At 38.3% G+C, this 57,671-nt stretch carries 64 protein-coding genes and 2 tRNA genes (1 of these 66 running past the window's edge); 10 read left to right on the plus strand and 56 right to left on the minus strand.

Annotation, left to right across the window (positions count from 1 at the left end; all coding sequences use genetic code 11):
• Positions 1–173: 173 nt before the first annotated feature.
• From SOLCA_RS03925 to SOLCA_RS03995, 15 genes are all read right to left on the minus strand, one after another.
• Complete coding sequence (locus SOLCA_RS03925) at positions 174–758, minus strand: DUF4468 domain-containing protein (protein ID WP_014679150.1); 585 nt, start codon at positions 756–758, stop codon at positions 174–176.
• 11 nt (positions 759–769) lie between these two features.
• Positions 770–1,177 (minus strand): hypothetical protein, encoded by a 408-nt coding sequence (locus SOLCA_RS03930; RefSeq protein WP_014679151.1) that lies wholly within the window; start codon positions 1,175–1,177, stop codon positions 770–772.
• Positions 1,178–1,257: 80 nt separating this feature from the next.
• On the minus strand, positions 1,258–1,554 hold the full coding sequence (locus SOLCA_RS03935) for a cupin domain-containing protein (RefSeq protein ID WP_014679152.1): 297 nt from the start codon (positions 1,552–1,554) through the stop codon (positions 1,258–1,260).
• Positions 1,555–1,694: 140 nt separating this feature from the next.
• The gene (locus tag SOLCA_RS03940) at positions 1,695–4,886 is read right to left on the minus strand and encodes an efflux RND transporter permease subunit (RefSeq protein WP_014679153.1); all 3,192 of its coding nucleotides are present in this window, start codon (positions 4,884–4,886) and stop codon (positions 1,695–1,697) included.
• 125 nt (positions 4,887–5,011) lie between these two features.
• Positions 5,012–6,073: an efflux RND transporter periplasmic adaptor subunit gene (locus SOLCA_RS03945; protein ID WP_014679154.1), complete on the minus strand. Its 1,062-nt coding sequence runs from the start codon at positions 6,071–6,073 to the stop codon at positions 5,012–5,014.
• Positions 6,074–6,080: 7 nt separating this feature from the next.
• Positions 6,081–7,436, minus strand: coding sequence for a TolC family protein (locus SOLCA_RS03950; RefSeq protein WP_014679155.1), 1,356 nt, complete (start codon positions 7,434–7,436; stop codon positions 6,081–6,083).
• Positions 7,437–7,444: 8 nt separating this feature from the next.
• Positions 7,445–8,047 carry a TetR/AcrR family transcriptional regulator gene (locus SOLCA_RS03955; RefSeq protein ID WP_014679156.1) on the minus strand — a complete coding sequence of 201 codons (603 nt, stop codon included), beginning with the start codon at positions 8,045–8,047 and terminating at the stop codon, positions 7,445–7,447.
• A 12-nt stretch (positions 8,048–8,059) separates the two neighbouring features.
• Positions 8,060–8,677, minus strand: a complete 618-nt coding sequence (locus tag SOLCA_RS03960) for a TetR/AcrR family transcriptional regulator (protein WP_014679157.1) — start codon at positions 8,675–8,677, stop codon at positions 8,060–8,062.
• 305 nt (positions 8,678–8,982) lie between these two features.
• Positions 8,983–9,414, minus strand: a complete 432-nt coding sequence (locus SOLCA_RS23410; protein WP_217166170.1) for a hypothetical protein — start codon at positions 9,412–9,414, stop codon at positions 8,983–8,985.
• 370 nt (positions 9,415–9,784) lie between these two features.
• Positions 9,785–10,390: a TetR/AcrR family transcriptional regulator gene (locus tag SOLCA_RS03970; RefSeq protein WP_014679158.1), complete on the minus strand. Its 606-nt coding sequence runs from the start codon at positions 10,388–10,390 to the stop codon at positions 9,785–9,787.
• A gap of 83 nt (positions 10,391–10,473) precedes the next feature.
• Positions 10,474–10,788, minus strand: coding sequence for a low molecular weight protein tyrosine phosphatase family protein (locus SOLCA_RS03975; protein WP_014679159.1), 315 nt, complete (start codon positions 10,786–10,788; stop codon positions 10,474–10,476).
• The gene (locus SOLCA_RS03980; protein WP_014679160.1) at positions 10,788–11,153 is read right to left on the minus strand and encodes a RidA family protein; all 366 of its coding nucleotides are present in this window, start codon (positions 11,151–11,153) and stop codon (positions 10,788–10,790) included. The genes SOLCA_RS03975 and SOLCA_RS03980 overlap by 1 nt, the downstream gene beginning before the upstream one ends.
• A 10-nt stretch (positions 11,154–11,163) precedes the next feature.
• On the minus strand, positions 11,164–11,628 hold the full coding sequence (coaD, locus tag SOLCA_RS03985; protein ID WP_014679161.1) for a pantetheine-phosphate adenylyltransferase: 465 nt from the start codon (positions 11,626–11,628) through the stop codon (positions 11,164–11,166).
• 121 nt (positions 11,629–11,749) lie between these two features.
• The gene (locus SOLCA_RS03990; RefSeq protein ID WP_014679162.1) at positions 11,750–12,286 is read right to left on the minus strand and encodes an RsmD family RNA methyltransferase; all 537 of its coding nucleotides are present in this window, start codon (positions 12,284–12,286) and stop codon (positions 11,750–11,752) included.
• Positions 12,277–13,116, minus strand: coding sequence for a DUF3822 family protein (locus SOLCA_RS03995; protein ID WP_014679163.1), 840 nt, complete (start codon positions 13,114–13,116; stop codon positions 12,277–12,279). Before SOLCA_RS03995 ends, SOLCA_RS03990 begins: the two co-directional genes overlap by 10 nt.
• Positions 13,117–13,294: 178 nt before the next feature.
• Between SOLCA_RS03995 and SOLCA_RS04000 the strand changes: the two genes are divergently transcribed.
• Together SOLCA_RS04000 and SOLCA_RS04005 are read left to right on the plus strand one after the other, a co-directional pair.
• Entirely contained in the window at positions 13,295–14,713 is a 1,419-nt protein-coding gene (locus SOLCA_RS04000) for an ATP-dependent DNA helicase (RefSeq protein ID WP_014679164.1), read from the plus strand.
• Between the two features lie 70 nt (positions 14,714–14,783).
• Positions 14,784–15,635, plus strand: coding sequence for a cyanophycinase (locus SOLCA_RS04005; RefSeq protein WP_014679165.1), 852 nt, complete (start codon positions 14,784–14,786; stop codon positions 15,633–15,635).
• A 441-nt stretch (positions 15,636–16,076) separates the two neighbouring features.
• On the opposite strand, the gene SOLCA_RS04010 is transcribed toward SOLCA_RS04005, so the two are convergent.
• Complete coding sequence (locus tag SOLCA_RS04010; protein WP_042479256.1) at positions 16,077–17,966, minus strand: beta-N-acetylhexosaminidase; 1,890 nt, start codon at positions 17,964–17,966, stop codon at positions 16,077–16,079.
• A gap of 175 nt (positions 17,967–18,141) precedes the next feature.
• Here SOLCA_RS04010 and SOLCA_RS04015 point away from each other — a divergent pair, with 175 nt between their 5' ends.
• The 3 genes from SOLCA_RS04015 to SOLCA_RS04025 all read left to right on the plus strand — a co-directional run bounded on the left by SOLCA_RS04015 (position 18,142) and on the right by SOLCA_RS04025 (position 20,598).
• A complete protein-coding gene (locus SOLCA_RS04015; protein ID WP_014679167.1) occupies positions 18,142–19,422 on the plus strand; it encodes a DNA polymerase Y family protein in 1,281 nt (426 codons plus the stop codon).
• Positions 19,423–19,516: 94 nt separating this feature from the next.
• A complete protein-coding gene (locus tag SOLCA_RS04020) occupies positions 19,517–19,945 on the plus strand; it encodes a hypothetical protein (RefSeq protein ID WP_014679168.1) in 429 nt (142 codons plus the stop codon).
• A 110-nt stretch (positions 19,946–20,055) separates the two neighbouring features.
• On the plus strand, positions 20,056–20,598 hold the full coding sequence (locus SOLCA_RS04025; protein ID WP_014679169.1) for a hypothetical protein: 543 nt from the start codon (positions 20,056–20,058) through the stop codon (positions 20,596–20,598).
• A gap of 36 nt (positions 20,599–20,634) precedes the next feature.
• Here SOLCA_RS04025 and SOLCA_RS04030 read toward each other — a convergent pair whose 3' ends face one another.
• Positions 20,635–21,222: a DUF4230 domain-containing protein gene (locus SOLCA_RS04030; protein WP_014679170.1), complete on the minus strand. Its 588-nt coding sequence runs from the start codon at positions 21,220–21,222 to the stop codon at positions 20,635–20,637.
• A 215-nt stretch (positions 21,223–21,437) separates the two neighbouring features.
• Between SOLCA_RS04030 and SOLCA_RS04035 the strand changes: the two genes are divergently transcribed.
• The 5 genes from SOLCA_RS04035 to SOLCA_RS04055 all read left to right on the plus strand — a co-directional run bounded on the left by SOLCA_RS04035 (position 21,438) and on the right by SOLCA_RS04055 (position 24,248).
• A tRNA-OTHER gene (locus SOLCA_RS04035) sits at positions 21,438–21,520 on the plus strand.
• 286 nt (positions 21,521–21,806) lie between these two features.
• A complete protein-coding gene (locus SOLCA_RS04040) occupies positions 21,807–22,010 on the plus strand; it encodes a hypothetical protein (RefSeq protein WP_014679171.1) in 204 nt (67 codons plus the stop codon).
• Between the two features lie 126 nt (positions 22,011–22,136).
• Positions 22,137–22,808: an outer membrane beta-barrel protein gene (locus tag SOLCA_RS04045; protein ID WP_014679172.1), complete on the plus strand. Its 672-nt coding sequence runs from the start codon at positions 22,137–22,139 to the stop codon at positions 22,806–22,808.
• A gap of 48 nt (positions 22,809–22,856) precedes the next feature.
• Positions 22,857–22,938 (plus strand) — tRNA-Leu (locus tag SOLCA_RS04050).
• A gap of 143 nt (positions 22,939–23,081) precedes the next feature.
• Positions 23,082–24,248, plus strand: coding sequence for a tyrosine-type recombinase/integrase (locus SOLCA_RS04055; RefSeq protein ID WP_014679173.1), 1,167 nt, complete (start codon positions 23,082–23,084; stop codon positions 24,246–24,248).
• 29 nt (positions 24,249–24,277) lie between these two features.
• Here the strand turns inward: SOLCA_RS04055 and SOLCA_RS04060 are convergent, their stop codons facing one another.
• The 39 genes from SOLCA_RS04060 to SOLCA_RS04250 all read right to left on the minus strand — a co-directional run.
• On the minus strand, positions 24,278–24,616 hold the full coding sequence (locus tag SOLCA_RS04060; RefSeq protein WP_014679174.1) for a hypothetical protein: 339 nt from the start codon (positions 24,614–24,616) through the stop codon (positions 24,278–24,280).
• Between the two features lie 275 nt (positions 24,617–24,891).
• Entirely contained in the window at positions 24,892–25,212 is a 321-nt protein-coding gene (locus tag SOLCA_RS04065) for a hypothetical protein (protein ID WP_042479259.1), read from the minus strand.
• Between the two features lie 232 nt (positions 25,213–25,444).
• Complete coding sequence (locus SOLCA_RS04070) at positions 25,445–26,092, minus strand: DUF4468 domain-containing protein (RefSeq protein ID WP_042479262.1); 648 nt, start codon at positions 26,090–26,092, stop codon at positions 25,445–25,447.
• Positions 26,093–26,154: 62 nt separating this feature from the next.
• Positions 26,155–29,118 (minus strand): hypothetical protein, encoded by a 2,964-nt coding sequence (locus SOLCA_RS04075; RefSeq protein WP_042479264.1) that lies wholly within the window; start codon positions 29,116–29,118, stop codon positions 26,155–26,157.
• Between the two features lie 31 nt (positions 29,119–29,149).
• Positions 29,150–29,596 carry a hypothetical protein gene (locus SOLCA_RS04080; protein ID WP_014679178.1) on the minus strand — a complete coding sequence of 149 codons (447 nt, stop codon included), beginning with the start codon at positions 29,594–29,596 and terminating at the stop codon, positions 29,150–29,152.
• Between the two features lie 10 nt (positions 29,597–29,606).
• Complete coding sequence (locus SOLCA_RS04085; RefSeq protein ID WP_014679179.1) at positions 29,607–31,718, minus strand: hypothetical protein; 2,112 nt, start codon at positions 31,716–31,718, stop codon at positions 29,607–29,609.
• 72 nt (positions 31,719–31,790) lie between these two features.
• Complete coding sequence (locus tag SOLCA_RS04090) at positions 31,791–32,249, minus strand: hypothetical protein (protein ID WP_014679180.1); 459 nt, start codon at positions 32,247–32,249, stop codon at positions 31,791–31,793.
• Between the two features lie 21 nt (positions 32,250–32,270).
• Positions 32,271–32,594: a hypothetical protein gene (locus tag SOLCA_RS04095; protein WP_014679181.1), complete on the minus strand. Its 324-nt coding sequence runs from the start codon at positions 32,592–32,594 to the stop codon at positions 32,271–32,273.
• A gap of 4 nt (positions 32,595–32,598) precedes the next feature.
• The gene (locus tag SOLCA_RS04100) at positions 32,599–33,234 is read right to left on the minus strand and encodes a hypothetical protein (protein WP_014679182.1); all 636 of its coding nucleotides are present in this window, start codon (positions 33,232–33,234) and stop codon (positions 32,599–32,601) included.
• 1 nt (position 33,235) lies between these two features.
• Entirely contained in the window at positions 33,236–37,387 is a 4,152-nt protein-coding gene (locus SOLCA_RS04105) for a pyocin knob domain-containing protein (protein WP_014679183.1), read from the minus strand.
• Between the two features lies 1 nt (position 37,388).
• The gene (locus SOLCA_RS04110; RefSeq protein WP_014679184.1) at positions 37,389–37,904 is read right to left on the minus strand and encodes a hypothetical protein; all 516 of its coding nucleotides are present in this window, start codon (positions 37,902–37,904) and stop codon (positions 37,389–37,391) included.
• Between the two features lie 4 nt (positions 37,905–37,908).
• The gene (locus tag SOLCA_RS04115; RefSeq protein WP_014679185.1) at positions 37,909–38,661 is read right to left on the minus strand and encodes a hypothetical protein; all 753 of its coding nucleotides are present in this window, start codon (positions 38,659–38,661) and stop codon (positions 37,909–37,911) included.
• A complete protein-coding gene (locus SOLCA_RS04120; RefSeq protein ID WP_014679186.1) occupies positions 38,654–39,202 on the minus strand; it encodes a hypothetical protein in 549 nt (182 codons plus the stop codon). Before SOLCA_RS04120 ends, SOLCA_RS04115 begins: the two co-directional genes overlap by 8 nt.
• A 9-nt stretch (positions 39,203–39,211) precedes the next feature.
• Positions 39,212–39,607, minus strand: a complete 396-nt coding sequence (locus tag SOLCA_RS04125; protein ID WP_014679187.1) for a M15 family metallopeptidase — start codon at positions 39,605–39,607, stop codon at positions 39,212–39,214.
• Positions 39,591–39,980 carry a hypothetical protein gene (locus tag SOLCA_RS04130; protein WP_014679188.1) on the minus strand — a complete coding sequence of 130 codons (390 nt, stop codon included), beginning with the start codon at positions 39,978–39,980 and terminating at the stop codon, positions 39,591–39,593. The genes SOLCA_RS04125 and SOLCA_RS04130 overlap by 17 nt, the downstream gene beginning before the upstream one ends.
• Before the next feature lie 3 nt (positions 39,981–39,983).
• A complete protein-coding gene (locus SOLCA_RS04135; RefSeq protein ID WP_014679189.1) occupies positions 39,984–40,925 on the minus strand; it encodes a DUF6712 family protein in 942 nt (313 codons plus the stop codon).
• Positions 40,926–40,931: 6 nt separating this feature from the next.
• A complete protein-coding gene (locus SOLCA_RS04140) occupies positions 40,932–42,287 on the minus strand; it encodes a hypothetical protein (protein ID WP_014679190.1) in 1,356 nt (451 codons plus the stop codon).
• Entirely contained in the window at positions 42,287–42,577 is a 291-nt protein-coding gene (locus tag SOLCA_RS04145; protein ID WP_014679191.1) for a hypothetical protein, read from the minus strand. Before SOLCA_RS04145 ends, SOLCA_RS04140 begins: the two co-directional genes overlap by 1 nt.
• Positions 42,578–42,853: 276 nt before the next feature.
• Complete coding sequence (locus SOLCA_RS04150; RefSeq protein ID WP_014679192.1) at positions 42,854–44,503, minus strand: hypothetical protein; 1,650 nt, start codon at positions 44,501–44,503, stop codon at positions 42,854–42,856.
• Positions 44,481–45,086 carry a hypothetical protein gene (locus tag SOLCA_RS04155; RefSeq protein ID WP_042479269.1) on the minus strand — a complete coding sequence of 202 codons (606 nt, stop codon included), beginning with the start codon at positions 45,084–45,086 and terminating at the stop codon, positions 44,481–44,483. Before SOLCA_RS04155 ends, SOLCA_RS04150 begins: the two co-directional genes overlap by 23 nt.
• Positions 45,073–45,753, minus strand: coding sequence for a hypothetical protein (locus tag SOLCA_RS04160; RefSeq protein WP_014679194.1), 681 nt, complete (start codon positions 45,751–45,753; stop codon positions 45,073–45,075). Before SOLCA_RS04160 ends, SOLCA_RS04155 begins: the two co-directional genes overlap by 14 nt.
• Before the next feature lie 72 nt (positions 45,754–45,825).
• Positions 45,826–46,029 (minus strand): hypothetical protein, encoded by a 204-nt coding sequence (locus SOLCA_RS04165; RefSeq protein WP_014679195.1) that lies wholly within the window; start codon positions 46,027–46,029, stop codon positions 45,826–45,828.
• A 12-nt stretch (positions 46,030–46,041) separates the two neighbouring features.
• Entirely contained in the window at positions 46,042–46,590 is a 549-nt protein-coding gene (locus SOLCA_RS04170) for a hypothetical protein (RefSeq protein ID WP_014679196.1), read from the minus strand.
• A 14-nt stretch (positions 46,591–46,604) separates the two neighbouring features.
• Positions 46,605–46,922 carry a hypothetical protein gene (locus SOLCA_RS04175; protein ID WP_014679197.1) on the minus strand — a complete coding sequence of 106 codons (318 nt, stop codon included), beginning with the start codon at positions 46,920–46,922 and terminating at the stop codon, positions 46,605–46,607.
• A 15-nt stretch (positions 46,923–46,937) separates the two neighbouring features.
• A complete protein-coding gene (locus SOLCA_RS04180; protein ID WP_014679198.1) occupies positions 46,938–47,858 on the minus strand; it encodes a hypothetical protein in 921 nt (306 codons plus the stop codon).
• A 33-nt stretch (positions 47,859–47,891) separates the two neighbouring features.
• Positions 47,892–49,157, minus strand: a complete 1,266-nt coding sequence (locus tag SOLCA_RS22120; RefSeq protein WP_014679199.1) for a S49 family peptidase — start codon at positions 49,155–49,157, stop codon at positions 47,892–47,894.
• 83 nt (positions 49,158–49,240) lie between these two features.
• On the minus strand, positions 49,241–49,714 hold the full coding sequence (locus SOLCA_RS04190) for a hypothetical protein (protein ID WP_014679200.1): 474 nt from the start codon (positions 49,712–49,714) through the stop codon (positions 49,241–49,243).
• Between the two features lie 102 nt (positions 49,715–49,816).
• The gene (locus tag SOLCA_RS04195; protein ID WP_014679201.1) at positions 49,817–50,272 is read right to left on the minus strand and encodes a hypothetical protein; all 456 of its coding nucleotides are present in this window, start codon (positions 50,270–50,272) and stop codon (positions 49,817–49,819) included.
• Between the two features lie 941 nt (positions 50,273–51,213).
• Complete coding sequence (locus SOLCA_RS04200; RefSeq protein ID WP_014679202.1) at positions 51,214–52,137, minus strand: DUF4238 domain-containing protein; 924 nt, start codon at positions 52,135–52,137, stop codon at positions 51,214–51,216.
• 96 nt (positions 52,138–52,233) lie between these two features.
• Complete coding sequence (locus SOLCA_RS04205; protein ID WP_014679203.1) at positions 52,234–52,635, minus strand: hypothetical protein; 402 nt, start codon at positions 52,633–52,635, stop codon at positions 52,234–52,236.
• 328 nt (positions 52,636–52,963) lie between these two features.
• Positions 52,964–53,215: a hypothetical protein gene (locus tag SOLCA_RS04210; protein WP_014679205.1), complete on the minus strand. Its 252-nt coding sequence runs from the start codon at positions 53,213–53,215 to the stop codon at positions 52,964–52,966.
• A gap of 108 nt (positions 53,216–53,323) precedes the next feature.
• Positions 53,324–53,644 carry a hypothetical protein gene (locus SOLCA_RS04215; protein WP_014679206.1) on the minus strand — a complete coding sequence of 107 codons (321 nt, stop codon included), beginning with the start codon at positions 53,642–53,644 and terminating at the stop codon, positions 53,324–53,326.
• The gene (locus SOLCA_RS04220; protein WP_014679207.1) at positions 53,619–54,281 is read right to left on the minus strand and encodes a hypothetical protein; all 663 of its coding nucleotides are present in this window, start codon (positions 54,279–54,281) and stop codon (positions 53,619–53,621) included. Before SOLCA_RS04220 ends, SOLCA_RS04215 begins: the two co-directional genes overlap by 26 nt.
• A 5-nt stretch (positions 54,282–54,286) precedes the next feature.
• Entirely contained in the window at positions 54,287–55,144 is an 858-nt protein-coding gene (locus SOLCA_RS04225; protein WP_014679208.1) for an HNH endonuclease, read from the minus strand.
• On the minus strand, positions 55,137–55,811 hold the full coding sequence (locus SOLCA_RS04230) for a hypothetical protein (protein ID WP_014679209.1): 675 nt from the start codon (positions 55,809–55,811) through the stop codon (positions 55,137–55,139). Before SOLCA_RS04230 ends, SOLCA_RS04225 begins: the two co-directional genes overlap by 8 nt.
• 58 nt (positions 55,812–55,869) lie before the next feature.
• Entirely contained in the window at positions 55,870–56,055 is a 186-nt protein-coding gene (locus SOLCA_RS04235; protein WP_014679210.1) for a hypothetical protein, read from the minus strand.
• Between the two features lie 40 nt (positions 56,056–56,095).
• A complete protein-coding gene (locus tag SOLCA_RS04240; protein ID WP_014679211.1) occupies positions 56,096–56,326 on the minus strand; it encodes a hypothetical protein in 231 nt (76 codons plus the stop codon).
• Entirely contained in the window at positions 56,327–56,521 is a 195-nt protein-coding gene (locus SOLCA_RS04245) for a hypothetical protein (protein WP_042479280.1), read from the minus strand.
• A 2-nt stretch (positions 56,522–56,523) separates the two neighbouring features.
• Positions 56,524–57,671: the final stretch of a hypothetical protein gene (locus SOLCA_RS04250; RefSeq protein WP_014679212.1), read on the minus strand. Its footprint extends 1,732 nt past the window's final position; only the last 1,148 of its 2,880 coding nucleotides appear in the window; the start codon falls outside the window, past its right edge; its stop codon occupies positions 56,524–56,526.

Genomic DNA, 57,671 nt, shown 5'->3' on the forward strand with positions numbered 1-57,671 from the left:
GAAATAATAAACCATGTAAGACATATAAGATCATTTAAGAAAGAAAACTTATATGTTCCTTATATGCCTTACATGGTTCAGAAATAATAACCATATAAGACATATAAGATCATTTAAGAAAAACTTATATGTTCCTTATATGCCTTATATGGTTCAGAAAATAACCGATAAGGTTATTCGAGGTGTGGCCCGCGTTCATACTCTATAGAAACAGGTTCCTTTGTTTCCATATCAGTATTAAAAGAAAGTAATTGTTGATTGATCAACTTATAGAATTGCTTTACACGGCGGGTATAATCATTCATTTTAGGTTTCTTTAAGTATTGAGCATAATCCTCTTCAATACTTATCTTCGAAGCCGCTACAGATGTATACTGAGACTTTTCATAAAGTCGTCCCTTAAAGTTGCAGAACTTATACACATAAGCATTATCATAAACTTCTATCTGGATTTTATAATCAATAACTACCTGATTAAGATTATGTAGGTCCATCTGACTAAATTCCATGGAGCCACAAGCTGTAATCAAACTATCATTTTTATTAACCTCATTAAAGTCCTTGTTTTGTATTGGGAAGTTTTTCAGTATCCAGTTTTTTGAACGCTCATATATTACAGATTTGGGAGTATTATTGATAAAAACAGTATCGGCATACATTACTTTACCATTTCTAAGAGGAATTTGAACATTCTTTTGAGCGTTTACAGAAAAATGACCGATAATTAAAATAACGGCAATAACGAAAGATGATTTCATATTCATATCAGTTACGGTCTTATTCTCTTAAATACCAATGGCCCAGTGTTGCCTTGCTCGTCTTTAAAAACACCTCTTAAAGTTGATCCGTCAGGAGAGAGTTCCAACAGATGTTCGCCTTTTAAAGCCCAACCTGGAATGGCTCTCGTCACTACTACTTTATAACTTACTTTATGGTTATTAATAATTCCTTCACCTTCTTCAACCATTGGAGCACCTTTAAACTCCAAATAATGAGCCACTTTTAGAGTATTGCCAGTTTGTGAGAAGATCACGTAACAATGCTGGAAATTAACAGAATTAGAGTCGGCCCATAGTCCGCTGATATTAGGTGTGTCTGATTGGCTGGTATTAAAGGATAATAAGGAAAATGAACAGCAAACAAACAGTAAAAGGACGAATAGTTTGATAGTTTTCATGCACTGGGTTATCCCTCTAAAATAGGAAAACTATCCAGAATTTATGGACAGTGTGAGGACAGAAACTTAGTGAATGTTATTCACCCTTGTGTTAAAAAACAAACAGAATCTTCCAGTGCTTCAACTGTATGTGGAATTCCCAGTGGAATATCTGTGTGCTCATAAACCGAGAGCGGTATTTTCTTTTCACCTTCTGTATAAACCACCCGACCGTTTACAACTGTGAGTTTGCCGGGAGTATGCGCTTTATGCTCTTTCAGAATCATTCCTTTTTTGAAGGCAAGAACTAATACCCTAAAATTTTCTCCTGCATGTAAGGCACCTGCAACAGGAATAGGGGAGGTTTCGAGCTTTTCAAGCAATTCTTTGATAACCATCTGAAAATAAGTTTAATAATAGAAAGATAGCCTTTTCGACCGATAATTAAAAAGAAAACAGCTATGACATAAAAAAGAGCCCCTCTCAATTCGGAGAGGAGCTCAACTAACCACTTAAAACTAAAGAAAACTTTAAATTTTTATATACTCATTAATTCATCTTCATGAGTATGTTTATGTTGGATAACTTTTTGATCATCATCCTTTTCATATAACTGTTCAATGATCTCTTTATTGCCTTTGTTCATACCAAATTTTGCTAAGAACATGTCAATAATTTTATAAACCACCGGTACAATGATCAGTGTTAAGAACATTGAGCTGATCAATCCACCAATAATTACCCATGCTAAACCATTTTTGATAGCTGCTGTACCACCAGTAGCCAACGCTAAAGGAAGCATACCGATAACCATCGCAATAGTAGTCATCAGGATTGGACGCAGACGGGCATTGTTGGCAGCAATAAGGGCCTCATCAGTGGTTTTACCTTCCTCTTTTGCCTGATTAGCAAAGTCGACGATTAGGATCGCATTTTTCGCTACCAGACCGATCAACATGATCATACCAAGGATTGAGAAAATGTTCAATGTATTATTGGTTAATGCAAGAGCCAATAATGCACCTATCATTGCCAATGGGATCGAGAACATAACTACAAACGGATACGCATAATTGTCATATAATGCTACCATGATCAGGTAAACTAATATAATCGAAATCAATAACGCAACCCCTAAAGTACTGAATGAATCACCTTGGTTTTCAGCGTCACCACCCATAACGAAGGTAACACCTGTAGGTTTTTTCATCCCATCGAGTTTGGTTTTTAATTGTTGGGAAACAGCACCTGAAGCAACACCCACAACCTGTCCTTGAACAGACACAGAAGTACTCTTATCACGACGCTCTAAACGGCTTGGTCCTGAGCTCTCGGTAACAGTAGCAAACTGCGATAGTTTAACAGGCTGTTGTTTGTTATTTATAAATGTAATATTTGATACATCCTCAATGCTTTTACGGTTATAGTCGTCAAAGCGGATGTTGATATCGTATTCGTATTCACCCTGGCTAAATTTAGCATCAGTGTTACCATTAAATGCCACCTGCATGGTACCACCTACAGCGTCCATTGATAAGCCTAAAGCAGCCATTTTATCACGGTCAACTTGTACGCTGATCTCAGGGTTACCCTCTTCTACTGAAAGTTTAACATCTTTAGACCCTTTGGTTGCTTTTAACTCAGCCAAAGCCACTTTTGCAAAAGCCATTACACTATCAAGGTCGGTACCCATAACAACTACCTCTACAGGAGCACGGTTAGCAGTACCCAATAAACCTACTGGTGTAGTTTTGATTTTTACACCCGGAAGTTTAGCCATCAGCTCATTTTTCAGCTTAGCAGCATAAATATCAGATGGATCTTTACGCAATTTTGCATCAACCAAGGTGACGGTGATTTCTGATTTATAAGCGGTTGCCTGTGTTACACCAAATCCGTCCTCACTACTCTGACCTACTGTGGTAATCATTGATTGCACCTCTTTTTTCGAAGCAAGCAATTGTTCGGTTAAGGTAGTTACTTTATTTGATTGTTCAACAGATGCATCTTTAGGTAATTCTAACTGAACAATAAACTGTCCGCGGTCACCTTGAGCAATAAATTCGCCACCGATATAGCCCTTACCAACCAGCATAAACGATGCGACTAATAAGGCTAATGCCAAACCAATTGTATAGCGTTTGTGATTTAAGGCCCATTTAAGGATACCTGTTACCCATTCGGTAAATTTGTAAAGCTTAGCTTCGAACCAAAGGATAAAACGACCGAAAAGGTTTTTATTGGTCAAGTGCTCCAACTTACCGAAACGTGAAGACAGTAACGGAATGATGGTGAACGAGGTAAACAAACTCAATAAGGTTGCAATCATTACCACCACACAGAACTCACGCAAGATTTTAGATACTAGCTCATTAGTTAATGAGATAGGTAAGAACACAACCACAATTACCAACGTGATGGAAATAACAGTAAACCCGATCTCTTTAGCACCATCGAATGCTGCTTTTACACGGTTTTTACCCATCTCCATATGACGGTAAATATTTTCCAATACTACAATCGCATCGTCGACAAGGATACCTACTACCAGCGAAAGACCCATTAGCGACATCAGATTCAGTGAAAAGTCCATGATCTTCATCCCGATAAATGTTGCAACTAACGAAGCAGGTATAGAAATCATTACGATCAAGGCATTACGCATACTATGCAGGAACAACAACATTACCGCAGCAACCAGGAAGATCGCCAGCATTAAGTCGTGTATTACTGAGTCAGCAGCTTCAAGGGTGAAGTCTGAAGTATCATTAGCTATTTTAACCTTAAGATTTTGCTTACCGTAATCTTTTTCAATTTGTGAAATCGCTTTCTTAACAGCCTTACTTACATTCACCGCATTTGCGTCAGATTGTTTCTGAATCTGAATGGCAATTGCTCCTTTACGATCAACACGAGCTAGTTTATCAGCATCTTTCTGAGCATCCTGAACGTCGGCAACATCTTTCAAACGAACCTGAGAACCATCCTGCGAATTGTAAATAACCATTTCACGCATTTGATCAACGGTTTTGAATTTACCTGCTAAACGGATCAATACCTGGTTATTAGTGTTTTTGATTTTGCCGGTAGGGAAGTCAAGGTTAGCACCTCTGATCGCTTGCATTACCTGCATGATTGAAAGGTTGTAAGCCTTTAAACGATCCGCATTAATGTTAACCTGAATCTCACGCTCTTGTCCACCAATAAGGTTTACTTGAGCGACACCCTGAATACGAGATAGGGCAGGCTGAATCCGTTTGTCAATCAAGTCATACAACTGTGCTCCATCCATACTTGCTGTAGCAGCCAACGTCATAATTGGTAGATCATCCAAAGAGAATTTGTTCAAACTTGGTGTTTTAACATCTTCAGGAAGATCCGACAAGATTGCGTTTACCTTGCGCTGAGCTTCCTGTAAACCTATGTCAGCATCAGCATTACTTGTTAATTCAACAGTTACAATGGATACACCTTCAACCGAACGAGCAGTGATCTTTTTAATGTTTTCCATGGATGCAACCGCATCTTCTATCTTCTTGGTAACGGTATTTTCAACCTCATTAGGAGATGCTCCCGGATAAATGGTTGAAATAGTTAGCATTGGCGATGAGAACTTAGGTAACAATTCGTAATTCAACGAAAAGTAACTTAACAGTCCCATCAGTGTAAGTACGGTAAAGATCACCACAACAATGGTGGGCCTTTTTATAGATACTTCTGTTAGTTTCATCTAAAAAATGAGATTTGAGACATGGGATATTGGATTTGAGAAACCTATATCCTCAATTGTTTTTATTAGCCTGTTATTTACAACAGTCAATTATATGCTTTGTGTCTTGGCGTCTTTGCGGTTAATTATTTCTGGATAGCTACCTTAGTGCCATTTGTAAGATTGATTTGACCGCTTGTGATTACAGTTTCACCTTCGTTCAAACCACTTTCGACAACTACTTTATCGCCTATAATTTGTCCTGCTACAACTTTATGAAGTTTAGCAACACCATTTTCCTCCACATAAATTTGGTTACTGTTAACACCACCAACAAAAGCACCACGAGAAATAAGGATACCTGGAGTAGCCTGTGGTAATGAGAAGTTTGCAGTACCGTACATACCTGCTTTTATTTGCTGGTCTTTAAGGTTAGTTACTTCAATTTCAACCGGATAGTTTAAGGTATTATCACCTTTAGCAGCTATGAAAGTAATTTTACCATTATAGTCAGCTCCGGCAAAAACTTTACAGTTTACATTAACCCTATCATTTAATTTAAGGTTGATAACTTGCGATTCAGGAACGGTAACGTTCAATTTCAAAGTAGATACATCAACAATATCGAATAATTTAGTACCAGGAGATAAATATGAACCTAACTCAACATATTTCTTATTGATAACACCCGAGATCGGGGCCTTAATTTGCGTATCTGTCAATTTTCTGCGTGCAGTAATCAAACGACTTTCTGCCTGGCGAATTTGGAAATTAACGTCATCTAATTGCTTTTGAGTGATACCACCGGTTTGTAAAGCGCTTTCAAAACGTTCACGATCTCTTTTCAATTGATCAAGGCTTGTTTGAGCTGCAGCAAGATCCGCGTTTAAGATCTCGCCATCTATACGTGCAATCACTTGTCCTTTGGTTACATAACTTCCTTCGTCAACTAATAATGAAGTTATGCGGCCAGAGTTTTCTGAAACAAAAGATAATTCGCGGACTGGAGCAAATGTTCCGTTCGCAATAAAATCTCTTGCAAAGGTTGTTTTAGTAACCTTTTCAGCCTGAACAGGAATTACAGCAGCTCCTTGTTGTACAAGTGCTGTTTTCTCATTGTTGGCTTCTTTATTTGAATTAAGCTTCCATCCGATTGCAGCAAATGATGCAATGATTACCGCTCCATAAATGAAAAATTTCTTGTTCATTGTATTCTTAGTTTAAAAGGGTTCTTAAGTTTCCGTTTGATTTAATTAATTCAATTTCTGCTACTTTATAGTTAAGCAGGGCTTGTGTATAGTTATTTTGAGCTTCAGTTAATGAAGTTTCAGCATTTAAAAGATCTGTTAAATCAGCCAAACCAAGGTTGTAGTTGTTTTGAGTTGATTTGTAAACTTCTTCAGCAAGCGATACGTTCTCTTTCTGCGTATTAATAGTGCTTAAGCTATTATTCAGCTGAATTTTTGCATTATCATAAGCAAGATTTAACGACAGCTTGGTTAACTCTTTGTTTTTTTCCAATTGTTTTAAGCTTACTTTGGTTTGATTAACCTTTGAGCGACGAGCAAAACCATCGAAAATTGGAATTTTTACTTTGATACCAATTGATGACATATCAAACCAGGTTGCAGTTCCTCCAGACTTGTGTAAGTCAAATTCATTACTTAAACCATTGTAAGAATAGTTGGCAAAAGCAGAAATAGTTGGATAGTACTCTGAAACATTGGCCTTCTTTTGTAACTCCAATAACTCTGATTGTTTGTTTAATAATTGAAATTCTGTGCGATTTTCAACATTGAACATATTGGCCTGTAAACCTAATCCGCTTTGATTTTCAATTGATTTTAAATCAAGCGCAGGGAAGGTAATCGGCGTATTCAATTGCATACCCATTGCATACTTCAGTTGGTTTTCCTGTTGAATAATGCCGTTTTTTAACTCATCACGCTGGGAATACAAATTGGTCAGGTTTACTTTTATACGATCTAAGTCAATTTTTTTAGCCAAACCGTTATTGTACTGTGATGTTGTAGTTTTTACTAATTGTTCAACGCGTTTGATATTAGCATCAACAACTGATGCTTTTTCTCTGGTAACTTGAGCGAGGTAATATAATTTTGAAACATTTTGAATTACCTCCTCCTCAGTCATTGAGGTATTAAGTTTATAATACTCTTCACTTTTCTTTGCTGCTCTTAAGCCGGTAAAAACCTGTTGATTAAATAATTGTTGATTTAATTCAACTCCGGCATTTGCACTGTAGGTAGTTCCTGCTTCAATCGCAGTTACAGTACCTGGTTTTCCTACTAATTCGCCAGGTAACACCATTTGTTGTTTAATTACATTGTCAGTTAGGCTTGCATTCGCATTGATCTGCGGCAATGCTAATGCACGAATTTCCTCCGTTTTGTAGCGGCCAGATTCTTCGTCCATACGAGTGGCTGCTAATTTCAGGTTGTTTTCTAGCGCGTATTTCAGACAATCCTTAAGGCTAAGTTCAGAGCTTTGCGCCTGTGCGATTGCGGCTGATAAGCCTAAGAAAAGCAAGGGTATACTAAGTAATCGTTTCATTCTAAAATTTATGCTTCGTGTGTATAGTGTTCAATTAATTCTACTCCTTCAATGGTAGCAAGTCCACGCATAAAATGTATAGTGTGAGCTAAGGCTACTTGCTGTAATTTTTTATGATGAAGAATATTAGCTGTGGCATTAAAGAGAGCATCAATTTCAAGAAGGCGAAGATCAGTCATAATATCAATATTGATATTTTCATTAAACCAACCTTCTTTTATACCGCGTTCGATATTGTCGCGGATCATATTTTTAAGGATGTAGCTTCTGAAGAACTCAGCTTCTTTCCAGATTTCAGAATGATATTTTTTTATATCATAAGTGAAACTTGGATTAATGGCCAATGCTAATTGTTCAATGTATTTTAAAGCAATGAAGTTTTCTTCAATGGCATCGTTAGCTTCGGTTTTGCATTTTTCCAGTGCCGACTGATAGCTCATTAAAATGTGATTCATTAACTGACTTACCAACGAAGACTTGTCTTTATATTGTTCGTAAATTGTACGTTTTGAAACTCCGGCTTTTACAGAGATATCATCCATGCTGACGCTCTTTACTCCAAATGTTGTAAAGAGTTTTTCTGCTGTTTCTATAATTCTTTCTTTAACCATGATATCTGTTTGTTAGTTAATGCTTCTATAGGCTCTGATGAAAAGTTCAGTTATTTGTTTTTGTTTCCTGTTGATCACTTTTGCAGTATCCTCGTCTAGTATAGCACTGCGAGTGTTAGGGGTTAATATGCTGAATCTCACTCCGGCCATTACATCCATATATAATTCTGCTGCTTCCAACGGATTTTCTATTTGCATTTCGCCCTTATCATTTGCCTTGGTAAGCAGTTTTTTCATGAAAATAGTCTCTCGTTTTATCGCGTTATAGATGATCTCATCTAAAGATCCCTCAGTGCAATCAATGATGTTTCTGTTAAGACCCATATTGTAGTATTTCATAAAGAAATCATGACGTACATCGATAAGGGTTAATAATGTTTTTTCTATTGACTTAGCATGATTTGCTTCGCACTCGATCTCTTCAAAGTAGTTGTTCAGAATTCTGTCAACTACAGCTTTAAATAAGCTCGCTTTATCTGGAAAGTAATAGTATAATAATGCCTTTGATAAATGCAGATCGTCGGCGATCTCATTCATCGTGGTTTTGGACGGACCATAATGAGCAAAACGTTTTAAAGCCGCTTCTACAATCAGCTCTTGTTTGTCATCTTGTATATCAACTTGACTCATTTACTTTTTGACTTTTTGTATTGAATGGTCAAATGTACAGTGCGAAAACTATATCTTCCAAAAAAGTTTCCTTTTGTAACAACGAATTTACTTATTGACTTTTTGGGTATGTAAGTCAAAAGGTAAAAATGAAGATTGTGGTTGATTTTGTTATAATCAGATATGAAATAGGTATTTATGGAAGAAGAAGATCTTAAGACAGAAAATTTATATTGAAGAACTTATGGGAGAGGAGCCTTTTAAATAGAATAAGAGTAAACTGATAATTGGCTGTGACCCGGTATAATAGATTGAGTAATATTTTATTAATTATATATATCAGGTCGCTCAGTTAGCAATCCGTATTTTAAATTAGGAAGCTTGATAAGTTCTGAGTATTTTTCTTTTACTTCTTTGCTGCCCAATAAAGTCAAATGTTCAAGGTTTTTAAGATTTAAAATAGGAGTATAATCTTTGTCATTAAGTCGGATTGTTAAAAGACGAAGAAATCTTAATAATGGTAGCTCATTTAAAAAAGATAATGAATCAATATGAATATATTTTGGACTAAATCCATCTCCTTCAATTGCTAAACTTTCCAGATTGCTTAGTGCGGTGAGACATGAATAATCATTAATTTTCTGAAAGTTTTCTATTGATAAAGCCGTTAAGTTTTTAAGCACTGTTATCGGCCCAATATCCTGAACACTGGCTCCTGATCCTAAATGGAGGTATCGGAGTTCTTTTAATTGAGTCAACTGCGAAATATCCGGATAAACACCCCATTTGATGTTTAATTTCTTTAATCTTCTTTGATTACAAATGGCATTAAATAGTTCTTGCGATACTCTTGTGTTAAAGCTCAGTTAAGTAAAGGTGTCAGGGTTATTCGTTAAAAAAGTACACCATTCTGCCAGAACTCTTTTCCTGTCTTTAGGTTTGTCATATTGAGGCAAACTAAGTTGGGTGCAATTAATCTCAAGGGATGTATCCTTACCATCATATTCTGATAACTCGATAACTCTTTTAGGTGCGGGTCATTGCAGTGATAATAAGTAAATCCAAATTTGATTTCTTTTTCAGACAAGATGGACATGGGTTTAATAGTTACGGTTAATTATTGGATAATTATCCTCTAAGCCCTTTGATGATAAGTTCAGTAAGCAATTGTTGTTTTTCTAATATCATATTAAACTGATTGTCATCTGGTTGAAGGGTGTTGCTGTAGTTTTCTAAAACAACAAGGCGAATGCCTATCAGCGCATCAAAAATAAGTTCTTCAATTTTTTTAGGGTCTTTGATCTTCAATTCACCTGAATTAGCACCTTCTGTAAGGATTCTCGTTAAAAAAGCTTGCTCCTTAACTCTAATTTCGCTGAAACGGCTTTTCATTTGTGCAAAATTTTCGCTGCTAAAGCTTTTATTGAACTCTAATAAAATGAAATATTTCTTGATGAAATCATGTCTTTTACGAAGGTAAATCGTGAGTGCTTCAGAACTTGAATCAGTTTTTTGTACTTCCTCCTGCATTTCATCAAAATGCTCGTTGAAAAGTTTAGCTAAAACTGCAAAATACAGACTGCTCTTATCTGGAAAATAATAGTAAAGCAAGGCTTTAGACATCGAAAGGTCGTCGGCGATTTCATTCATAGTGGTTTTTGTTAAACCATAATGAGCAAAGCGTTTTTGAGCAACTTCAATTATTCGATCTCTTTTCTTGTCTTGGTTTTCCATTAATATTTTGTGTCCGTTCTTTGTTAAGGTTCGAAGATAATAAAAACGGTTGTACGATAAAATGATGCTTTTGTTTTAAATTATTACAAAAAAGGCTCAACAGCTGTTTGTAATGTAAAGATGAGTTCTTTGTCCATGTATTGATAGTCATCCGGAATATCGAGGATAACCAGCTTTTTACTCGCTGCATTAGGAAACTTCTTGTTGATAATCTGTCGGTGTTTTATTTCCATCACGAAGATCAAATCGGCCCAATCTATATGTTTGGCTGTAAGTTTTATCCGTGCATCATCAGAGGTTCCTGCAGATTTAACAACATGATCAGGCAGTTGCTGAAAAATTGTTTCAGCCGTTCTGCTTCTCCATTTATTTTTACTGCAAACGAAGAGAATATTCATTAGATAGCTGCTATCGCCTCAATTTCTACTTTGTATCCATAGTGTAAACCAGGAACAGGCACTATACTTCTGGCTGGTTTGTTTTCCGGACCAAAAAAGGCGGCGTAGGCTGCATTTACAGCTGGCCAGTCATTAACATCTGCAATGTAAACCGTTGTTTTTACGATTTTCTCTTTTGAACTTCCTCCTGCTTCAGCAATAGCAAGAACTCTGGATAGAGCTATTTTTACTTGTTCCTCTAAAGGAGTTTCAACAGGTGCACCAGTAGGTAATTGTCCCGAAATGAAAACAAAGTGATGCGCTGCAACACCTTGATTGTAATGCCCTCCGGGGGTAGGTACGTCAGACGAGTAAATTGGAATCATAAGAGAAAGATTAATATAAATGAGATAAGGCTTCGGATGGTAAGAATTTGCTTACGTCTCCATTGTTTCTCAAAATGTCACGCACGATAGTGGAACTAATAGCCGAGAACTCAGGCTTGCTCAAAATGAAAATGGTTTCAATGTTAGGTTTCATAGCGGCATTGATCTGTGCGATAGCACGTTCATATTCAAAATCGGCAACAGAGCGTATCCCTCTGATCATATATTGCGCATTGATTTTTTCGCAGAAATCAACTGTTAAACCTTCATAGGTTTGAATTTCAATCTTAGGATTGTTTTCAAAAACAGCTCTTACTATTTCTTCACGTTTTTCAGGGGATAAGAAACTCGCTTTACTGCTATTTAGTCCGATGCCGATAACTACCTTGTCAAATAGCGGCATAGCGCGCTGAACAATATCAAGATGGGCAATGGTAATGGGATCAAACGATCCGGGAAACAAAGCTGTTTTCATGCTGGATTTTAAAGTTCATCAAATAATGCAGCACAAAAAAGGAGAAAATTATCCAAATAAAAAACTTCTGTAACTAAAAGGTTGAGATTTCCGGAATCGAAAATTCACCATAAGGATTCACTTACGCCTTCTCAAAAAAACTAAAAGTCGACTGACCATACTTTCTATTCGAAGAAAAATGAGGCTGGTTTTCCATTTGAATCATGGAGGCGTGTTCAATTACAAGCAGGCCATCTTCTTTAAGCAGGTTGCGTTCAAACACACTTTTAGCAATTAGCTCTGGATTGGGCATATCATAAGGAGGATCTGCAAAGATGAGATCATACTGTACATTTTCTAATGCAAGGTATTTGAATACATCAGCTTTAACGGATTTAATGGTAGTAAGGTGATGCAATGCCGCTGTTTTCTTAATATAATCAACACAACCTGGAAAACGGTCCACCGACACAACAGAAGGGCAGCCTCTTGATGCCAGTTCAAAGGAGATATTACCTGTTCCTGCGAAAAGATCTAAGGCTGTTATTTCGTCAAAATTGAATCGATTGTACAAAATATTGAATAATGACTCTTTAGAAATATCAGTGGTTGGTCGTACTGGTAAATTCTTTGGAGCTTGTAATCGTATACCCTTTAATCTACCGCCAATTATGCGCATAATTCAATGTTTAATAATGAATAAAAGCGATGCTGAGGAATCTGTGTCATAGCCGCGCTAAATCCAAGTCTGGTTGATAATTCGCCAAAATGCACTTTTCTGAAATGCTGGTGAATTAAATTGTAAGCCACATCGCCTGGACGAATAGCGCCTAACATGAATACATGCAAATCTTTAGGATTTAAATCCAGTTGTTTGCATACAAACAAAGGGAAATAAATAAATTCATCATCTGTTTTGTACTCAAACCGATTGTAAAATTGAAGTTTACCATTACTAAATACAACTAATTGTATGGCTCCCTTGACTACATGAATGTACAGTAATTGTTTCTCAGTGTGACTGCTCTGGTTAATCAAGCCTTCTAATAGCGGGGTTCCTTCAAAATAGATTAACGCTCCTTCAAAGAAATGTGTAACAGTTCTTTGTAATCTTTCATCCAAAGTGAAAATCTGCTTTGCATTTAAAGATGGAACATCATTAACAAACACTTTGTTGCTTCTGTTTCTGAAGTGGAGTGAAGCATAGTCGTTAACACTTTTTAAGTCGAAGTATTCATTAGGAATAAGGGTATACTCCTGCGAAGGGACAATAATTCGAAGTTTGCCATAAAACTGAGTAAGCAGCTCATCGTTTACAATCAAATTATCATATTGATAAGAGTCTAAATTTTCATAATTAGCCAATGCAACGAATCGTCTTTTCGACGGATCGTAAACACAATAATTAAGGGCTGTTTCGGTAAACTTTACCGTTAGATAATATTTAGAAGCTTGTTTTATTTTAAACGCTTTATCAACGATTTTGAACTGCTGTAGGTTTTGCTGCATAGTTTTTGGGCAATTCTCGCAAAAATACAATATAAAGTAACACTTTGGAAGTACAATATAGGTTTAGATTGTTATAATCTTATGCTGAATTTGAAAATAAAAAAATAAGCTGATTAGAAACCCATATTATTGATCAGGTAAGTCTAAATTTGTAATTCAAAAAACAGCAGGTTAATTAATGTTCAATACTTCCATACTCGAAAACGTTTTCCCACATCAACCTACTTTTCAGCAACAAGAGTTATTTAGACAATTACATGATTTTTTAAGGCAAAGAAGTAATAATGCAGTCTTTATTGTTCGTGGTTATGCTGGAACCGGGAAAACTACAGTGGTAAGTGCTTTAGTTAAGTTGTTGCCTTCTTATAAGTTAAAATCCGTATTACTGGCACCCACTGGACGTGCGGCAAAAGTGATTAGCTCCTACGCCGGCAAGGAGGCGTTTACAATTCATAAAAAAATTTATCGCAAGCGTGATGCAACGAGTCCTGTTTCTGGTTTTTCAAGATCAATAAATCCTCATACAGATACGGTATTTATTGTTGATGAGGCTTCTATGATCTCCAATCAGCAAGCGGATGGCGCCGATTTTTATGGCCAACAGCTATTGACTGATCTGTTGAATTATGTGTTCAATCAGAAAAATTGCAAGCTAATACTAGTAGGGGATACCGCGCAGCTACCTCCAGTAGGTTTAAGTCATAGTCCGGCTCTGGACAAAGAATATTTAACTTCCCATTTTGACGTGGACGTAATGGAAGTAGAGTTAACAGAGGTTTTACGTCAGCAACAACAATCAGGAATTCTGGAAAATGCAACCCGGATACGGGAATTGATCAGGGATGAGATAGAGACTTTTCCGCAGATAGTTACTAAAGGCTATCAAGATACATTCAGAATGAATGGAGAAAAAATGGTAGATGGACTTAATTATGCTTACGATAAATATGGTGTTGAAGATACATTGATTATTACCCGTTCTAATAAAGGAGCCAATCAATTTAATCAACAGATTCGGGGGCGTATTTTATATCGGGAAGAAGAGATTTCAACTGGTGATTACCTGATGGTGGTAAAGAACAATTATTTCTGGTTACCCCAAGAATCTAATCACGCCTTTATTGCGAATGGTGATATTGCCCGGATTAAGCGAATAAAAGGGATTTCTGAATTGTATGGATTTCGGTTTGCCGAACTTACACTTGAATTTCCTGATTATCCGGATGAGCCAGAGTTAACCTGTAAGATTTTGGTTGATACATTAACTTCAGAAAGTCCGAATCTTAATTATGCTGATAGCAAGCGGTTGTATGAAGCAATAAGCGAAGATTATTCGCACATACCTAATAAACGCGAACGCGCACAAAAGCTAAAAGAAGATCCATATTACAATGCTTTGCAAGTGAAGTTTGCTTATGCAGTAACCTGTCATAAAGCTCAAGGCGGTCAATGGAAAGCGGTTTTTGTTGATCAGGGTTACTTAACGGAGGAAATGGTTAATATGGATTTTCTTCGCTGGCTGTACACGGCTGTCAGTCGAACAACAACTGAACTTTTCTTTGTAAATTTTGGAGATCAGTTTTTTGAAGAGAATTAACTGAAGATCAATCTTCAGCACTTGGGCGATTGTGTAATTCTTCTAACTTTGAGAAACTATCTCGTTGTTTATGAAGAAACTTGTATTATTTGGCGTTTTATTGTCGCTCCTTTCTACTCATTTAATTGCTCAACAGGTTCAATCGAAAGTTAAATTTCCTAAAGGGAAATTATTCATTATAGGTGGTGGCGACCGTCCGGATGCACTTGTAAAACGGATGATAACTGAAGCTTCTCTTGAGGCGAATGATTATGTAGTTATTTTGCCCATGGCGAGTGAAGAACCCGACTCGGCTTATTTTTATGCTAAGAAACAGTTTGTGAACGCCGGTCTCAGAACGGTTAACTGTACAATTTCTACTAAACAATCACTTTCATCTTCTGCATTGGATTCATTGGCAAATGCTAAACTCATTTATATTTCCGGTGGGGATCAAACCCGTTTTATGAACTCCATTAATGGCTCGGCTGTGAGAGCTGTAATTGAGAAAGCGTACCTAAATGGGGCAATGATAGCAGGAACCAGTGCCGGTGCAGCCGTAATGAGTAAAGAAATGATCACCGGAAATGAATTGCTGCACAAAGAATACCGGGCAACACCTCAGGTTATAGAAGATGGAAATATTGAAATAAAGGAAGGTTTGGGTTTACTGACTTCTGCTGTAATTGATCAGCATTTTCTAATACGCAGTAGGCACAACCGTTTATTAAGCATGGTGATAGAATACCCTTCAAAGAAAGCGATTGGAATAGACGAATCAACAGCTATTTTGATCAAAAACGGATGGGCTGAAGTTGTGGGTATTTCGCAGGTAATTGTTTATCAAAATCCTACAAAATCAAAATCAGTAGGAAACAATAAACTTGGAGCAAAAGGACTGAAGGTTGATATCTATCTGCCAGGAGAAAAGTTTGCACTGTAAGGGGGTGCGGGTTGCGGGTTTCGAGTTACGGGTTTCTGGTTACGGGTTTCGAGTTTCGGGTTACGGATTTCGGGTTTCGAATTGTGTATTAGTTAGTTTATTAATTATTGGTTTTGGAATTGTTTAATTATTCACTCAAATTACTAGTTCAATAGGAAGATTGGTGAGAATATCTTGTTGATATTTATGTTCAAATCCCTTTTAAAGGTTGAACAATTTTTAGAGAGTTTTGCACCTGAAGGCGCAACGCTGTTGCGATCTTGTACTCCTACAACTTGAGTCAATCATTAAAAATTGATGAAAATAATTTATAAACAATTACTCTATAATTCGGAACCCTAAATCTACAATCAATCCGTAACCCGAAATTCGTAATCCGTAACTCGCAACCCGAAACCCGAAATCCGTAACTCACAACCCGTAACCCGTGGCCCGCAACCCTTAAGACGTTTGTCTCATTTTCTTATCAAGATCTTTAATTTTTAGCGTAACAATTTTCCCAATCTGTTTGCCATTTCTGTAAGTCACGGCTTTAAAAGTATCTGCACCTTTAGGAATCTCTAAAGGTTGTGAATAAAGTGGGTAGAAGCTATCTGGGTCAGGACCTTCAAACGAATAATAAATGTCAAGTCCGTTAACCTCGGCTGTTACACTGATCAGGTAATTGCCAATATTGTTTTTATTAACTCTGATAATGGGATCGTAAGCACTTTTAGCGTAGTTAATCTCAGCTGCATCAAAGCGTTTAAACTGAACTTCCATACGCTTGGTAAAATCATCCCAGTTGCGATTTTCCTGTGGTGTCCAAAAAACTTCAGAAAGGGCAAATGCACGGGGCCAAACCATGTATTCGAGGTGACGATTATTTGGCACGTTTTCCGTCCACAAGTTTCCTTGACCGCCTAAAATAAACTTCTTATCAATTCCCTCCGGAACGGGGTTCAAACTATAAGAAGTACTTAATCGATTCATTGAATAAGTTTTGTATTCACTGTCAGGATCACCCTGATATAAATCCAGGTAACAATATTTGTCGGGAGTCATAATTACATTGTGTCCCATGTTCGCGGCTTCAACGCCACCTTTTAAACCTCTCCACGACATTACCGTTGCTTCGGGCGCTAGGCCTCCTTCTAAAATTTCGTCCCAACCGATCATTTGCTTACCCTTGCTGATGATCAATTGCTCCATGCGATGAATAAAATAGCTCTGTAATTGATCCAAAGATTGTAATGAATCAGTTTTCATACGAGCCCGGCATTTTTGACATTTATCCCAATAGCCCTTATAACATTCGTCTCCTCCAATATGAATATATTTACCAGGAAACATGGATATCACTTCTGTTAATACAGAATCCATTAGTTCAAAAGAACAATCATTTCCAATACATAGTGAGTTTTCCATTTTTTTATAGAATTTATCGCCAACGTTTGGTTTAAAATTTCCTCCGAAGCAAGATAATTCAGGATAAGCAGCTAAGGCCGCTAAACTATGTCCGGGTACATCAATTTCAGGCAAAATGGTAACGTTGCGGGCTGCAGCGTACTCTACAATTTCCTTAATATCTTCTTTGGTATAAAAACCTCCATAAGTAGTGAGTTCTCCATCATATTGCGGACTCTGGCTCCACCATTCGCCCATTCGAGGAGCTCTCCAGGCGCCAACTGATGTCAAGCGAGGGAAGCTTTTGATTTCGATCCGCCAACCCTGATCATCCGTTAAGTGCCAATGAAATACATTGTATTTGTATTTCACCATATTATCAATGTATTTTTTTACCAATTCTTTCGGAAAGAAATGCCGGCTTACATCAAGCATAAGTCCACGCCATGCAAAACGGGGATAATCAGTAATCGTTACACAAGGAATAGTCCAAGATGCATAGGGTTGATTTTTTATACTATTGATTTTGGGAGGCAATAATTGAAGTACACTTTGCATGCCATAGAATAGTCCTCCGGTGGTATTTGCACTTATTTCAATGCAATTAGGGCTTACTTCTAAATGGTAGCCTTCGTTACCGATCACTGTGTCACGGATGCTTAGAATATCGAACTTGATAAACTTGCCTTTACCCAAAAACTGATTTTCGTGAGCTATATCATTATTGAAACCGGTGGGAACCGCAATTGATTGTTTGAAAAGTTGCGCAATGTGTTTTCCGCTGTCAACATTATAAACTAAAATAGCATCTGGTGTTAAAGTGAAAGTACCGGATAATACTTTGGCTGAAACAGGTTTTGGAACGATTGTGATTAGAGAATCCTGAGCATTGCTGACAGTACATATCAATCCCAGGGAAATTATAAACAGTAGTCTTTTAAACATCCGAAAAAATAATCTTTTGATTTAAGTTAGTCCGAAAATAGGCAAATTTAATAGTTTTCCTTGTTTGGAGCGTTGATAAAAGTCAATCTACAGCAAAAAATAAAACTAAAGTAAATAGTATTGTTGCTAATTTAATTAGTATTTTGTAACTTTGTTTCAACAAAACAGATGAGGCATGAACCAGAATCGTATCAGTAAAGACGGACAAGCGTTAGTATTGTTTATTGATATGAACAGCTTTTTTGCAAGTTGCGAGCAGCAGGATAATTATTGGTTACGTGGTCGACCTATTGGTGTATGTGTTTACACAGGGCAATATGGTTGCATTATAGCTCCATCGATAGAGGCTAAAAAAAGAGGTATTAAAACCGGAATGCGTTTGAATGAGGCTATTAGGATTTGTCCTGAATTGGTCCCTCTGGAAACTAATCCTGACAGATATCGGGGGTATCATGTAAAAATCATAAAAATACTAAAGCGTTACGCTGAGGATGTAATACCAAAAAGTATTGACGAAGCAGTTGTAAATCTTACTAATTATAAATTGATCTATGATGATGTGTCGGAACTGGCTAAAAAGATCAAAAAAGATATAAACCGTGAAGTTGGTGATTGGCTGAAATGTTCAATTGGTATCGCTCCCAATGCTTTTTTGGCCAAGCTCGCTTCCGGTATCAAAAAGCCAGACGGCTTAACTATTATTAATGAACAGAATATTGATGAAGTGCTGGGTCGATTACAACTTGTTGATTTACCCGGAATCAGCAGTAACATGGCTTGGCGTTTACAAAAACATGGCATCAATAATCCTATTCAACTACGGTATGCACAACCAGAAAAAGTGAAAAATGCTTGTCAGAGTGTGGTGGGTTTATATTGGCATTATCGCTTGAATTTTTCAGAGGTTGACCTTTCTACTCATGATTATAAAAGCATGCAGGCCATGCGGCAGATATCAGCATCACAACGGGAAAATGTAGAACAGGTAGAAGCCATATTGCTAACACTTTGTACGACGCTCGAAAAAAGAATGGTGCGACAGAATGTTCTGGCTAATGACATTTCAGTATCGATAAGGTATGAAGATGGGAGATGGGGAGATATGATCAAGCCAGGAGCTCCAATTCAGGAAGCTACTGAAATACTCCGGTTGATAAAGTTAAAAATGAAACAATCAGCGTTAAGAAGCGGCAGTGAATCGCTGTTGAATAATAAGATAACTTCACTTGGGGTTGGTGTATTCAATTTTGTAGATGGTGATTTGGCTCAGTTTAATATGTTCGAAAATACTCTTCGGAAAGATAATTTACGGAAACTGGTGTATGATATTAAAAGCAAGTTCGGGAATGATAAATTGGTTAAGGCGGTTGAATTAACCAATGGAAAAGTACTGAAGGATGTGATCGGATTTGGGTCGGTAAAAGATCTAGATGAGGATTATATTATGCAACTGTAATTTATTTGTTATAGGTATAGTATTAATAATTACGTATTTATACTTAAAGATAAAATGTGTAACTTAAATACTTTTGGATTACTAACCATTGCACATGAAACCTTTAAAACATCTTTTTTATATTTTTATAGTATATTTTAGCATAAGTTTTTGGGCTTGTAACAGAGAAGGTGCACGTAATGTAGTATTGCCGTCAGCAGTTTATATTACTTACGCTGATGCCAAAGGAAATAATAATTATATTTTAAGTGATATTAAATGGGATAACTACTCTCCTAATAAATATGTGCTCAATATTGATCTTCAAAATCTACCTATAAAACTTAATTATAATAAACTGGAAAATGCTTATCTGATGAAAAAAGTAAATGGTACTACTTTTTCAAAGATAAAGCTGGATGCTAAAAACTTTGATATAGAGTTTAAGAGTGATCAGTTAACTGTCTTTTATAATAATAATGATAATAATATAGATGAACAGTTAGCCGCATTCGACGTAATCAGTTTTGAAGTTAGTCCTTAAGCGTTCATTTTGCTAAAAGATTGATTCAATTTTTATGGAGAAATGCTATTTATTGATGCATGAAAATTGAAATAGTATAGCTAAATTCATTGAATTAAAATCGATAAACTATGCTCGATAATCTTTTAGATCTCGTAAAGCAATATGCAGGAGATGCTATTGTAAATAACCCTGATATTCCGAACGATCAGAATGATGCTGCTATTGAAGCAACATCAAGTTCGATATTTAGCAGCCTGCAGAGTCAGGCAAGCGGCGGCGGGTTAGGAAATATTCTGAACATGTTTACAGGTAACGCTGGTAGTGGAGGAGCAAGTGCTGGTGCTATCGCCGGTGTAGCAGGTTCATTAATGGAAAAATTTGGGTTGGATTCAACTAAAGCACAAGGTATTGCTGCAACTTTAGTACCTCAGGTATTAAATAACCTGGTAAGCAAGACCAATGATCCTAATGATTCAAGCTTTAATCTGAACGGTATTTTAGGTTCGTTGACCGGAGGTAAAACTGATGGTTTGGACTTAACTAATGTGGTTACTCAGCTAAAGGGGAGTGACGGACAATTTTCCCTGGACGATATTACCAATTTATTTAATCAGCAAGGCGGTGATCAAGGAGGTGGTGGATTGATGGATAAACTTAAAGGCTTGTATTAGCGAAAAAAGAAGGGTTGTTTATTTAAGCAGCCCTTCTTATTTAAATTCGTAGATCACTTTTTTATAACCAAAAGCTGCAAAGAACGGGGTTAACACTTTTTCTGCGCTTACTTTTGTTTGTTCCAATATTCCAGCTTTTAACGCATTTTTTCCTAACTCTTCTTCAGCCTTTTTATAAGCCTCGTCAACAAGTTGAGCTTCCACTAAAAAGGCATAATTGGTTTGATATACTTTAGAATTCTTATGGTCAATTTTATAATAACATAATTCAGGGTTAGGAAGACGGATTGTTAAAATGGTATCAACAACAGTGATATCTTCTTTTTTTACCTTGCCTAAATCAATACAGCCAACTGCTTCTCCACTAACAATTAATAAAGCTTTAGGGTCGGGTAGCCATTGACTGATCATTTCATGCTCAACAATGTCCTTAAATTTGTAGCGCACCAACTCCAATTTTCCCAGTGACTCAACTTTTTCAAGTATTACATTGTGAACAGTAGTAGACTTCACCTCATTCTTGCCGCAATTTCTCATCGTAACTAATCCTAATATCAATACAACGAGCCATGGGAAAATACGTACAAAGTCTGATCGGTTTTTTTTCTTTTCAGCGTAACTCATACCTAAATTTAAAAACTTGAACTTGTTAAATGATATTTTATTTGATGTTTTTTAATGATTAATTAACTTTTTTCTGAGTGAAAAGATGTTTAAAGTGTTAATGATTTGAGGTACAGATAATTGTTTGTTTTTATGTGCTGAAATGCAAAAAATAAGTGTTGAATGCTTAAAAATGTTCCTGAAATATGATGGAGTTTATATATTTGCAGCCTCAAGCGCGGGTGGCGAAATTGGTAGACGCACCATCTTGAGGGGGAGGCGCCCGCAGGGCGTGTGAGTTCGAATCTCATTCCGCGCACAAAAAAACAGCTCCAATAGGGCTGTTTTTCTTGTTTTTAGTCAAACGGGCAAAAAAACGGGCAAATGTGCTTACAACATGAAAAAACTTTTATACTAACTGCATTGTTCTCGGCTAGTCTTTTTGCATGTAAATCGGATAATGATTTAAGGCCAGAAGAAAAAAGAAAATATGAAATTAAGTATGAAATTATATTTGATCCTTTAACTAGCCCTGCTACAGTACAACATTTCTTGAATTAACTGTTTGTATAAACAATACATGTAACCCCGTAAGAATTACATCGATGCCTTATAAATCCGGAACAATAGCACTATACGAAAATGATACATTGATGATTAGAAAGGGTTTTCACGAACATTACTACTTACTTTCCTTATTCGTAGATGGCGAAAATAAATTAGAAAGTAATGATCTTGATAACTTCATAGGATATGTTAAAGATGGTAAGTTTATCAAGGGATACGGAAATGTTTATACTTTAAAATAATTCTTACACAAGCTGGCTAATTAAGGGTGAAAAATGGGTGATAACAAAACTTGATAACAATTGTAAAAAATATTTTTGTCGGTTACAGATAGAAGAAGAGGAAATTCTTTTTAAACATACTATTCAATGAAAAAAACACTACTTATTTTATTTTTCTTATTTACGGCTAGCTATTCATTCGGACAGAACAAATGGAGCATTCAGTTAAGCACGCTTACAGGTGGGTTTAGTGATAATTGGAACAGGACACAGTATTCTCAGGCAACATTATCTTATAGTGTACAACTATCAGGATATTATAATTTACATAAGGGACTTAAAATAGGTGCAGGTGTTGGTTATTTAATGAATAGATCAGGGTACAAATTTACAGTAACTCCCATAGATGAGTTAGATCCGGTATGGCCTAATGAGATTACGGTTAAAATCAAGTACGCTTACTTAACTGTACCTTTGAAAGTAAAGTACGATTTTAATCTATCAGATAAATTCTATATTCCTGCCGAGGTAAATGGAATCTTTAATTTTAATATTAGTAATAAGTCAGCAAGCTCGACAAATAACAGTTGGAGAAGTTTTGATATGGATACATATCATCCTGTAATTACGAGCGGACTTTCCACTGGTTTAGGATATCGTTTAAATGAGAAAATGAAATTGGAGGTTGCATTGGATTATTCCATTTACTTGACACCCATAGGCAAAGGATATTATAGCAAAGCCTCTAATTATTATATTCCTGCATTAAAAGGAAAAAACACAGTATGGGGTGGTCTAAATCTTAGTTATAATTTTTAAATTTTTTATCCAAAAATTACCGGAAGATAATATTTTTGCATTCCGCTTGCCCAGGTGGCGAAATTGGTAAACGTTGCGGTCTCAGAAGCCGTTGGGAATACCCTTGGGGGTTCGAGTCCCCCCCTGGGCACAATTCTGTGCCAAATCACAGTTAATACTACTTTAAACCGCGTTTTGTTGTTTACCAGATGTTTTCCAGAAAAACGGCTCTACAGCCTTGGGAATACATCTGTGTAAACTGGTTTTTCCAATAGTTTACCAGAACATTTCGCGATGCATCAGTACTCTCAGAAGCTTTTAATCCGTAAAGACTATATTAATAAGGAAGGCAAATCAGCCCTTTATTTTCAGGTTATTATAAATAGGAAGATCATTAAGGTTAATCCGCGTGTTTCATGGGATGTAACCAGGTATGATTTTGTAAAGAATGAACTTATCCCAAGAGGAAAGAAAGACCAGGAATGGATAGATGCCAAGATTATTATCGATAAGGTTCGATCTGATATCAATGACATATTCATTAAATACCGTACCTCTGATAAACTACTTACTGAAAATTTATTTTACAAAGAACTTAATGCTGCAGGTTCAAAAAAGGATTTTATCCATTACATGGAATCTAAGGTTAAGTACCGGTTTAGGGGAGGATTAATTGATGAAAGCACCTATAAAAAACATATTGGAACAGTTGACCGGCTTAAAGAGTTCAAAAACGAAATTGCTTTTTCTGAGCTGTCCGCAAGGATTTTTGAGGATTTTAATGTTTTCTTAAAGAAGGTGAAAAAAAACAGTGAAAATACACGCTGGGGAAGGTTTAAGAACATTTCAACATATCTGAATATTGCAAAAGATGAAGGAATTGTTTTTGAAAATCCATTCCTGAATATGAATGATAAACCGAAGCAGGTACCAGGTACTATTGAGTACTTAACTAAGCAAGAGGTGAAAAAACTTAAACAGCTGTATGAAAAAAATGATCTTCCAGGACATTTAATGAGAGAGTTGAAAAGTTACTTGTTTTCATGCCATACTGGCGTTCGTATTTCAGATATTGCTCATCTCTCCAATGAAAACATTATTGGTGATGAACTGGTCTTTATACCTCATAAAACAAGACGCTTTAATCGGCCCGTAAGGATTCCCTTACTATCTTATGCAAAAAAGTTAATCGAAGGGAAAAAGGGGTTATTACTGGAGAAAGTTGCGGATCAGAAAATGAATGAGAATTTGAAGCTTATTGCGGAGAAGGCCAAAATAAGCAAGGAATTAAGCTTTCATACTGCCAGACATACTTTTGCTACCTTGTTTTTAGCTGCAGGTGGAAATATTGCAGTACTTAAAGAACTTATGGGACATGCAGCTATAAAAACTACAATGGTATATGTACACATTGATGCAGAACAGAGAAAACAACAAATGTCTTTGATGGAAAGTCTATAAATAAAAGCCCTTTGATGAGGGCTTTTATTTTATTGAACCCAGTTGTTTTGGGTGACAATTTCTAATAACTCCTCGTGATCTTGCCGCTCCAACCGGTATAAAAAGCGATAGAGCATGTACATTTCAAATATTTCCGACTCATCCAGTTCAGGAAAATGAGTTTCGTTAGTAAGGTTTTGGAAGAACAGTTCTAACAGACTGTTCATGGCTTTGCCGGCATCAGCACCGGTGGTGTACCATTGTACAAAGCAATTGAGCTTAGCTTGGCTTAACAAGTTAGGGTGTGCCTCAACAGTTAATGTAACCGTTTTTGGGATGCCGGCTGGTGCTCCTTGAGCATTGGCGGCTTTTTTCGAGTGTTTCTGCATACTGTAAAAAAGTCCCGTGTGCTGCAGAAACACTCATACCTGTTTGCACAAGCGAAGGAATGCCGCTCCAAACGGCTCACACGGGATTATCTTAAGTTTTGTTGATTTATACTTTGATGTACAAACAACGGGTATTAGTATTTCTGCATCACAAACATGCAAAAGAATTTTAATTTCATCGGTTTACAATTGTATAAATCTAGTTGACATTTGTAGGTAAATATAAGCAAGTTGTAATGCTTGTGCTATACTATAAATGTGGGATTCCAATCGGTTTATTGATGACTTACTTCTTTTGCCTCTTCATGATCCTGGTATTCTAACCGGTATAAAAAACGGTAGAGCATGTACACCTCAAATATCTCCGACTCATTCAGTACAGGAAAATGAGTCTCATTAGTTACATTTTGGAAGAAAAGTTCTAACAGACTGTTCATTGCTTTACGAGCATCAGCCCCTCTGGTGTACCAGTTTACAAAGCAATTTAGTTGAGCTTGGCTTAATAGGTTAGGATGTACCTTCACGGTTAAGGTTGCCATTTGAGAGGTAGTCTCTGCTCCTTGAGCGTCAACGGATTTTTTCGGTTTGTTCTGCATGGTATAAATAGCCCCGAGTGCTGCAGAACAAATCTTACGTGGTAAAAACACGAAGAAGGGTTGCCGGCCTAACCGGCTCACTCGGGATTTATCTTAAAATGTTGGTGATTGTAAACCTTTAATGATTTACCATCATAAAATCGTCCTGCATTGCAAACATGCGAAACAATTTTAATTTAGTAGGCTTACAAGGCTATAAATCTAATTGCCATTTGTAACAAATGTAAGGCGGTTACCAATCGTTTTTACCATTTGAAGGTTTTTCAACCGCTATTTTTAATTCATCAATTATAATCTTAGCGCTTTCGTCCACATTTCTTAAAATGTCTGCCCAAAGTCTAAGCATTGATTTATTTACCCAGTAGTCACGTTTTTGCTCACAACAGTATTTATGATAAGATTGATATGTATTTTCAACTAGAGTTTCATCTGGATGAGGGATTTCTTTTGATGGGGCAAGCATTACCCGAAAGTTATTCAACTCATATTTATATTTGTTGTCCTTAAAAGTTAAGTTAAGTGTAAAATAAAGCGAGTAGGTAGTAATATTTTCCATCCCTAATGATTTGCTAGAAATATTTACTTTGTCAATGGCTTTAATGATTAGTTTGCCAGCCTCCTTATCATCCATTTGAATAACATCTTGTGCCGAATTAAATGTTAAAGCTGTCCATTCTTTAGCTCTAACAAATAGTTCTTTCATCTTTACACTGTCAACAATTACAACACCAGTGTAGGCAATTCGCCCATTATCAAAAGGAAGTCTAATTTCAGGAAAGGTTTCTTTGGCTGATTTCGGCTTAAGTTTATCAAAGTACATGTCATCTTGCGCCAATGCCAAGATTGGCAACATCATAAGTAGTAGAAATATTTTTTTCATTTTTCGCGGTTTTTGATTTTGCGAAAATAGAAAAGTCCTGGAACATATAGTCCAGGACTTTTTTATCTAGCCCCTGCATCTTTCCGGATCATATCAACCGTATTCAAGGATTCTGCAATCTTAAAGTAACTGATCACTACAGGCCGGTCTTTTTCTTCTCTCACTGCAGCAAGCACCTGGTTCATTACTTCCAGTAACCGATCATCATTTTTAATTACTACTTCAGAATTTGTTCCACCTGAGGAGTTTGAAGCTGCAGCAGTTGCTGCCAACTGCCAGGCATCTAAGCTTTCCGAAACACCACCATTTCGATAAGTTGAAACCGCTTTATCGATTGCCTGGTAATTGGGTAAAACAGGTGCACCGTTTTTATACATACTGTTATACAGCAGCTGGTCAATAAGACGCTTATTATTACCATAAACCTTTTTACTAAGCACCATTAGGGGCTCACCGCCTTCCATATTCAGAATATGCTTTCCTGTTTTTCTGTCGAACAGATCGATCCCACCATCTTCATGGCTACTACCTTCCGGTACAGCACCGATTAAAGCACCATCACGTGCCTTTGGTGTTGATGATCTTGTTTGATTGCCGGATCCGGAGTCAGCATCATCACCACTCATGGAAGCTGCTTTGGCAATCTTGGCGATACTTAAACCGGCACGGGCCACTGCAATACCGGTCAAGGCACCAGCGATCACCTGGCCTCCAGGAATACCGGAGTAAAGTTTCCAATACCCTTGAATTTCCGATTGAGTACGCATAATAACCTCTGCAGTACTCATTGCTGCTTCAACCACTAGAGCAGCTTTATAAGCTGCTGATTTTTCCCCGAACAGCGTCTTTACGGTGTCGACACCCTCTTTTACCAGGGAAATTGAAGCTTCCTGTATAGCTTTTTGGCCCTCTTTATAACGGGTTTCATCTGCAATTTTCTTCTTATAAACCCGTTCTGATTCCTTAATCCGGTTATCAGCTATTTTTTTATCTATCTGAGAGGTGTCTTCACCAAACGTTTCATGCAGAATCTTTAAAGCTACTAACCGTTCATATTCCAGTTCATATTCGCTGAGAGCAAAAGCTTGTTGCAGCTCCAGTTCCTTTTCGAGACGTTCTTCCAGAGGAACTTCATTTAAATCATCATAGGCATCAGCTTTCTGATTCTGAAGATTGGTTTCTTTATCATTAAACCGGTTTTCAAGCTGATTTTTGGAAAGTTCAAAATAGGCTTTTGCGTCTTCAGCGTTTTGCTTTTCCTGTTCTTTTTCCCGTTCCTCAGCTTGCTTTTTCTTTAGGAGATCCAGTTCTTTCTTTTCTTCGATATTGATAGTAAGGATATCATTTGCATGCCCCTTTGCCCTCTCTCGCAGCTTCTTATATTTTTGTTCAACTTCGAATACTTCCTGCTGATCCTTTTCTAAAGTTAGCTTATGGTTATCGTCCTTTACTTTTTGGATATCCTGTTGCAGCTCTTTATACTTATTTAATGCTTTTTCTTTAGCCTTTTCCTCTTCCTCGGTATTCCCATTCCCATTTGTTTGGGGCTTATCAACTTTTATCTCTGGGATAGTGAGATTTCCTCCTTTGAGCTCGTTGATAATACCTGTTCGACCCTTGATTCTTTCATTCAATGCTGCAATATTTTCATCCAGAACTCTTAATTCCTCATCAGTAAGTTTTCTTACATAAGAACTTGACATACCAGGGCCCGTTGTAGCCGTTTCCCAGGCTGTTCCGGACTTTCTTCTGATTGCAAGTTCGGTAAGTCGCTTTTGATCGGATTTTAAGGCATCCTCATTTTCCGTAATAGCATCAGCATTTTTAACCTTTAACATGGCTTTTTGAGTCTCAATAAACTCACGAGCTTTAGTGGTATTGATTGAAACGATGTTGCCATACTTATCAAACTCAGCTGCAGCACTGGGAATAACTTGAGAAACTCGTTGAATGATGTTTTTTAACTCATTCTGTTCAATGGCTGTTAATTTGGTTTTGGTTTTAAGGGTGTCATATCGATCCAGTAACGGTGCAATGTCCCCTGTAAGGGATTTAACAACCTTTTGTTGTTCCTTAAAGTCATCTATTGAATTATCTGCAGCTGATTTAAACATCCTTGTAATAGCTGAAGTGCCATCATTAGCCAGTTTGATAATACTCATGATACTTTCACTGAAGCTTGTTCCAATAGTAGCCGCAAGTTTATCCAGGTTATCCTTTAGATTTGAAGCCTGTCCTTCAATGGTTTTAGATACAGCGGCCATACTGCCAGCTATACCATCCATTTTTGCGAAATTCAATAATGCTTTCTGAATCCCTTGTTCATCGAATTTGTTGACTGATAATGTCATTCCCTTAAAGGTCAAGCTTACTGTATCTCCAACAGTTTTCGCTCTCAAGCCTAACTCCTTCATTCGCTCCCACTCTCCAGTCATTCCATCAAGCATCGCTTCGATGTACTGATCAAGCGTTTTGCCTTGAGAAGCGGCCAAATCACCCATTTGAGTTAACTCTGCTTTTGTTGGGATTATACCACGGTTAACTAGCTTTATATACCCCTGGGTAGCCTCTTCTAATGAAAACGGTGTTTCAGCTGCCCATTCACGTAACATATCCAATGCTGCTTTGGCTCCGCTTTTACTGCCTAGGGAGTTTTCTAGTATTGCAGTGAACTTTTGTGTTTGCGCTGCAGCCTGGTAAATTCCTCCAATGAAACGCTCAACTGCAGCAACAGCCAGTTCAAAACCTTTTATCAGTGCGCCACCTACAAACGTTCCTGCAGCAATTTGCTTAAACTTCCCGAACGAGGTAGTTGTGCCATTAACGGCTTCTTTCATTTCGTTCTGAGCATCCTTTAAGGCTTTTCGTTGCCTAATCAGCTCTGCATACTGTGCCGGATTATCGGCCTCTCTCATTTTATTTATCGATGAGGTTAATGCTCTTACTGCACTGTTTACCTCATTGATAGTTGTCATGCTGTTTTGACCGTTTAATACCAGGTCTATAACAGCCTTTTCATTTTCCATCGCCATCTATATCACCCTCACTTTAATTTGCTTATACGTGTATGCTCACATTGCCAATTTGCGCTATACCATCCTTCACTTCTTTCATTGCACTTATTGCAAACCGGATCTCCAATATTCTCCGGAGCTTTCCGATTTCCCGTCGCTTGGTTTTGCTGTACCATGGTTTGGCTTTACGAGCCATATGGTGAAGCCTACCGGATTCGCCTCTGCTTCTGGAGTATGCATCATCCCCTAATGCTTTCCTACTCCCTAAGGGAACACCCCGTCCGACACCCATATCGACAAACCGACCGTAATTATTGAATTTTATAAGTACCCGCTCGACATCTCCACCGTTTGACTGCAGTTCGGTTGCAAACGAATGATACAACCGATCATCTCCAATAATCATGTACCGATCCATGGCTTCCTGGAACCTTTTGACGGTTCTGGAGAGCCATTTATCAAGCAATTGCTCTAATTCCTTCTGCTGCATGTTCTCTCACTTAATATCTTGGACGTGGACCGATGTTTGGAGCCGATGGATTACTTCTGGTTGTAATGATGTTATAGCCCACTGAAGGCAGTAAGGAAAAATAATCCTGGTATTTAGTGTACCTGTAAGCCATTAGGAAGGTGTAATTAGAAAATAACACCACTTTACTACCATTACAGATAACCTGTCGGTTTTCACTGAAACTCATATAAGAATTGATCCTGTTAACATGATCCATTTTATACTTCACATTCAGGTTATTTGCAATGAATGGTTTTGTGCCGGCCCTGTCAGAATAAAACCTGATCACGATATCGCCGGATATTTTATACCGGTTATCAAATAAACCACCTTCGTTATACCGGCGGTGGTTCTCAATTTCAAGGATTGCATAGATAATAATTGGATTAACTGGTACAGATCCATCCACCGGAGGAATATACTCTGGAGGGTTTACCGGAACTGCAGATCTGGAAGGAGTAGCTGATTGAGTGTAGACTTCCATTTCAGCACTGGCATAAGTCGGAAACTCATAGCTCAGACGGCTTAGAATACACCTCATTTTTACACCTTCGTCCGTTAATATGATCTTAGGTAGTTTTAATAGTTTTTTGGTGAATTCACTACCATTTAGGTTCATATTAAACACAGCAACTTTGGCATTTTTTTGAAATTCAAACCACGGTTCCAGCCACCTCTTAAAAAGGCCGAATTCCCCTTCATAGATCATTGCATATTCACCAACTCTGATGTTATTGTAATTGGTGACACCACTGCTTGCAAATGGGTAATAATAGCCCAATGAATCAGGCTGCATACCATAGTAGGTGAAAAAACGAAGGCTGAATTTATGCTTAGTTTCATCTGCCATATCTCCAGCAGCTACTAATGGATCTCTGATCAGGCAGCTTTGATTTACTACCGGCAAAAGCAGGGTTCTTTCATCAGCTCTATCCCGGTCAGTTCTGAAAGTACCCATTAAAATAGGACCGGTGCCTAGCTCATACGTTTCACCTCCTCCGTTAAAATTGTATTCACGAACAATCGGATCTCTGGGATCACCAGTTACGTCGATAGGAGGAGGGGAGTCACTCCACATTTTATCATCTGAGTCAAATGTTGGTTTTATGGTTAAGCCACTGTACTCATTAGAATTCAGATCTTTCATGTGTCCAGTTTTGGTAGTAAAATCTTCAACCGACGTACTTACCAAAGCTTCTTTCAAGGGCGTGAAATCTGCAGTAAGCGTTTCCGGATCCAACAGGATCTGAATGCCAAACGAATTCTTCAGTGCGTTAAAGAATTTTCCGATAGATATCTGAGGTAAGTGGTCTCCAGCAGTAATTTTTAAGGTTCCGATAGTGCTAACTATTAAAGGAAGTGCCACGTTGTTGAATATCAGGATCCGATCTAACCATGGATCAGAAAACCATGAGCCCTTCGCCTGGTAACCCAAAAGTTTGCAGCATTCAATAACTACATACTTCAGACTGAAAAAAGGAAACTGCATGTAAGCAGATTTTGTTGGAGGTTCGGCCAGGCCATACCTCATTTCATAGCTATTGGTTTCTGCAGATAAATAGACCGGATTCATGGAGCTCACAACTGGTGTGATTACAACTCCGTTTTCATCTCGTTCAGGACTATTTGCGATGTAGTTAACTACGTACGGGAACACATACGGAACTTTAGGAAAGTTTATCCAGGTTGCTGCAATGTTATTTTTGATTTCTGAGGCATTATTGCCCAATTGAAAAGTAGTATCCTTAAAAAGGTCATTTAATGTAGTCTTACTTAGAATATTGGCTACACCACTATTATCAGCCAGGATATAACCCTCAATTGTGCCATTACTAATTTTAAACTTGAAAATACCTTTCTTATGAAAGGTATCTCCATTGTAAAGCTCACATTCAAACCCTTTTTCAAGGTCGCCTATGCGTTCAGGTCGATGTAAATGGTTAATTAACCGTTTGTTTTTAGGAGTCAGCTTAGCCTTAATCGGATAGCTGTACGTCCCGACTAACTCCCGGGAGTTAAAAGCCGGATGGCTAACTTCTAATTGTAATTTTGTTCCTGGTTCTAAGTCTAAGCTTTCACCATTAATTCTAATTGACAGCATCTCAAATTCCCTCGCACACAAATGATGAAAAGCGGTATCGATAAATACCGCTAAAAAATCTTATCAGAACCGTTAATTGACAATCTCCGGAGTTTTTAATTCTACTTTGAGATCTGGATCAATCACGAAAGGTTTAAATACTTCAATCCAGCTTTCGTGAAGTCCTTTAGGCAGCTCTAATGCTAAATAAGGTTCAAATTCAATTGATTTATCTTCAAATGCGAGGTCTTTTGCAGCATCAGAAGCCTTAATTCCTTCTTTATCAAATTGGTAATTACGTTTACCGGTTTTATCATCGATCGTAAAGAAAACCCTGCCGGTGTCAGCATCCGTTAGCGCGTGATCGAGTTCAATATCACTTAGCTTTTCCATCCATTGCTTGTGAAATTCATTCACCTGGTTAGCAACTTTTGTAATTGCATACTTCAGTTTCGTTTCCTCCGGAAAGAGCTTTAAGTACTCGTTGGCTGCTTTGATAAAAGAATAAATCTGCTTATAGGAAACTTTAGCCTTATTGATTTTAGCGTTCATATTGTAATGTGTGTAATAGGGTTATTGAATTAATTGAGCATTGTGATTTACGTTAACTTCTAAGATCGACTGATAAACTTCCTGTTTGGTTATCTGACCCTGGCTAAGCTGCTTTGAAATACTCAGCGTAACATCAAACGGAGTAAAACAAGCTTCTCTATTTTCGTAATCTGAAACTGAGCGATAAATTGAAGCACTTGCAGACAAGGTATATTGTTCTACCTCTTGTCCATTTTCATCCCGGCTATAGGATGTTTGGATGGTGTGCTGCATTAGTTTAATAATAGCCTCGTTGGTTGAAAAACCGCCTTGCGCTTTTACGCTTGAATTGATGAGAATGTGCATGATGTTAAATACTTAAAATTTCGATATAGAATTGTACGCGGTTACCGCTTGTTCCTAACCCAATGTTAACCACCCCAACGCTAACTGTAAAGGACTTTGATTTTGAGGTGTCGATATCTGCAGTAATTTCAAAGGTTGACACATTATTTGTTCGCTGAACAGTAGGAAATACAGATCCTTGTCCGAAGTCATAGGTTGCTGACACGTTAAATAGAATATCTGCAGTATTGGTGCCCACCTGCGTAAAACGGATTTTAACGCTTTGACTTGTTTCCACTATTGCTGCGTTCACCATACCACTAGCCGAATTATTGCCACTGCTTTGACTATATACATGAAATGCGATATTGTTGCCGTTTAATCCCTGAGCACCGAGTTCCGATATATAGCTAATGACTCCACTACCTCCGGTGACGTGATACCTGGAGTAAAAGTTCCCCGTTCTTTTTATAAAATAACTCCCGTCAACAGCTGGACCTACTCCAAGAGGATCAGCAAAAATTTTATCATTTAAAGCTGCGGGTAACTTTACCATGTAACAGGTACTTACCGGAGCAGTACCAGGCGTGCTAAAGTCCACTTTAAAAAGGCCGGTTACAGGCATTAATTGACTGGTTCCCCAGAATGCAAGTCCTATCATATTAGTAATCGGTTATGATCGCTCCGTACACTGTACTGTTAATTTGAATTAGGGAAATAATTGCTGCCTTGTTGGCCGATATCGTAAGGTTTGCAATGCTTGGAAACTTAACACCGGTAATAGCAATGGTAATCGCAAACGTTGCCGTGTTTTTGATTTCTATCGTTACGTTTTTCCGGTCTGCAGCATTGGAAAGCGTAAATGTGGTATTTGCTGAAATCGATTTGTACTGATTGCCTCCTATGTTAAAATCAATCACAGTTCCAGGAATAGCCGCCTGTGTCAGTAGAATTGCAGAGGCTAATACATTTCCATAAATAGTGGTTTCACCATCTCCAAAAGAAGCATAGGTTTTTGTGGTAGTGCCGTTATGTCCGTAGATGCCAAGAGGTCTAAAGGCCGCATTTGTCCCAATAGAACCCGCTAATATCCCAATAGTAGTGCCTGAAGTGTTCCAAATGACATCTATAAACTCAGCATTTGCATTACCATTAACTGTCCCTCCTTTAAAGACAAACATCTCGCTATTAGCGGAAATCCTTCCTTGCACATCTAATGTATAGGCTGGAGCATTGGTGCCGATCCCCAAATACCCTGTATCTCGTTTAATTACAAGGGCATTAAGAATTCCTGTACCGGTATCATTATAACGAAGTACTGCAAAATCATAGCCGACGTTGTTTGAACCAGTTTGCGTATTGATACCATAAAGGTTCCACATAGTTACACCAGATCCGTTCCTCATTACAAATGAGCCGGAGCCTGGTGCCCGATCGCTTATAACGGCTCTGGCTAACCAATCAACAGTAGAAAGATTACTATTTCCGGAATGCCAGAACTTAGACCAGGTTGAATATGCTGTACCATTATAGTAGCGATAATACATATCTCCACTACCTCCAACCTGAGGGAATGCTAATTGATGACTCCAGGAATTTGCTGCTACTGGCTGACCAAGGCTATTATAATTATATGGGATGTTTATTAACGCACCTGCATTGGCAGTTGGGGCATTAGTGGCAGATCCTAAATTCCAGGCATAAGTACCGATTCCATTACCATTATTTAAGTCAGCCAAGAAAGTAGATCCATTGGTTCTATCTTTAAACAACAAGCCGTCATTGCCGTTGTGATAAAACTTGTACCATCCTGACCAAGTGTTAGGAGCAGTAAGCTTTTTAAATTGGAAATCAGTATCAGCGGCAGCTGAAGTCCAAAGCTTAAATGAACCGATCGCTGAAGTACTCGAATAATCAGCTACCCGGTCATAAGCAAAACCTCCTCCTGCAGTGTATGGAAAATTCGTAGAACCGCTAGAATTAATAATTGAATATGAGTTTGACAGAGACGTTCCAGCTACAAAAGCTATAGGTGCATTAGCATCCGGAAGATTAACGCTTCTATACCATAATGCATTTATCCCTCCTGAAACTATTAAATGGCTGATACTATCATCCGTAGCTCCGTTAACTAATAGCTTTTTAGCCTTCCAATCAACAGTAGCAAGGTTACTATTCCCACTATCCCAAAACTTTCTCCAGTTTCCCCAAACACCTGTTTGTTGGGATCTTGTATACCAGTCTTTACTATTATTGTCAACACCAATAATATTGCTAAAAGTATTGTTGTTATCCGATCTAATATTAAAGGCTGTAAAAAATCCTGCTGCAGGGCCATTTATAGCAGTGTTGGTTCCATGCATTAACCCTTCATAAGGCAATGTATTCCAATCGGTAATTGTTCCGGTAGGAGTGTTTGCAAATGCATATTGTTTGATATCTACAGCATCAAATCTGAAGGCTGCAGCATTCCATCGTGCGAACCCTCCGGATAACGGAGTATCTTCCCTGGTAGCAACCTTTTGCAGATTGCCGATTTCACCAATTTTAAACGCGTCATCGAATTCATCAAATACAAACTGGTAATTGATTGCCGTACCTCGTTCAACTTCAATACCTCCATAACGAGCGGTAACACCTGGGCCAACTTCATTTTTATTAATCAATAATAAATTGTCCTCAATGTTCACCTGTTCTGCATTTGATTCATAAACAGATCCATTGTGAATGATGTTGCCATTGATCACCAGGTCTCCAATGGTTAAACTACGCGTGGTTGTGTTTCCTGCAGCTAGAATTGCATCAATAGTATGCGTATGGCCAAGTTGAGAATAACGACCATCAGCAAATACCTGATCAATTGAAGCCTCCCATTTAACTATTCGTGGATCTGTTAACTGTAGATATCGTGTGTCTCCCTGGGCAAAGGTGATATAAGGAATGTTTACTCCCGCAATTACACGGCCTTCCTCAGTTACTGTTACCTGGTTGTAAGTTCCTGCAGCAATTCCGGTTTTATAGTCCTGATCTGGAGACATAACTCCAACCAGCTCATTAAACCAGTGTTGATGTTCAAAAGCAGCAAAGCGGTCATCACTTTCCGTTTTTCGGTAATACAGGTTATCATGATTATGATCCGGATTATTTCCTCCAGATCTTGAACTACCAAACTGATCTGGAATATAATAATCAGAATCTGGTTGAGCAGTCTCATTGTACCCAAGATCTTCGGAGCTATCTTCAGAGTACAGCCGATCAACATAGGCACTGGAGTACTCAAACTTAATGGCCGGTAAATTATCCCGGTCTTTATATTTTTTAATATTTCGGGATGTTACCGAAATCGGGATACACTCTTTATTGATGTACCGGTACTTGTAATTCGATACAAAGAAATCCGCCAAAGCGTGTATTTCAGTTCTTTTTTTAAAGCCGGTTGCAACCTGCTCCACTCTTTTAAGCTCAATATTAAAATCGATCTTTTGAGCCTGACTAAGCTTATAGTTGAATGGAAGCTTCTGATCTGCACTTTCAGTTAACAGATCAAATTCACTGCTTTGCTCGCCAACACATGTAAGGGTTTTAAAGCCTCCCACGCTATCGGCAAATACAAAGTATCTGGAGTATCTTTTGAACGATCGGTCAACAAGAAAGTGTTTTATTGCGCTTAATCCGGCATTCAGTTCATCTACCACCTGGACAGAATAACCAATTACCGTTTTTTCCGGATCCAGGCTTTCAAGGTTCAGCTGAGTGTAACCACAATTGATGTAGATTTTATCAAACTGGTTTAGTAGAATACCTGGTTTTACAATCTCAGCTACTGATTCATCCGAATAATTTACGGTAAGCTTAATACCGATGGTATGAGCCATTTCATGCAGATAAAGGTAGGTGAGGATTACCGGCTCGTTTGCTCTTACCTTAGCTGTATCTATTGTAGCTGATTCTAAAAACAAATGCAGTTGTGGATCCTGCGTAAGTTTCTCTCCCAAAGAGTCAGGATTTGTACTTACTCGAGAGTTTGCAACATGATCCAAACCGCCCAGTAAGGCATACTTAATTTCCGATGAGTAAGTTTTTCTTACAATGGCGTTTGGAGTTCCCCAGGCTTCAGCATATCGGTAGTAATACTTCACAATACTTTTTTTGCATCGCTGGAGTAAAATGCCTTGTGCATATTCAGGAAGATCTGGTTCCAGATAACTTCTCAGGGTGTCACTAAAATCTACAGAGCTTACATCATTGTGAATATCCACCATTGCCTCATACTTACTTTCAAATACATCAGGAGATGTTTCAATGAACAGTTCTACAAAATGCTTAAAGTTTGGTTTTCGGTTGTCCGGAGTACCATGACGAACAACGAGGGTTTCGTATGAGTTAACGTTATTAAATACTTGCTGGTAATGTTCACCGACGTTTTTAAAGTCGTAAATGTTACCTGTTTTTTTGGCTGTAAACCTCAATGAATTGCCGACAACTTCAACTGTAAAGCTTTCATCAATTAAGAAATTGGATTGAAAATAGGGGAGTATGGTATTCAGATATACTGGGATATCCGATCCTAATTCACCACCAACCGGAAACTGTAAACCACTATCATCCGGAGCGTCCTTAGCCGTCATGCGAACAATGGTATCGCCCCATTCAAGGGTTATGGAAAAACCATCGCGCCAGCCGTAGCCACGATGTTTGACCTCATTAATAGAAGTTACGCCTGGAGTAACTACTCCGGTGCTTTTCAAAAACAATGCAGTACTGTTACCAGCAAAGCTTAATATACCTGGTTCCCTTTCAACACTTATCGCCATACTATAACCAATCGTCTTCTTTAAAAACTACATCAACACTCGATAGCAACTCAAACTGAAAGAGTTTACCGTAGTACTGATCACCCATCGGGCCAACACTTGTCACATTAACTTTAAACTTAAATTCCTTAAATGGAAAGGCAGATGCATTACCGCTGCGCTTAGCTCTGGAGTCTTTACGAAGCTTCGCAATTACCTTGTTGCCAATAATTGCACAACGGGATCTCGTTGCTTTAATAGATGTCAGATCTCTGGAATCAGACCTTTCAATGATGTAAAAGGCAGCATTAATTACTTCGATATTATTATCACCCGATGCTTCGCTTAAATCACTCTCATAGGCATCCAGCAGCATTACAGTTTCTTTAGCTGAAGAACGTATCGCCTCATCCATTTCGGCCAGGTCGTAGCGGTTCGGCAAGTGAAAGAAACAAGGCTTTTCAGGTGAATGCTGTAGCTCTTTAAGTTTAACTGCAGCATTTTCGAAATAATTAATGTAAACCGATTCGTTATCCATCTGACTACTTTTTAGTAGCTGCTATGGTATTATCCAGGTCGCGCAAAAGCAACCAAATGTTTTGCGTGATGGTTTTGTCGTAGTCGCCGAATTTTGTACCACTGATGTTTAGCAGCACATCTGTCCAGGTCTTTTTCTCATTACTTTCGCCTCCGGAGAAAACATGCGGATGGCTTTTAATAATTAAGCTACGATTGCCTAAATAGCATAGCAACACTGCATAATTAATGTAATCAGGTAAGCGACAAAAGGACACAGATCGACGATTAGAGTTTTTGATATTAAACTTTTGCCGTTCTGCAGTATCCTGTTTTGTAAAGGAAAATGATACTGCAGGCCGGTACAATATTGCAGTAAGATCAGCCAGGTCATTTACATTCTTACTATTCCAATACTTAGCCAGTACCGCTTCGCAATACCGAAATTCATCTCCGGATAGATCCTGAAGTTTATCTGCAGGACCGTAATATACTTTTGACCCTTGGCGAATAGTGGTTAAAGGCCATTTTGTTAAATTATTGTCCAGTCCAACCCAATCAAAGAGTAATGATAAATGAACTTTTTGAGCAGGGTTCAATTGCGAAAAAAGCTTTTCGGGTATTCCGAAAAGCTCTCTAGCTAACTGAATTCTTGCCTCTGTGGACTTTCCTTCTTCATGACACAGCGATTTTGCAACAGCTAAAACACCCTTGTCATTTAATTCATTCCAGCTGGAAGGAGCCACGAATTTTTTATTGTTCAGTGTAGCTTCATTCATTTTTTAAAAACTTATAAAGAAACCATGTGCAACCAATGAACAGACAGATATTAACTGCAGTGTCAAAAAACATTGACCATAATGGCTTTTTCTGCTTTTCAATCGTAGCTGTGTTTCCCTGAATGACCTTGGTCAAACTGTCGTTCTGTAATTTCAGGGCTGATAGTTTATACTGCAGACTATCAATCCTATGTTCAACCCACTGATTCACATTGACAGTGCTGTCGATGATTGCCCCTAAAGTGAGTATGTTGTTCTGGAGCGAATAGATTAGCCTAGCATTTCCTAAATCAATATTGCCGGACTTTGCTATCCCAGGACAGGGGAGCGTGTCAGTGATCCGGACAACTCTAGTCGGAACAACAGTTTTAGTAACTGATGTTTTAAGGCTTTCCTTAACTTTAGCGACCACGCTATCCTTCTGATCATGCCTGATGTTAACCTTTTCGGTTTCCTTTCTGCTTGCAGAGGTGTCAACTTTTTGTGTTGTGCAGCTTACCATTAGTAAACAGCACAACCATAACAATAATAACGGTCTCATTTTCTTTCTTTACTTCCAATCTTTCAGTTCAAAATGAGGGTAATCTTTAAAGCTGGTAAACGTGCCACCCCACCTAACATCGTTTCGCTTGTTCGCCAGTAATGTTGCGAACTTTTTAAAAAGCTCCGGATTCCAATCCAATAAATTACCTGGTTTAACGAATGCGATATCGAAGGCTCGTGCCGGCAAAAAGTTATGCGGGCTTTGACCGGCTTTGGCATTCGTAACGATTTTACCAGGCTTTGTTCTTCCTTGTGCGTACAAATCATTTTGTTCTTCATTTGATCTGTGCGTACAGGTTAAGATTGGTTGCGGATCGTTTGGATAATGCTTTTTAAAATCCTCTGCAGCATTGGTAAATGCAATCTGCAGGCGTACATCTAAATCCTTAATGTTTTTCCCCATCACTAAACCCTTTCACTATTTTCTCTTTAAGTATTTTGTTTTCTTTTTCCAGGTATGAGATTCGATCAGATAAACTCTTACGTTCTTCCAGGAACAAAGTGATCTGTTTCAGATATTCCTTTTCTCGTTCCAGAACGTCTTTCAATTGATCTTCAAGGCTTTTAATACGCTCATCCGAAAGCTTTTTATCTTCTTCACGCTGTTTTTGCAGATCGATGACGAATTTTTGATAGTTTTCAATAACCACCCCATCGGCTTCAGCACTGGCTTTTCTGGCATCGGCTTTATTTTTCTGCTGATAGAAGATTGCGGTAAAAATTGAACTGATTGTCCCACCACCAAAAATCCCAACTACTAATTCAATCCAATTCATTGTTTATACTAAATAAAACCCGCTGTCGCTGTTAATTGAGCTGTCGGTGGTCACCGAAGCCGGTTTGATAAGTTCCAATATTTCATCCATTACTTCGTCCGCCTTTGCCGTATAGGTTGCCTGGAATTCTTCCAGTACCGAAGGATCCGGACGGTAAGCACGAATAGTACTTTCACTGGAGGTAAATTCATTAATTAAAATGGAGTCATTGCGTAGTTCCACGGACAGCACCTGAGCAGCGTCTGCAGTAGTCATAAAGGCAACGGCCCGTTTTATTTTTGGGAGCAGCTTTTTATCTGCATCCGTTAAGGCATTATTATTTCGACGCTCCAGCAAAGCAGCTTTTACATCGGCTCCGATTCTTTTGGTTAACCAGGTTTCTTCCACTGAACCCATTACCGGCAATAATGCCATAAAGGTTATTCTGGATGATCGGATATTAACGAACCTGGTAAACTCTTTGGCTGAGGTAATAAAGAATGAAATGGTTTCCTTCCTGGCTTCACTGTTTTTGTATTCAGGAAATTCATCCAGGTTAGCTTCCAAAAACTCCATGGTTTTTTCAATGAAGTTAAATCCACTATCAGAAAGCTGCTGCGAGATCTTGTGAAGTTTTGCATCGCTGATCGGCTTCCTGTCGCCGGTTGAAATCACATAAACACCGCTATCCGAAATATGGATTGCTCCAAAGGGCAGGTACTTCATTACAGCCAGATAAGCTACCGCCTTTTGAGAAAGAGAAAGTAGGCTTTTTTGTAGAGGAGTTGCTGCAGCACCAGACTCATAGATCGTATTTAACGTGTCAACTAACTCGAAACCCAAAACCGAAGTAAGAATATCGGTTTCAACTTCATTGATTAGCGAGCTAATTGAATCAAATTTGAGTGTTTTATCTAAGCCTGGAACCAACGATCTAAGCTCATCACTTGTTTTTATTATAGGCATAATGTTCTAATTAATTTGTTCAACAGCAGTTCCCTGTCCCTTATCCAATGTTTCCAGTTTCGCCTCACGGAAACGCCATGTTAGCCCTTCAATGCGTTCGGTCCATCCGTTGTAATCACTGATGAAATTCAAAGGCTCAAGTATTACATCTCTATAAGGTTGCAGCAATGCAACGTAGATGTTAAAGGCAATCCGTTTATCTGATCCGCTGCCGGCTCCCATATTCCTTCCTGGACCGGCACCAACCAACGTAGCATCTAATCCCATTGCCCGCATTAGGTGAGCACTGGCTTCCTGGCTATCTTCGATGTAGGCGCCTTCCTTCAATTTATCTTCGATCGGAATGATCTCCCAACCATGCATTTTTTCTCCGCTTGCACTAGTGGCATACTCACTCATAAAAGCTTTACCTGCATTTTCAACATTGGTAAGAAACTTATTCATCTCATCAAGCTTTTGCTTTTTGAGAGCCTTGCGTTCTTCCATGGTCAGATTATTCCAATCTTTACCCATTAGTTTTGCATATATCGGCCAGAAAGAAGCAGGAATCCGAATGTGATATCCGATTGCTACCTGATGCTTCATTAAAGCCACTTTAAACTTTGGAATGGCTGCCGTTACTGCATACCACTCGCTTGCAATGAAGCCGTGCCAATGGACTATCTGATAAAATGACTTGCCTGGTGTAGGATAGCTGATAGGATAGATTGCTGATTTATCGGTAGATTCTTTAAAGTTTTCAACCCGGTCAAAATCATAAGGATCTATTGCGGTAAACTTAAGCGTCTCTTTGTCTGAAGCTTTTGCACCTTTACCGAACTGAGCATTTACATAAACGTTTGGGCAGATCCCTTTTTCATTCATTTTGCTCCAGCGGCTATAAGACGCTTCCTGAACAGCTATCTGAACGATTTTATCACCTTTGACATTTTTGATTATTTGGGGAAATACATTGAAGAACCAATAAAAATCCACTAACGCCTCAAGTAAATAGCGATTAAGGTTGGATTTGCACATGAACGTTCTAATCTCCGGATCATTGACAGGAGCAAGTACTTCATTTCCATTCTTATCATATCCAGTTATCTGACAAGGGTAAACGCCACGCGCATAAGTAGCCCTGACTTTAAAGTCAATAAGACTGGCTATTTCGGTGTTTTTTTCAGCTGCTTCAATTACCTGTTGAGGAAAATCGTTATTCTCTCCCCATGGAGCAATTTCTTCGCTGCTGTTAGTATCTTTTACTTTTGGAGAGGAGGAACGCTGCGTGGGGCGGACAGCTTCATCACTCTCCATGAATACTGTCATTTTGGCCCCAGCTAAATACGCAACGTCACCCTCAATCAACACTTTATCACTCATCACAAAATCACCCTCTCTCCATTAAATTCAAAAATCAGCAAGGCGTGAACCTTACGTATTTCATTAGTGCCAAGCACTTTTATATTCCTGGTAAAGTTTCCCCAGTGATTGGGGTTTTTAACAGAAGAATGCGAGCTGCTTCCTCCCACAATCACAGCGTTATCCATCCACACACGTTCGCCACCGGTTCCTTTCCTCATATCACAAGTAACAAACCCAACTGAAAACGGCACCGAATTTCCCATCTCATCACGCGTATCCATCGCACTTAAAACATCCGCAACTCGCATAAAACGAAGATGCTACAACATGTTAAAATCAAAAAGGACACAGAAAAGGAGTAAAGAACGATGTTACAGCTTGTTCAAAAAATATTTAGCTAACGTTTTATTAGTTAGCGGGTTAATGCTGTTAAATTAAAAAAATGCTTTCCTGGTCTGACAGTTACCCACGCCACGCACTATCCGAAAAAGGCAATTGCCATTCAGGATTTTGCGATATATGAAAAAGCCCGACCGGTTTGTAACAGTCAGGCCATCTTGCTAAACTTTAATTAACTTTTACGATCAGATCATCATTGCATCCAGTTCCGGATCCTTAATGCCCAGATGCTCTGCGAACTTACCAATGTAGAGTGTGTCACCTGCATCACTACCATGGGTAGTTTCAGCCTGGTCAATGTAAGTCTTTCCCTCATCACGTTTATCTTTCTCAAAGCCTTTGCTTCCCTGTCGTAGCTTTGCCTGTTGCATAGATATCAGCAAGAACTTGCAATTGCTTTTATTGTACCTTACCCGTTTAATGGTCGGATCATCTTCCATGTGTAGGCGGCCAAATAGTTCATACTTCCATTGGTGTCCCGGAGCCTGCCCAATGTAATACTCATTAACCGTCCATCCATACTCAGTTAATTCATCAATCCACACCTGAGCATAGTTGAAGTTATCTGTTGCGTTAGTGCCGACTGCAGTATGATCAAAGTAGTAGTTAACCACTTTACACCGATGGTATTTATAGTACTCGTTAAAATCCTTGGCCAAATCCCTTAAACGCTTTGGATGCTTTACAAATAGTGCATTTAGGTATTTGTACACATACGGGTGATCCTGACCGATCACGCACCAGTTAATACTTGAACCATAATCCAGGGCAACATCAATCGGTTTGTTTTTAAGCAGGTCAGCATCTTTCCTGCAGTCATTAATAATTCCCTTTGGGAGGTATAGTTCAAGGCCGTCTACATAATCATAATCAATACTTTCATAAGTATGAACATCGACATCCAAATGAGGATAGAAACCGTTATCAACCGTAATGATCCGCTTGTTTAAGATTGCAGTATCAAATACCAGTTTTGGTAAAGTCCGCTTCATTTGGCGAATGAACTTTACACCCAATGCTTCAATGTTGTCCAGGGTGGATGCATCAGAAAAATACACCGATTCAAAGCGCACTTCAGTGAGTAGCTTTTCATACTTGCGGATCTGATCAACCAGGCGTTTACTGGTGTTGCCCTGCTCTTTTAATTTTTTCTTCAGGTTAATGATCTCTACCTGCAGCGAAAGCATCAGGCTGATCTGCTCCTGATCAACTTCATTCTCTTTATCCAGAATCCATTTTGCCTCAACTGAGGTAGGCATGTCGGTACAAAACAATAAGGAGTGATGCTCGGGAAGGTTACCAAAGTGTTGCGTATTACCGCGGTTAGTAGGTAAGAGCTCCTCATCCAATTTTTTCTTATTCAGCAGTTTTGCCTCATCACCTATGATCCAGTCAATAGACAAACCGTTTGAACTCCCAGGACGATCCTGCGAAACCAAACGGATCACGGTGCCATTATACCAATAGATACAATATTCCGGAGTTTGCGGTTCATATAGGGGAGTAGGAACACCTTTAGGAGGTCTTTTTCGAACCCAGTAATGCACACCGTGTATGTAACCCATTCGGGCCCAACCGGCCATCACTGCAGGCAATGTTCTGTCCAGGATCTGCAGATAGGTAGCACCTACAAATATACCTGAACTACGAGGCATTGTATGAATGTTATGCACGGATCTAGGTGCAATCAGCCCCTCACTTTTTCCTGTTCCACGTCCCCAGACTGCATATTCTTCATGTGCCCGGATTAAGTATGATCGTAGTTGTGGTTTGTTGAAATGCAGCTGCTTTTTAAACAGACCTGAGTTATGATCAAATAATTCCTGTTTCTCCATCTGTATCACCCTCACCGATCACGTCCACATCTTCAGCTAATTCATCAATTGCTTTTTTCTTTGCTTTCTCTTTCAGGAATGAAGCAACAACTTTTTCCAGGTTTTCGATTTTTGGAACATTTAAAGAATCCGGTATGTAACCGATCTCAATAACATGCTGCTGCAGATCTTCATAGTTAGGAATATCGCTGTCATCCTTATCCATTCCCTGTATTAAAGCTGCAACCTTTAACACTTTTCCAACTGTCTCCGGATCATTATTGGTAAATGCCATGGCAACCGCTTTATGGAGCCATTCCAGGTATACACCCCTGTAATATTCTTTGGTATCTCGATTTTGTAAACCAAAGAATCGTTTAGTATTCATTAGATCCAGGCGCGCTGTACTTTTAGAAATACGGTACTGAGTTACCAGGTGATCAATAACATCCTTATCCGACTTGTAAGAATGCCGGATCAAATCATTTGCCTGTTCCCATCGTTCCAGTATTTCACGTTTTGTTTCTGATAAACGATCAACAGTACCACTTAAATAGTGCACCATTAATTCGTCAAATTCCGTTTGAGGTTTAATTTGCCTCAATAGCGTTTTGTTGACCCTGATATCCATCTAACTCTCCTTTACTCAATAGTTGATCAATACGCTCCAATTCCTTTATATTTTTATCTAAAGCAGCCTGAACTCTCTTTTTTGCTTTTTCATCTTTAGCCTTTTGCAGCTTCGATTTTTGCTTTGAAATATTCGATCGTAGATTCAGCTGTTTAGCTTTTAATTCGACTTTACTGATACTAATCAATTCTTTGCCCTGGCCCTCATCCGGAAATTCCCCGTTTTCATCGAAGTAATCCAGTTCAGTCCAAATGGCCTGTTTTTCCCTGTTTAGTAAAAGGATTCGTTCTGCTACATTCTTTAACTGATCACCTTCCGCCAGTATTTCCAGATAAGGTTTTAACTGCGCCATTTCACTCCAGATCTTTTTGCGTTTATTGAGTAGCTCCAGGTACTTTAATGGTTTTCCTGTAGGATCCTTTTCTTTCTGATCAGGTGTTTCAATTAAATGATCGGTCTTTGCTTCAGGCTCTGCTTCAGCAAGCTTTTGAAGTTCATCTATCAGTCGTTGACTGTTGTAATGATCAATGCCTGCAGCAAACATTTTCTTCAGGAAATTATTTGCTCCATGCTTTTCATAAAGCTGAACACCTGTAGCGTAATCCCGATCACTATTCAACCATGTTTTTATCGGTGACATAATCCTTTCTTACAAAAACAGCGTGCGGATATGTTCGCACGCTGTTTTACAAATACATCAATCAACTAACCTTTATTCACTTTTGCCGGCAACTTTCACTGCTTTAACTTCCACTCGTTTTAAATGAGCGAAGTTGGCGTTTACTAATTGTTCGGCATCGTATTCGGTAAGTTCGTTAAGGTTCACCTGGCCCACGCCTGGTACAAAGTACCGGTTGGTGGTGGCTCCCTCAATTCTGAACTTTTCCTTTAAAGGTTCCGGTAATTCAATTTTCATTGTTTAGTCCTCCTATGGTGCTGGTGTTAATGGAACTGCTGCAGTGTAGATCGGTGCAGGCGTTCTGCTATTGCAGCTGAACTCAAATGCAGCATGTTTTAATGATTCAATCGTTTCTCCGGTATCAGAACTACCACTGTTCAGTTTTGCAGGAAACTCTTTGGATCCTACAATACGAACGTTACCGTCTGTTTCAGGCACCAGGAACACCATGTTTCTGTTAGCTGTCAAACGCTGAAACGCTAAGATCTCCGCACGGTTAGTAGGGTGGGTGAACTTAAGGGTTACCTTAAAGCTTTTACCATCCCTTTCGCCAACAGCTTCGGATTTCACACCGTTCTTATCAACCGTACAATACAGGGTTCTGAACGCTTTGGTAGGCTTCATTACGATTGCAGTTGCAATCGTTACAAGATCCTCCATATTAGCAGCCAGGTCCAGGCTTTTGACGGTTGGCAATGTTAAAATATCAGCCAGTGGAGCATAATAAATATGTTGCTGAACACCACCGGCATTATCAGCACCATCGGGATGCAATACATCCGTTAATTCAATTGCCATCGCACAAATCCTCCTTACTCAACAGGCTCCAATACGCCTGCTTCCATTTTTACCAATTCAGCAACCAGTTTACTATTGGTAGTAAGATCTGCAGCCGTGTATTTTTTACCTTCTACTTCAAAACAAGGGATTACAACCTTGTATTTCTTTTTATCAAAAGAAACGGTCGGCAATGAAGATGCTGCAGCAGCTACTTCTACATTCTTGTTTTTTAGGTCTGCAATCACATCTGCAGCACCGTCCAACTCTCCCTGCTTAGCAGAAAGATCGCCTTCAAGCTCTTTAATACGAGCCTGAAGTTGTTCAAATTGTTCGTTTGTTAATTCTCCCACAATAAATCCTCCTCACTAAACTTGATCGTTTACTTTAATTGCCTCCAGGTCACGGATCTGAAAACCGATTCCAAAAGCAATACCTACTTGCATTGTCCACAAGGCAGGAACCGTGTTGATTTTGTTTAAATCACTTAACAGGTCACAACCTAAAAGCAGGTTCTCTTTTGGTGTAGTGATCAAACGCGATGAAGTGTTCATCCAGGTAACCGGTTTAAGTACTCCTTTACGAGATGATCCATCAATGTAACCATAGCCACCATCCGGAACTTCCATGTATTTACCGTACTTTTCGCGGTAGTCTTCCTGGTACTTGTCGTACGAGTTGAACGAACAGTATAGGTTCGCGCCGGCCTTACGGTAGGTTACTGGAAGCGATTTCCACATTTGCTCAAATTTCGATACAGCGTTGGTGTTGGTGATCGCACCGGTTACCACTGGAACCAAATTAGTAGCTGTAATTTCATCAGCGATCAGTTTAGCAAAACCGGTTGCAATATCAGCTGCAGTAGCTCCAGCTGCATTGTACACACCATTGTAAGCTGTACTGTCGTTGATCTCAGCTGCAAGTTCAAGCATTACCTGGTTCCAAACGTATTCCGCAAACGGAATATCTTCAGGATTAACGCCTGGCTTCATTACCTCACTCATCCAGCTTTGGCGGTATTTGGTTGGCGAAATCAATAATTCGCGTTTACCCATTCTTACCACCAAATCACGTCCGCTGTATTCCAGGGCATCACCTGCAGCTTCAAAAACGTCGGTAAAAGGTTTAGCACCCGCTAAAACTTTCAACTTGGTTAATTTCAAGGTATTTTTAATACCAGGATAAACAGTGATATCGTTTGCGATATCCAGGCTGTTTATTAATGTTGAGAAAAGCTTTTTCTCATACTTTCCGGCATAGGCGGAAAGCTTGGTTAAATTTGGATCCATCCCTTCTTATCTCCCTCACTTAATAATTAATATTTATTTACCTTTTAAGGCTTGAATCTCCAGATCGTACTCGGTGACAAAATCATCCTTAGTTTCAGGAGTGGTAATTTCACTTTTGGAATCCTTAGGAGTTCCCCCTACAGGCTCTGCAGGTTTATTCTCAAGCTCTTTAATTCGAACATTTGCTGCAGCGAGCTTTTCAGTAAGATCCTTTGTTTTATCATCTGACTCTTTACCCGCTTTGCTATATTCTTCATAGGCAGTGGCACTGATTAAAACAGCGTTAATACCTTCTTCCTGCAGCTCTGCATTTGCTTCCTGCAGCTGCTCTTCCAGGACCTGTTCAGCCTTAATGTTTTTAAGAGCTGAGATTTTTTTAAAACCACTCATATTTTCGTTTGAATTAGAAATTTGTTTGTTTTTCAGTTCATCCAGGCGATCAACAACAGCCTCGATAGTAGAGATGCCATCAATCAAACCCACTTTTATAGCTTCTTCAGCTACATACATTTTGCCGGTAAATGGATTGTCATGTTTAAGGTTCAGTTTTCCGGATCTGTTCTCCTTAATCACCGAAATAAACTGATCGGCAATGAAGTTCAGATCATCCTTAACAGCTTCGTATTTACCTTTCAGTGCATCCCTATGATCTTTGTTTTTGTCCGGAGACCTGTCCGAGTAAATCTCATGAAGAACAATTCCCCTGGCTTCATAGGATTTTGTGAAATCGGCCAACGTGGTGTATACTCCAATGCTGCCTGCTGTGTCGGTTTTCTGCATTGCATAGATTTCATCAGCTGCAGAACCAATCCACATTGCGGCACTAGCCATCATACCGTCATCAATAACAGCGATTACAGGCTTTGAAGCATTTTTAATGGCATCAGCAAGTGTTGCCGTACCATCAACCTGGCCACCAGGAGAATCAATTTTTAGTAGAATGCTTGAAATATTAGGAGATGCATTCGCTCGATTGATCATATCAGCATAATCGACAGATCCTAATGAGCAATTGCCGTACTTAGTGATCGGACCGGCAATACTGATCATTGAGATAGATCCTTCCGGTACGTCATTAAAGTTGGTATACGATCTTGTTTTTACGACAGTTCTGCCGGCCACATTGATAAGTACTGTTTTAGGAGCTTCGTCCACGCCACCAGCATAACGATCATCCAGCAATACCGGCTTACCTTCCAGTAAAGCGTCAACTAGTAGTAAATGCGAATTTGCCCAGGCTTCATCTATTAACCATTTGCCTCGTAATAAGGCCGATATTAGTTTAAAACCATTATTCATCCCTCTCCTCCATAAATCCCATCGTTTAATCCAATATTTAAGAACTCAATATTAAATAGCTTAAAATCACGTAAAAAGGACGTTTATAAACCGGCCAGGTAATGCCGGCTTTTGTAAATACAATCTCCGTTGAAGGATATCCTGGTATTGTTAAGGTCATCAGCCTGATCACCGGTATCAGCATTGATCACAAGCCTCATTGGTTGATGTGGCAGACCTACAATTTTTTGACGGTTATTGGCTGTAGTAACTTTCAGGATAACAGCTTTGCTGAGTAGATCTTCAACTACGGTTTCAGTATCCGGATCATCACCTGGCACTCGTCCGTAAACAGTAATATCAAAGTATTCTCCCTGCTCATTTTCCTTGTAATCTTCTTTTAAGCGCATGGATCCTTGAGTGCATTCAAAAGGTAGCCACGTTTTTCCGGCTTTAAGTCCTATGGAGGTGCTGATGACTTGCCCTGCAGGAATGAAAGTTACATCCTCTGCATACACATATTCGATACTGAGTAATCCGCCCAGGTTTTCACTTTCTTTCAATTTCACTCCGCTCATAAAACAAATGACGTTTAATGAGCTGAAAGTGAAAAGGACACAAAAAAAACCGCAAAAGGGACATTTTGCGGATTTTCGGGACATTTTACGGACTAATTTTTTCTAACTGATAATCAATCTTTTATATCTGTGTTCGTGCCGTTGATGGTATTTTTTCAAATTATCGAAGCTTAAATCCTTATCAAAGCGATATAATTCTCTGAAAAGCTGGATAGAATCAGTGTAGGTACAACCTTTGGCTCCGCACACATGGATCATCATTTCATGTTTGATCTGCTCATCCATAGCATCATTAAATAATACCATATTTTCCGGAGTGATGTGCTGACCAAAGTTTCTCAAATACCAGGTTGGAATAACTACACTTAGGAAAGCTGGATATCCGGCAGGAGGTTCTTCTTTTTTGTGTACCATGGAAACTTTGGGGTAATGCCGGAGCATACTTAGCAGCATGGCAGTCACATAATTTTTAGTAGACACTACAACCAAATTTCCGCACTGGTGCTCAACGAATTTTTTAACGTGAGGCTTAACCCAAATCTTTACAGTAACCGACATAACTTGTTTAACTAATGATAGATTTTGTTAAACGAAAATAGGTTTCATTTTCCTTCAAAACAAGTATACAATATCATAAGTGGGAGATTTTAATAATTACGCAATAACCTGAGTTGTAAAAAACGCTCGAATTTTTTGTGTTTTTGTAACCGTGTATCAATTGTTTGATAGTCAGTAATTTATTGGTTACAACTTGTGAAAAATAGTTTGTAACTGGGTTATAAAAAGTTTGTAACCACTGAGGATATATAATTTAGGTTACAAATATTTTGTAACCTTTAGAATAAGGTTACAAAAAGTATAAATAATTGTAACCGCTGATTCTCAGTAGTATTAAAGTCGTTTTCTTCCTTGGTTACAGAATTACAAAATTTTCGAGTAAAAATAGGTTGAGGGGTTAGGGGAGGAAGAGCCCCCTACGCGAATTTTATTAAGGCATCCCTCGTAACCTCGGGATTGTTGAATTTTTCAGTACGACGAATAGGGGGGCGGCCATAATGATCAGGGTTTTTGTACTACAGAAACATACCTTGCTGATGGGTGTTTTTAGCTGATTTAAGGCAATGAAAAAAGCTCTACGATCGCAAGGCTTTAAATACTGTTTGAGTATGTAGAAGCTTGTTCAAATGGCTAACCGGTAATAAAAAAAAGCTGCAGTAGTGCAGCTCTTTATTTTGTGATCGACCGTTCCTCATACCAAGAGTTTATACAGGGCTTCTCTGTCTCATATCCGCAAGGGCCTTTGAAGTTTTGGCGCTCAACACCGGCACATACAATCTTACTGATCAGTGGCGGTCAACCGGCAAGCTGAGTCATTGGTAAATTACTTGGAGTTATATCACGTTCAAAAGTAATTCTTTATGTGTAAAGCCCTGGGACTAGTCGTTACGCTTTCGATTAGAAGACTTGAAATAAAAGCCGATCTGAGTTATCTGATTTTTTTAGTAGCCTATGTTTTTAATACGTTCAAGCTCAAAGGTGTTTTTTGCAATAATTGTTTTCATTGAAACATTGGCTGAATAATCATTAATTTTTTTTGTAAAATATTCATCGATAAATCGTGGAGTTATTTCTTTTAACATGTACAAATTTTCGTCTGGTATACTATTGGTTATAAAAAGGCAACATTGAGGCGTAATTGGGAAATAATACTCAAACAACCCTCCAAGTCCACCAAAATTAATAATTTGATTATCCTCAGTGATAGTAAAGCCAGGATTGTCTGAAGTAATAAATTCACGTCCTATAGGTGCATAAAGAACAAATATTTTACTTGAATATAAAGTTCTAACTACATTTTTTATTGAATCAGTATCAATAAAACCAGTAAGATAAAGATCATGGATTCCTCTAGGATCTTGTCTAAATCGCTCCATAAATTCATTAATATAATCTGTAAAAGATGCAGACTGGAGGTAATCTTCTGGTGCACCGAAGCTCCGGAACATTGATTTAAAAACTTCTATACGATCAACGTCATTATATGAGTCAAGTACATGTTGCTTTAATATATTGCCGAAAGAAGGATTCCTTCTTTTGATTGTTGCAATTGTTTCCAAAATTAACTTAATCGTTGATTCTCCAATCTTAAAGCTATTAAGAGAGAACTTTGTTAATTCGCTTAAAAATTTTGGGTACTTATTTTCTTGAATTTTGAATGATTCTTTCTCAATATGATCTTCATGAACTCCATATTCACTTAAAGCAAACGGAGTTGTCAAAGTGTACAAATTTGGAGTATAGCAAATCTGAGCACAAGATCTTGAGATGATTTTTTTTCCTTGCTTCGAAAGCGTAAAAACATTCTTTTGAATATTATTGAAGCTTTTTAAATAGCACTGAGGTACGTAATGATGATCTGCCATATGTTGATGTTTTTCAATAGTTGAATGATTTTTGCCAAAATACAAAAAAGCCAGTCTCCACAAAGAAACTGGCTTTTTTTGACCAATGAGAATGACTTACTTATTAGGCTTTACCGGTGTTTGATTGACAAATATGGGGACCTTATTTTCAGTAGGAATGTAGAACACCGCATTTGGATTCTTTTCAATATTATCGATCCACAGCCATTCCAAATAAGCTTTATTGTTCTCCAGAGAACTTCCAATAATCTTGTTTGCTGCAGCAATTCCCTCAGCCCTGATCTGATCAGCTTGAGCGTTAAGTTTTGCAGCTTCCAGGTTAGCCCGGGCTTCTTCAGTTTTTACTTTTTTAGAGTTCTCACTTTCCAGGAATGCTGCTTCTCCTTTATTTTTTGCATCTAATAAGTTCTGTTCTCGACCATAGTCATTGAGCCAACCACATGAACTGAGCGAAACTGTAATTAAGCCGATAATTAATAACAAAATTGTTTTTTTCATAATTGCTTTTTGTTTAAGAATGAACTAAAAATACTGTGGGTTGAAAATGGTAGGAAGGACAGTAAGAGTAAAAAAGCCCGATCAATAATTAAACTGATCGGGCCACATCTACCTATGATTTAGAGGTTGGGAACCTCGTTATAATGCTTGTTTTATTATTTAACGTTTTAAGCCAGTCTTTTGTTACAAATAATCTTTAATTACTCTTGGGGGCAATTACACTCCGGACAACAATAACCGTATATTCTAGCATCAAACCTACAACTACAGCTTTCACATAACACCCATACTTCATGATTGGTAACTTGGTTAGTTGCTGAAATCATCTTTAATTATGTTTGCCTGATTCATTAAGCCAGAAGTTACCCACTTGGTTAAGAAGATTGTCCATTGCCTCAATGGCTTTGTTGTCATCTTCTATAGCTCCGATATCATCTCTCATCAGTAAAAGCATTTGACCACAAGCGCCAAAAAAAGCTCGTTTTGTTTCTATCCTTTGAATAGGAGACATATGTACCTCTTTTAATCCCACTCGCTGTAGGTATAGTTTATATTGCTCATTTAAATCAAATTGTTCCATTTTCGTTCCTTTTATCGTTATTATGTTCATGTTATTTGTGTAAACAACAACCCGCAGTTGAACAACCTAATCACAGTTAATTAATACTGCCGGTGTTATATGTTTTAATTACTGATTTTTATGTTTACCAACCCACATAGACAACCTAACTATATTTCCGTTGCATATTACATCATCAATACAATTCCATTCTTCAAACTCTTGTAGTTTTGTTGCCATTTCATGTCTCAATTGTTTATGAATCTCCTCAATTTTAGCTTTGGGATCTTGGAGCCCACATATCTCATATCTTGCGATTAGCAGTTCACAGGAAATTCTTTTAAACCGAACATCATTACTTAATACTACCGGTTTAGAGATAAAGCTTTTTGTAGGTAGGTAACCTAGTTTTTTGAATAATAGATCAATTAGTTGTTTCAGTTTTTTCATTCTGCAGTTTATTTAAATACACATTAGACATAAGTGCAAAGAAGGCCAGGATAAACCCGGCACCCCAGGCAAATGTTAATTGTTCTAATCTCATTGTCTGTATAATATTATCTAGTGACCGACTTTGTGCTATTACAATCACATTACAAAGCATTTCAATACAAAACGCAATAGCTTGAATTACTACGCGGAGGGTTAAGTTCCCGTCAGTGAAAATGACAGCAATAGGAGTAAGGGTAATGGCAAATGCAACGCAATAACCGGTTGCCGGCGCAATGGAAAACACCTTTCTACTTACTTCTTGTATGGTAAAGAAGCTTGCCGATAGCAACAGCAGCACTAGAATCACCAAAATGATCTTTGCTATATAGCTTACGCTTATCTTTCTCTTTCTTTCCGTCTTGCTTTCCGAGGAAAGTTCAAAGCTGCTATTGCTTTCCTGATCGCATTGAGGAATACGTTCTCTTTCTATAGGAGGAACAACCGGAATGTTTATTGCCTCTTCCATGTGCTGCCTGGCATCTCTACGGTAATTTGTCCACGTACGAGTTGAGAAATTAGGAAAGCGTAATTTTAGTTCGGCTTCAGGTACACCCGCAACCAAAGCTGATACAATTTGTTGTCTGGTAGTTTGCATACTAGTTAATTGGTTGCATATTTTGCCTTAATGGCGTTGGTATCTGTACCAGGTCGAACCCATATTTCCAACTTAGGATTGATTCTGACTTTTATTTTATTCGCTTCTGGAGCTTTTGGTTGTTTTGCTATTGCTTCTTTTTCTTCCTGCTTACGTACCCGGTCAATTAATTCCAGATTGTACTTATTGTCCATCCAGCTTGCGGAAATACGATTTACAGTTTGTCGTCTTTCCTTACTTAATTTCCCTTTTCTCAGAAGTTCAAGATTGGATATATCACAGTTAAGAGGATTGTTGTCAATAAATGCCACAGTAGAAGCAGGCGGCAACTTTCCATAATGTTGTTCCCATAGGAAAACTGATTTCTTTCTCCAGGAACCATTAACCTTGATATGCCATGATGCTATCCCATTGCGAGCACATACCTTCTCCTCTCCATTTTTCGCGCCGTTTACCTTTCCTGGATACCGTTTGTTTTCCTTATGGCGTTCTACTATTGCCCGGAGCATATCAGTTGTTCGCTTTAACCCCAGGAATTTTATTTTCTTCTGAATGGACTTAGAATCAAATATTCTTTTGGTGAGCTTCATTGCATTTAAGTCAGTAGCAAGTTCCAGATTGCCTTTAATACCGATGTTTTCTATAAGGTACTTTTCTTGCTCACTTGTCCAATGAATGATCCTGAATTTCTTCAAGTTCATCCGGTTGAGTTGATGCCTTAATTCCTGGTAAGTTGCCGGATCCTTTCGCATGGTGTTAACCTGAGCAAGGAGTTCTGCAAGCGTTAGCCTGTGGAAATACTCACGCAAAAACTTTTTTTGCGTGGTATTCCATATCGTTTTGTTTGGCGCATAGTTAGGCATGTTCTAAGCTTTCGGGTTTACCAGTTGTACTTAATACCTTAAACTTTATTACCCAAACCCACGGGTTGGAAATCCAGGACTCTTTTCCATTAATTTTAACCCAAAGTGATTTGAATGATAGAACAGGATTTGTATAATAAGTGTCTCCAAAATCACTAACTTCTGTTTTCGCCTCATAGTCCTTATATATATCGCCGTCGCAGTCTTTTTTTATTTCAATCCCTTCTGTAATTGCGTCATGTTCTGAAATATCATGTAAATGCTCAACTCGTAGATCTGTTATTTGTAACCAAATACGTGCTGCTTTTTTAGGCATGTGAATGGATGGCTTCCAGTTGTGTCCACAAGATCTTAAATCAGTAGCTCGATAAACAAACGGTACTTCTTTTGCACCCCAATTATTCCATGTTTCTCTTACCCAAAGAATATCGCCAACTTTGCCATAAGGACATTTCGGCACAAATTTCTCCAATCCAAAAATATCTTCAAACGTGTAGTTCGTCTTTCCTAATTCAAGGCTTGGTTTTATTACCCATCGATCAGGGGCATTGTTTATATATTCCAATCCCTTAGTTCTTCTGGTTTTAGTTTTTCTTTCATCCAAAATACCTAACACCATTTCGGTGCTGTATAATATTGGTCTTTCTGTTACATTTGTCGTGATCATAACATTTAATGTTAAGGTTTATGCAACGGTTGAGGCAGCACCCTCAACCGTTTTGCGTTTATTGAATTTCTAGCTGTTTAGACTTCTTAATTAAGCTCAAAAGGTGATCTTTATTCATCAAATGTTGCTCTAAACGATCCTTGTCTTCAGGATTCTGATTGTATTTCACGGCTCTTTCAGTGTCTTTTAATGCCTCTAAGAGAACTTCCATTAGTGTCGTGTATTCTTCAATTGTAATTTTCATCTTAGTATGTTATTAAGGGGTTAATTAAAAATGTAAATGATTATAATCGGCCATCATTGGTTTCTACTCGTGTTAATTCACCATTATCAATTTGCTGAATCAGAGTGTCCATGTTAACTTCTATTATAGTTTCCTTGTTTACTTCCAACAGATCAACCTGAGTTGTTTTATAATCCTTTCCCGCTCCGGATCCCCACTTAGTTAGAACTACAAACAATCGGTTGGTTTTGCTAATCCATCGGCTATACTTTGGTACAACTGTAGTTTTCATCTAGAACAATTTGAATTGAACATTATAGCCCTGTTTAATTAGCTGGCCAACGTAGTACCGGTCCGGCTGAGGTATTTGCTCAAAAGCCGTAAAAGGTAATTCAATAGTCCTTTTTGCTCCATTGATCTCATACTTTTCTTTCAGCCGGCGATTGAAGTAATACCGCTTGTTACTTACATCCTTATTGCGCTTCATAGTTAAAAAGGTAATTTCTCGGGTAATGCTTCAGAGCTGATTTCCAGTTTAGTCTGTATGTAAATCATTTCCTCTGTTTTATCATGAGGTTTTCGGACAATCCGGCCCTGGCCGTTCTGCAGATCTTTTGGATTATAGGTGAATCCATTGTATTTACACCAGGCTTTTAAAGCAGTTGTGAATTTTTGTGTAGTCCACTTGACATTATTATCCTTGATGTAGATTTCCATAGCATCTTTTTTAATGATGAGTTTGTCACGGTTGCTACTTTCTTCACTGAAAAATACATCAGCCCAGGCGTGAAAACTCAGGCCCATTTCCGTTTGTAAATTGCGTTTAGTTACATTGTCCATTGGAGGGTTTATTTTATCGTGATTGAGGTAAAACTGCAGACACTGTGACATGAAATTGTAAAAGTGATTCCATTCATCTTCTGTGAAATCGGTAAACAAGCTTCTGCCAAAATCATCTTTAGGACTACGACTTTCATTGTAATCACTTGTTTCTCCTTGCTCATGGTAATAATCGGAGAATACGGTGTATAGAAGCCGTCTCTCTGTTGATGGATCAATATTTCTCAAAGTGAAATTTGATGTAATGGCAAATTTTCCAACCTTTTCAAATGGGATTGAGTACGGTTGAATGTTTTTAGGGTTTACTTTCAGTTCACCGGTAATGGCATCGAAAAAGAATTTGAAATTCAGGAATTCATCAGCATCATCAATTAACACATAACGATGGTGCTCCGTTAAACCATCATAAATGTGTGGGTTATCTGTTATTTTAGGGTTACGGCCTCCCAAGTAAAAGTTTTTTCGCAAAACTTTTCGAACACCCTTTTCAAATGCAATTGACTTTCCGGAACCTCCATAAGAACCACCATCATCATTGATCCTGTTATCCATTGCAAAGACACACCACGGACGACTTGGATCCTTATAGCGATGCAGAAGATACCCTAAAGAATAGATCTTATTTATAAGGTGCTCTTTTTGCTCCTTTTTTTCTTCAGCAGATAGCAGATCACCGGCAATGTTAAATTTATTCCTTACCAGGTAGTCTTCTCTGAAATCAGCCTTTCTTTTGTACAGTTCGATCTCCAGTTCTTTGCGCCAATGAACTCTGCTTGTTTGAATAAGATATCGGAAGA

The organism is Solitalea canadensis DSM 3403, from assembly GCF_000242635.2.
GTDB lineage: Bacteria > Bacteroidota > Bacteroidia > Sphingobacteriales > Sphingobacteriaceae > Solitalea > Solitalea canadensis.

Bases quoted from the DNA above. Each gene is read 5' to 3' on its own strand.
- SOLCA_RS03925 (WP_014679150.1), bottom strand. From the start codon at position 758: ATGAAATCATCTTTCGTTATTGCCGTTATTTTAATTATCGGTCATTTT.
- SOLCA_RS03930 (WP_014679151.1), bottom strand. From the start codon at position 1,177: ATGAAAACTATCAAACTATTCGTCCTTTTACTGTTTGTTTGCTGTTCA.
- SOLCA_RS03935 (WP_014679152.1), bottom strand. From the start codon at position 1,554: ATGGTTATCAAAGAATTGCTTGAAAAGCTCGAAACCTCCCCTATTCCT.
- SOLCA_RS03940 (WP_014679153.1), bottom strand. From the start codon at position 4,886: ATGAAACTAACAGAAGTATCTATAAAAAGGCCCACCATTGTTGTGGTG.
- SOLCA_RS03945 (WP_014679154.1), bottom strand. From the start codon at position 6,073: ATGAACAAGAAATTTTTCATTTATGGAGCGGTAATCATTGCATCATTT.
- SOLCA_RS03950 (WP_014679155.1), bottom strand. From the start codon at position 7,436: ATGAAACGATTACTTAGTATACCCTTGCTTTTCTTAGGCTTATCAGCC.
- SOLCA_RS03955 (WP_014679156.1), bottom strand. From the start codon at position 8,047: ATGGTTAAAGAAAGAATTATAGAAACAGCAGAAAAACTCTTTACAACA.
- SOLCA_RS03960 (WP_014679157.1), bottom strand. From the start codon at position 8,677: ATGAGTCAAGTTGATATACAAGATGACAAACAAGAGCTGATTGTAGAA.
- SOLCA_RS03970 (WP_014679158.1), bottom strand. From the start codon at position 10,390: ATGGAAAACCAAGACAAGAAAAGAGATCGAATAATTGAAGTTGCTCAA.
- SOLCA_RS03975 (WP_014679159.1), bottom strand. From the start codon at position 10,788: ATGAATATTCTCTTCGTTTGCAGTAAAAATAAATGGAGAAGCAGAACG.
- SOLCA_RS03980 (WP_014679160.1), bottom strand. From the start codon at position 11,153: ATGATTCCAATTTACTCGTCTGACGTACCTACCCCCGGAGGGCATTAC.
- coaD (WP_014679161.1), bottom strand. From the start codon at position 11,628: ATGAAAACAGCTTTGTTTCCCGGATCGTTTGATCCCATTACCATTGCC.
- SOLCA_RS03990 (WP_014679162.1), bottom strand. From the start codon at position 12,286: ATGCGCATAATTGGCGGTAGATTAAAGGGTATACGATTACAAGCTCCA.
- SOLCA_RS03995 (WP_014679163.1), bottom strand. From the start codon at position 13,116: ATGCAGCAAAACCTACAGCAGTTCAAAATCGTTGATAAAGCGTTTAAA.
- SOLCA_RS04000 (WP_014679164.1), top strand. From the start codon at position 13,295: ATGTTCAATACTTCCATACTCGAAAACGTTTTCCCACATCAACCTACT.
- SOLCA_RS04005 (WP_014679165.1), top strand. From the start codon at position 14,784: ATGAAGAAACTTGTATTATTTGGCGTTTTATTGTCGCTCCTTTCTACT.
- SOLCA_RS04010 (WP_042479256.1), bottom strand. From the start codon at position 17,966: ATGTTTAAAAGACTACTGTTTATAATTTCCCTGGGATTGATATGTACT.
- SOLCA_RS04015 (WP_014679167.1), top strand. From the start codon at position 18,142: ATGAACCAGAATCGTATCAGTAAAGACGGACAAGCGTTAGTATTGTTT.
- SOLCA_RS04020 (WP_014679168.1), top strand. From the start codon at position 19,517: ATGAAACCTTTAAAACATCTTTTTTATATTTTTATAGTATATTTTAGC.
- SOLCA_RS04025 (WP_014679169.1), top strand. From the start codon at position 20,056: ATGCTCGATAATCTTTTAGATCTCGTAAAGCAATATGCAGGAGATGCT.
- SOLCA_RS04030 (WP_014679170.1), bottom strand. From the start codon at position 21,222: ATGAGTTACGCTGAAAAGAAAAAAAACCGATCAGACTTTGTACGTATT.
- SOLCA_RS04040 (WP_014679171.1), top strand. From the start codon at position 21,807: ATGCCTTATAAATCCGGAACAATAGCACTATACGAAAATGATACATTG.
- SOLCA_RS04045 (WP_014679172.1), top strand. From the start codon at position 22,137: ATGAAAAAAACACTACTTATTTTATTTTTCTTATTTACGGCTAGCTAT.
- SOLCA_RS04055 (WP_014679173.1), top strand. From the start codon at position 23,082: ATGCATCAGTACTCTCAGAAGCTTTTAATCCGTAAAGACTATATTAAT.
- SOLCA_RS04060 (WP_014679174.1), bottom strand. From the start codon at position 24,616: ATGCAGAAACACTCGAAAAAAGCCGCCAATGCTCAAGGAGCACCAGCC.
- SOLCA_RS04065 (WP_042479259.1), bottom strand. From the start codon at position 25,212: ATGCAGAACAAACCGAAAAAATCCGTTGACGCTCAAGGAGCAGAGACT.
- SOLCA_RS04070 (WP_042479262.1), bottom strand. From the start codon at position 26,092: ATGAAAAAAATATTTCTACTACTTATGATGTTGCCAATCTTGGCATTG.
- SOLCA_RS04075 (WP_042479264.1), bottom strand. From the start codon at position 29,118: ATGGAAAATGAAAAGGCTGTTATAGACCTGGTATTAAACGGTCAAAAC.
- SOLCA_RS04080 (WP_014679178.1), bottom strand. From the start codon at position 29,596: ATGCAGCAGAAGGAATTAGAGCAATTGCTTGATAAATGGCTCTCCAGA.
- SOLCA_RS04085 (WP_014679179.1), bottom strand. From the start codon at position 31,718: ATGCTGTCAATTAGAATTAATGGTGAAAGCTTAGACTTAGAACCAGGA.
- SOLCA_RS04090 (WP_014679180.1), bottom strand. From the start codon at position 32,249: ATGAACGCTAAAATCAATAAGGCTAAAGTTTCCTATAAGCAGATTTAT.
- SOLCA_RS04095 (WP_014679181.1), bottom strand. From the start codon at position 32,594: ATGCACATTCTCATCAATTCAAGCGTAAAAGCGCAAGGCGGTTTTTCA.
- SOLCA_RS04100 (WP_014679182.1), bottom strand. From the start codon at position 33,234: ATGATAGGACTTGCATTCTGGGGAACCAGTCAATTAATGCCTGTAACC.
- SOLCA_RS04105 (WP_014679183.1), bottom strand. From the start codon at position 37,387: ATGGCGATAAGTGTTGAAAGGGAACCAGGTATATTAAGCTTTGCTGGT.
- SOLCA_RS04110 (WP_014679184.1), bottom strand. From the start codon at position 37,904: ATGGATAACGAATCGGTTTACATTAATTATTTCGAAAATGCTGCAGTT.
- SOLCA_RS04115 (WP_014679185.1), bottom strand. From the start codon at position 38,661: ATGAATGAAGCTACACTGAACAATAAAAAATTCGTGGCTCCTTCCAGC.
- SOLCA_RS04120 (WP_014679186.1), bottom strand. From the start codon at position 39,202: ATGAGACCGTTATTATTGTTATGGTTGTGCTGTTTACTAATGGTAAGC.
- SOLCA_RS04125 (WP_014679187.1), bottom strand. From the start codon at position 39,607: ATGGGGAAAAACATTAAGGATTTAGATGTACGCCTGCAGATTGCATTT.
- SOLCA_RS04130 (WP_014679188.1), bottom strand. From the start codon at position 39,980: ATGAATTGGATTGAATTAGTAGTTGGGATTTTTGGTGGTGGGACAATC.
- SOLCA_RS04135 (WP_014679189.1), bottom strand. From the start codon at position 40,925: ATGCCTATAATAAAAACAAGTGATGAGCTTAGATCGTTGGTTCCAGGC.
- SOLCA_RS04140 (WP_014679190.1), bottom strand. From the start codon at position 42,287: ATGAGTGATAAAGTGTTGATTGAGGGTGACGTTGCGTATTTAGCTGGG.
- SOLCA_RS04145 (WP_014679191.1), bottom strand. From the start codon at position 42,577: ATGCGAGTTGCGGATGTTTTAAGTGCGATGGATACGCGTGATGAGATG.
- SOLCA_RS04150 (WP_014679192.1), bottom strand. From the start codon at position 44,503: ATGGAGAAACAGGAATTATTTGATCATAACTCAGGTCTGTTTAAAAAG.
- SOLCA_RS04160 (WP_014679194.1), bottom strand. From the start codon at position 45,753: ATGTCACCGATAAAAACATGGTTGAATAGTGATCGGGATTACGCTACA.
- SOLCA_RS04165 (WP_014679195.1), bottom strand. From the start codon at position 46,029: ATGAAAATTGAATTACCGGAACCTTTAAAGGAAAAGTTCAGAATTGAG.
- SOLCA_RS04170 (WP_014679196.1), bottom strand. From the start codon at position 46,590: ATGGCAATTGAATTAACGGATGTATTGCATCCCGATGGTGCTGATAAT.
- SOLCA_RS04180 (WP_014679198.1), bottom strand. From the start codon at position 47,858: ATGGATCCAAATTTAACCAAGCTTTCCGCCTATGCCGGAAAGTATGAG.
- SOLCA_RS22120 (WP_014679199.1), bottom strand. From the start codon at position 49,157: ATGAATAATGGTTTTAAACTAATATCGGCCTTATTACGAGGCAAATGG.
- SOLCA_RS04190 (WP_014679200.1), bottom strand. From the start codon at position 49,714: ATGAGCGGAGTGAAATTGAAAGAAAGTGAAAACCTGGGCGGATTACTC.
- SOLCA_RS04195 (WP_014679201.1), bottom strand. From the start codon at position 50,272: ATGTCGGTTACTGTAAAGATTTGGGTTAAGCCTCACGTTAAAAAATTC.
- SOLCA_RS04200 (WP_014679202.1), bottom strand. From the start codon at position 52,137: ATGGCAGATCATCATTACGTACCTCAGTGCTATTTAAAAAGCTTCAAT.
- SOLCA_RS04205 (WP_014679203.1), bottom strand. From the start codon at position 52,635: ATGAAAAAAACAATTTTGTTATTAATTATCGGCTTAATTACAGTTTCG.
- SOLCA_RS04210 (WP_014679205.1), bottom strand. From the start codon at position 53,215: ATGGAACAATTTGATTTAAATGAGCAATATAAACTATACCTACAGCGA.
- SOLCA_RS04215 (WP_014679206.1), bottom strand. From the start codon at position 53,644: ATGAAAAAACTGAAACAACTAATTGATCTATTATTCAAAAAACTAGGT.
- SOLCA_RS04220 (WP_014679207.1), bottom strand. From the start codon at position 54,281: ATGCAAACTACCAGACAACAAATTGTATCAGCTTTGGTTGCGGGTGTA.
- SOLCA_RS04225 (WP_014679208.1), bottom strand. From the start codon at position 55,144: ATGCCTAACTATGCGCCAAACAAAACGATATGGAATACCACGCAAAAA.
- SOLCA_RS04230 (WP_014679209.1), bottom strand. From the start codon at position 55,811: ATGATCACGACAAATGTAACAGAAAGACCAATATTATACAGCACCGAA.
- SOLCA_RS04235 (WP_014679210.1), bottom strand. From the start codon at position 56,055: ATGAAAATTACAATTGAAGAATACACGACACTAATGGAAGTTCTCTTA.
- SOLCA_RS04240 (WP_014679211.1), bottom strand. From the start codon at position 56,326: ATGAAAACTACAGTTGTACCAAAGTATAGCCGATGGATTAGCAAAACC.
- SOLCA_RS04245 (WP_042479280.1), bottom strand. From the start codon at position 56,521: ATGAAGCGCAATAAGGATGTAAGTAACAAGCGGTATTACTTCAATCGC.